Raw genomic sequence first — 56,435 nt, 5'->3', positions numbered from 1 at the left:
GTTCATGCTCGCGCCCGAACAGCGTGAACGGGCCCTGCAGGTCGACGCTGATGTTCTGGTTGCGCGAGTGGATGTCCTTGTAGGCGGCGAACTGGGCCGAGCTGGGCAGGGCGTAGCGCAGCAGGCCGATCTGCATGTCCGGCGTCTTCACCTCTTCGTGCGACATCTGCAGCTTGGCCTTCCAGCCGCTGGCGAAGCGGTGTTCCAGGCGTGCGAAGCTGTTGAGCGACTCCTGCTCGTAGCCCGACCAGGGCGCGGCGATGTTCAGCGAGCGCGGCATCCAGCCGACGAACTGGCCGTCGCCCTTGTAGGCCTGGATGGGCGTGGTGCCGCCCGAGCCGCGCAGCTCGCGCTGGCGGTAGGTGATGCCGGCGCTCAGCAGGGTGTCGGGCGTGAGGTCGTATTCCAGCGCGCCGTAAAGCATGGAGCTGTGGCTGTGCTGGTGGTCGCGGAAGCTGTCGCCGCTCTTGCGCGAGGCCACGAGACGGCCGCGCAGGCTGCCGTCCTCGTTCAGCGGGCCGGCGATATCGGCATCGGCGCGGTAGGCGCCCCAGCTGCCCGCGCTGGCCATCACGCTGGCCTGGAAGTCGCGTGTGGGGCGCTTGCGGATCAGGTTGACCGTGGCTCCGTAGGCGCCGTCGCCATTGATCAGGCCCGACGAGCCCTTGAGCACTTCAACGCGGTCGATCTCGGCCAGATCGTCCAGCGAATACATGATGTGCGTGTTCCAGCCCCAGCCATTGGAGAGCTGGCGGCTGCCATCGGTCTGCAGGTTGACGCTGGAGCCGCGCACATTGAAGGTGGTCATCTCGCTTTGGCGCACCACGGCCACGCCGGGCGTCTGCTCCAGCACATCGGTCAGCGTCTCCAGCTTGAAGTCGTCCATGCGCTGGCGCGTCATCACGCTGACCGACTGCGGCGTCTCGCGCAGCGACAGGCCCAGGCCGGTGGCGGTGCTGCTGCGGCCCAGCTGGGTATAGCTGCCGGTGCCCTCGGTGGCTGCGCTGCGCTCGGCCTGCGCGCTCACCCGCACCTCGCTGAGCATGGCGCCCTCGCCGGCCGAACCGGTCGTGGGCGCGGCCACTGGCGCCGGGCGCAGGGTATAGACGCCGCCGCTGCCGCCCACGGCTTCCAGGCCCGAAGCCTCCAGCAGCCGGGCAAAGCCGGCGCGCACCGTATAGCGCCCCTGCAGCCCGGGCGAGGTCTTGCCCTGCACCAGTGCCGGCGGCATGGTGATGCTCACGCCGGCGCTGGCGGCAAAGCTGGCCAATGCGTCGTCGAGCGCGCCCGGGGCGATGCGGTAGGCCTGCGCGGTTTCGGTCCGCGCGGCGCCGCCCGGGGTGCTCGCGGTCTGCGCCTGGCCGGCGCCGGCCGCGCAGGCCATGGCCACCAGCGCGCCGCGCACGGCCAGCGCCAGGGCGCGGCGGGGGGCGCACCAAGGTGCAAGGCAAGAAAGTCTGTCCATGGAAGGAATGCTCCTGAAGGTATGCAAATCGAGGTGGTTCCAAGACTTCACACGCCAGAACAGCAAAAGGGACAGGGATTTCTCGAAAAAACTCAGCCGCCCGGCGCCACCAGGCTCACCCAGTAGCGCGTGCGGTAGCGCACCGCGACCGGCAGTGCCTGCGGCAGGCTGTCGAGCACCGGCGTGGTGTCGTGCAGCTGGAAAGCGCCCGAGATGCGCAGCTCGGCGACCGCCGGATCGCAGTGCACGATGCCGGGGCGATAGCGCGCCAGCTCGGCGGCAAAGTCCTGCAGGCGCAGGTTGCGCACCTGCAGCATGCCGCGCGTCCAGCCGTCGGCATGCGGCGCGGCGGCTTCGGCGGCGCCGACTGCCTCGGCCTGCATGCTGGCCTGCTGCCCGGCCTGCAGCACCTTTGCCTGGCCGGGCGCGCCGCCCGGGCGCATTTCCACCGCGCCCTCGAACACGGCCACATGGGTCGTGCCGCCGTCTGCGCGCACGATGAAGCGCGTGCCCAACGCGCGCAGGCGCCCCTGCGCGGTGGCAACGACGAAGGGGCGGTGCTGCGGCAGCGGATCGGCCGCGGTCTGCACATGGATGGCGCCATGCAGCAAGCGCACCAGGCGCAGCTCGCCATCGAAACCGACATCGACCGCGCTGGCCGTATCGAGCTGGACGCGGCTGCCATCGGCCAGCAGCACCTCGCGGCGCTCGCCGGTGGCCGTGCGGTAGTCGGCCCACAGGCCTTCGCGCCCGGCCTGGCGCCAGGCCATCCAGCCGGCGGGCGCGGCCAGCAGCAGCACGGCCAGCGCCCTGGCGGCGGCCCGGCGGGGACGGTGCGGCCCCGGCCGCTGCAGCGCCGCCAACGCCAGCCCCGGCGGCAATTGCGCGAACTTCTGGCCCACGCGCTGCGCGCGCTCCCAGGCGGCCGCGTGCGCGGGATGGGCTGCGCGCCAGCGCTGCCAATGCAGCCGTTCCTGGGCGCTGGCCTGGCCGGACTGCAACAGCAAGAACCATTCGGCCGCCTGCAGCGCCACCTGCTCGCTGATGTTGGGTGCGGGGCTACTCATGGCAGCAGCAGGATGCAACGGGCCATGGCCTGCGCCATGTAGCGCTTGACGGTGCGCTCGCTCAGGGCCAGGCGCGCGGCGATTTCGGCATAGCCCAGCCCTTCGAGCTGGGCCAGCAGAAAGGCGCTGCGCGCCGCGGGCTTGAGCCCGTCGAGCATGGCATCCACCTCCTGCAGCGTCTCCAGGATGATGGCCCGCTCCTCGGGCGACGGCGCCAGCGGCGGCGGCAACTGGCCCAAGGCCTCCAGATAGGCCTGCTCCAGCGAACGGCGCCGGTGCAGATTGGCCACCAGCCGCTTGGCGATCAGCGTGAGGTAGGCGCGCGGCTCGCGCAGCCGCCAGCCGCCTTGCTTCTCGGGCGTGGCATCGGGCGCATCGAGCAGGCGCACGAAGGTATCCTGCGCCAGATCGGCCGCATCGCCCGCATGGCCAAGCCGGCGCCGCAGCCAGCCCAGCAGCCAGCCATGGTGATCGAGGTAGAGGGTGGCGACTTGGCCGTTCAGAGAAGGTTCGCTGGACATGGGCGGACGATGCGCGCGCACCGGAGCAATGCAAATAAGAATTGATCTCATTATAAGAAGGCCTTCACCCCTTTGCCGGATGAAATGCATGGCCAGCCGCGCCCGATATCGGTCAGTCGGCTTCGATGCCAGCCCGCAGCGCGGCGGCCAGCACGGCATCGCGCAGCGTTGGATTGCGTGCCAGCGGCCCACCAACGCGCGAGCCGCTCAACGCCCCGGCGAGCCGGTCCCCGAACAGCAGCAGCGCATGGTCGCGGTCGCGCTGGCGCGACATCCACAGCAGTCCATCGGCATCGGCACACTGGCGATGCAGCGCTTCAGCCCATCGGGCCGTGAGCGGATAGTTTCGCGCTGGGCTGGTGATCAGCTCGTGCTTGGGCACCTTCAGGCGGTGCAAGCCTTCGCTGGTCAGATCCACGAGCTTCAGGTCACGGCTTGGCACGAGCTTGCCGTGGCCGCGTTGCGCGAAATCATCGAGATCCACGAACTTGGCGGCTGCATCGACCGGTACCTCATGAAAAATCGTTTAAAAGATGGCGCAGTCCAGGCTCGCGCCTCCATAGAGGTAAGGCACTACCTCTGCGGCAGCATCGCGGATCGGAGCAAACCGGGTTGGCTTGCGCGGCCGCCCCGCGCCATCCACACCGGGATTGAAGCTTTCAGGTGCGAACGCCGTGTCGTGGATGACGTGGATCACCCGCCCGGCGGGCCAGCGATCGAACAAGGGGTCGAGCGGCGCGCCAGGGGGCCGGCAGGTCACGCCGCGCTCGCTTGGGCGTCGCGCCGCGCCGCCGCGACGACGGCTTGCGGATCTCGTGCCAGCAGATCCACGGGCCGCGCGCTGTCCGGCAGCCAGCCATGACTCGACGTGAACCACAGCGCCAGCTTCCAGGGCGACTTGCGGCCGGCGAAGGCTTCGAGCACGCCCTGCACCGCCTTGATCGGCTTGCCGTCCTCGAACTGGAAGGCCGGATAGACATCGCGCTCGCGCGCGCCCTTGTTCGGATGCGGCACGGCAAAGACCTGATGGCGTTTGCGCCAGTTGTCGGCCAGCGCCGAGCGGTTGCCGGCCTTGGAGCCATTCGCGTCGGCCAGTTGCTCGGCGGTGAAGGCACCGAACTCGTTGAGCACACGGGCATGCCGAACCGCCAAGCGCTGCGCCATCTCCAGTTCGGCCTGACTGGGCTGCACCATGCGAGCCGCCATGAAGTCGACCATCTCCTCCATGTTCCGCTGGCGCACGGCGGCTATCTTTTCGGTAAGCAGCCGATCCAGCAGCGGCAGCGAGGCCAGCAAGGTGTTCGATGCCGCCTCGGTCGCCACTTCAAGCACAAAGGCATGCCCCTTGCGTTGGCGTTGGCCGCCAGCACCGGGGTAGGCTTGTACGGTAAGAACATCACCCTGCAGCATCAGGGTTTCGGCTCTGCCCATGATGAACACTCCTTCTGCTTCGATTGATCAAAGATTAAATCAACGGTTCAAAATGGTCAAATACATGCGAATACCGAATGCCAACTGCTGGCCGGTAGAGACATGCCCAAAGAAAAAGCCGCCTTGCTATGCGCAAGGCGGCTTTCATCTTTGATGGATCTGGCGGAGTGGACGGGACTCGAACCCGCGACCCCCGGCGTGACAGGCCGGTATTCTAACCAACTGAACTACCACTCCTGGCAGACAGCTTTTGCGCTCTTGCGAGCCAAGTGCTGCTAACTTGGCGACCCTACGGGGATTCGAACCCCGGTACTCACCGTGAAAGGGTGATGTCCTAGGCCTCTAGACGATAGGGTCAATTCCTAGAACTTCCGTTCTGTGTTCTTGGTGGAGGTAAACGGGATCGAACCGATGACCTCTTGCATGCCATGCAAGCGCTCTCCCAGCTGAGCTATACCCCCAAATATCTTCCTATCGAGCGACTACTTTTCGTGTACTCGCTCGATCCGAAAACATGAATCTGTGGCGGAGTAGACGTCGGCCTCTTGGGGCCTCGCGCCGTCTCACGCAAGACCGCTACTATAGCAGAACTTCGGGCCTACGAAAAAAATCTCCGTCACATCATTTCACCATATTCCACCCCATATCGGCTGCAGCCGGGAGTCGAGCGATTGGGCGGAGGATACAGCAACGCACCCTGCCCTTGCTGCAGACTCGGCCGGACCACCTTGCACCAAGCAGTCCAGTCCTTCATCAGTGCACGGCGACGCTCGAACAAGCCCGACCGCTGGCAGGCCTCCTCAGCCGCTGAACCACCCCGGGATTGAACTGACCACCCGCGCGGCAACGGCGTGCACGGCCTGATCACCATCCGGAGATCCCCCCACGATCCGGGCTTGTGCGACTGGCCCGATCTCCATCACCGCGACAGCAGTTCGACGTAGGCCTGGTAGCTATAGCTGCGGTTCTTCTTCTGGCCCGTCACTTCCACCACGATGCCTAGTTGCTCCAGCACCTGCACCGCCGAGTTCGCAGTGGGGAACGTAGTGTCGAGTTGCTGGCGGGCGCGTTCCACGGTGAAGCGCGGCATCATCGGCAGCAGCTCGAACAGTCGGTAGCTGGCCGGGCTGGCCTTGGGTGATTGGAGCAGCTTGCGGCGGTCGGCGGCGATCAGGCTGGCGACGGCGATGGTGCTTTGCTCGGCCTCGGTTGCAGCGACCGCTACGCCCTCCAGAAAGAACGACACCCACGCTTCCCAGTCGCCTTCGGTGCGGATGACCGACAGGCGGCGGTAGTACTCGGCCTGGTGCTGCTTCAGGTAGCCGCTGAGGTACATCAGCGGTTCTGCCAATAGGCTCCAATGTTCCAGCAAAGCCCCGATCAGCAGGCGGCCGATACGTCCGTTGCCGTCCAGGAACGGGTGGATGGTCTCGAACTGCGCGTGGATCAGGGCGATCTTGAGCAAAGGCGGCAGGTCGCCAGGCGCCTCGTGGACGAAGCGCTCCAGGTTGGACAGCAGTTCCGGCACGCGCTCCGGCGGTGGCGGCACGAACACCGCGTTACCGGGCCGTGTGCCGCCAATCCAGTTCTGCGAGTGCCGCAACTCGCCTGGCTGCTTGCCTGTGCCGCGCGCACCGTCGAGCAGCAGCCGGTGCGCGTCGCACAGCAGGCGCACACTGATGGGCAGCCCTTTCGGGTCGCGCAGTTGTTCCTGTACCAGGCGAAACGCCCGCAGGTAGTTGCTCACCTCGGCTACGTCGTCGGCGTTGCTGACCTTGAGGCCCGCTTCCTCATCGAACAGATCGGTCAGGGTGGCCTGCGTGCCCTCGATCTGCGAGCTTAGCAGGGCTTCCTTGCGCACGGCGCTGTAGAGCAGCCAGTCCACCGACGGCACCAGCCCCGACATCCCCGACAGCCGGGCCAGCGCCAGCTCCGCCTGCCGGTTCAGGTCGGTGAAGGATGCCGTTGCCAAGGGCGGCTCAGCGGGTGGCAGCGGATGCGGCACAAAGGCCCGTACCGGCTCGCCCAGCGTCGTGGAGATGGCATAGGTGCCCGTGCTGCGATTCATTCAAAGCCTGCTTTCATTATGAATAACGCTATTAAAGCATGGTTTAATTTGAATTACTGGCATGAAAGCAGGCTTTGATACTGTGCCAAGGCTTGCCCGCTGAACCGCGTTGCAGCCTAGCACTTGAGCATCGGATTTCCACGGCGAGCACCGTCGGCGAGTGGCACACGCAGTTGCCCGGGAAGGCCAAATTGCCAGCAAAGGCGATGCCACAGAGCACAAAAAAGTCCAACGCAGCGCTTCAGATTGGCAATAGAAACCATCGCACTGAACACAGAAAAGAAAAAAGCCCAAGTAGATCAACTACTTAGGCTTTTATATATGGCGGAGTGGACGGGACTCGAACCCGCGACCCCCGGCGTGACAGGCCGGTATTCTAACCAACTGAACTACCACTCCTGGCAGACAGCTTTTGCGCTCTTGCGAGCCAAGTGCTGCTAACTTGGCGACCCTACGGGGATTCGAACCCCGGTACTCACCGTGAAAGGGTGATGTCCTAGGCCTCTAGACGATAGGGTCAATTCCTAGAACTTCCGTTCTGTGTTCTTGGTGGAGGTAAACGGGATCGAACCGATGACCTCTTGCATGCCATGCAAGCGCTCTCCCAGCTGAGCTATACCCCCAAATTCCTTGAACCGTTTGAGTATTTCATCCGGCTCCCGAAAGACTGCAATTATAGGATGAATTTCAGCGCTTTTTGAGTCTTTCGATAATTTTTTCACGACCAAGCAATGCCAGCACCGCATCGACCGATGGCGTATGGGGCGTGCCCACCGCCAGCACCCGCACCGGCATGGCCAGCTGCGGCATCTTGATGCCGCGCGCCTTGAGCACCTGCTTGAACGCGGCGGCGATCGACTCCTTGCTCCAGTCGCCCTGCTCCAGCGCCTGCAGCAGCTCGTCGATGGCCGGCACGATCTCGGGCGTGACGTGCTGGGCCAGATCTTCGGCCGAGGGCTGTGCGTCCTGGTAGAACACCTTCGCCCATTGGGCCAGGTCCACCAGGGTGTCGCAGCGGTCCTTGAACAGGCCGCAGATGCGGGGCAGGCGGCCATCGGCCAGCTCCCTGCCGTCCACGCCCAGCTGGGCCACGAAGGGCACCAGCATCGAGGCCAGCGCATCGTCGGAGGTGGACTTGATGTGCTGCGCATTCACCCAGCGCAGCTTGGCTTCGTCGAACTGCGCGGCGCTGCGGCCGAGGTGGTCGAGGTCGAACCACTCCAGGAACTGCTGGCGGCTGAAGATCTCGTCGTCGCCATGGCTCCAGCCCAGGCGGGCGAGGTAGTTGAGCATGGCGTCGGGCAGGTAGCCTTCGTCGCGGTACTGGGTGACGGGCTTGGCGCCGTTGCGCTTGCTCATCTTCTCGCCCTGCTCGTTGAGCACGGTGGGCAGGTGGGCGAAGGTCGGCACCTGGGCGCCCAGCGCCTCGAAGATGTGGATCTGGCGCGGCGTGTTGTTGACGTGGTCATCGCCACGGATGACGTGGGTGATGCCCATGTCCATGTCGTCCACGCAGACGCAGAAGTTGTAGGTGGGCGTGCCGTCGGGGCGGGCGATCACCAGGTCGTCGAGCTCGCCGTTCTGGAATTCGATGCGGCCCTTGCACTTGTCGTCCCAGCCGACCACGCCGGCCTGCGGGGTCTTGAAGCGCAGCACGGGCTTGACGCCCTCGGGCACGGGCGGCAGCACCTTGCCGGGCTCGGGCCGCCAGGTGCCGTCGTAGCGCGGCTTTTCCTTGTTGGCCATCTGGCGCTCGCGCAGGGCGTCGAGTTCTGCCACGCTCATGTAGCAGGGGTAGACCTGGCCTTGCTCCTGCAGCCGGGCCAGCACCTGCTTGTAGCGCTCCATGCGCTGCATCTGGTAGAACGGGCCTTCGTCATGGTCCAGCTGCAGCCAGGCCATGCCTTCGAGGATGACGTCGACCGAGGCCTGCGTGGAGCGCTCCAGGTCGGTGTCTTCGATGCGCAGGATGAACACGCCCTGGTTGGCGCGCGCAAACGCCCAGGGATACAGCGCCGAGCGGATATTGCCCAGATGGATGAAGCCCGTGGGCGACGGGGCGAAGCGGGTGCGTACTTGGGTCATCTTTATTTGCTCAGGCTGGACAGGCCGCGAAGACCGCGCAAGAGATCGTCCTGGATGTCCTCGGGATGCTCCAGGCCCACGGCGAGCCGGATCACGCCCTGACTGATGCCGGCGGCCTGGCGCTGCGCCTCGCTCAGGCGGCCGTGCGAGGTGGTGGCCGGGTGGCTGATGATGGTCTTGGTGTCGCCCAGGTTGGTGGCCAGCGAGAGCAGCCGGCAGCTGTCGAGCACATGGAAGGCCTTGGCCCGCGCCTGCTCCGGCGTGTCGCCGGCCAGCTCGAAGGCGACCACGCCGCCGCCCAGGCCGCCCTGCTGGCGCATCGCCAGCTCGTGCTGGGGGTGCGAGGGCAGGCCGGGGTAGAACACGCGCGCCACCTGGGGCTGGGCCTCGAGCCAGCGAGCGATGGCCAGCGTGTTCTCGCAGTGCGCCTTGACGCGCACGGCCAGGGTTTCCATGCCCTTGAGCACCACCCAGGCGTTGAAGGGCGACAGCACCATGCCGGCGGTGCGCACCACGGGGGCGAACTTTTCGCTGACGAGCTGCTGGCTGGCGCACAGCGCGCCGGCCATCACGCGGCCCTGCCCGTCCAGGTACTTGGTGCCGGAGTGCATGACGATATCGGCGCCCAGCGCCAGCGGGCGCTGCAGTATGGGCGTGGCGAAGGCGTTGTCCACCGCCAGCAGCGCGCCGGCCTGGTGGGCGATGCCGGCCAGCGCGGCGATGTCGCAGACTTCGGTGAGCGGGTTGGTCGGCGTCTCGGCGAACAGCAGCCGGGTGTTCGGGCGCACGGCGGCGCGCCACTCGTCCACGTCCGTCTGCGAACAGAAGGTGGTTTCCACGCCGAACTTGCCGAACTCCTTGGCGAACAGGTTGAGCGTGGAGCCGAACATGGAGCGCGACAAGATGACATGGTCGCCCGCCTTGAGCAGGCCCATGATCATCATCAGGATCGCGCCCATGCCGCTGGCCGCGCCTATGGCCGCCTCGGCGCCTTCGAGCGCCGCCAGGCGCTGCTCGAAGCTGGTGACCGTGGGGTTGGAGGTGCGCGCGTAGGTATAGCCCTCGCCGCTGGCGAAGCGCTCGGCCGAGGTGGCCGCATCGGGCTGTACGAAGCCGGTGGTGAGGTACAGCGTCTCGGAGTTCTCGCCGTACTGGCTGGGCGCGATGGCCGCGCGGATGGCCAGCGTCTCGGGCCGCAGGCCAGAAGGTAGGGTCTTGTCAGTCATTCTTGTGGTGCTCGCAAAAATACGCCGGCTCAGGCCAGGTCGGCATTGGGCAGCGCCAGGCGCGAGGTGTCGGCATCGTCTTCCTCGGCCGCGGCGCGGCCCTGGTTGATGCGCGAGATGCCGTCGGCCGTGATGTTGCCGGTGATGTACACGCCGTCGAAGCACGAGGCCTCGAAGCCGTGCACGCCGGGGTTGAGCCGGCCCACGGCCGCCTTCATCGCGTCCACGTCCTGGTAGATCAACGCATCGCAGCCAATGGAGGCCCGGATCTCCTCCAGCGAGCGGCCATGGGCCACCAGCTCGCTGGCGGTGGGCATGTCGATGCCGTAGACGTTGGGAAAGCGCACCGGCGGCGCCGCGCTGGCGAGGTAGACCTTGTTGGCGCCGGCGTCGCGCGCCATCTGCACGATTTCGCGGCTGGTGGTGCCGCGCACGATGGAGTCGTCCACCAGCAGCACGTTGCGGCCCTTGAATTCGCTGGCGATCGCATTGAGCTTTTGGCGCACCGATTTCTTGCGCACGCCCTGGCCGGGCATGATGAAGGTGCGGCCCACGTAGCGGTTCTTGACGAAGCCCTCGCGGTACGGGATGCCCAGGCGGTAGGCCAGCTGCATGGCGCTGGGGCGGCTCGATTCGGGGATCGGGATCACCGCGTCGATCTGGCTCGGCGGCACGGTGGAGATCACGCGCTTGGCCAGGGTCTCGCCCAGGTTCAGGCGGGCCTGGTAGACCGACATGCCGTCGAGCACCGAGTCCGGCCGCGCCAGGTAGACGAATTCGAAGATGCAGGGATGCAGCTGCGCGTTGTCGGCGCACTGCTCGAAGCTGATGTCGCCGTCGGGCGACACGAACACCGCCTCGCCCGGCGCGATGTCGCGCTCCAGCGTATGCGTGGTGCCCTCGAGCGCCACCGATTCGCTGGCCACCATGATGGTGCCGTCGGCGCCGCGCCCCATGCACAGCGGGCGGATGCCGTTGGGGTCGCGGAAGGCCACCAGGCCATGCCCGGCGATCAGCGCGATCACCGCATACGAGCCCTGGATGCGCTTGTGCACCGCGCGCACCGCGCGGAACACGTCTTCCTTTTGCAGCGGCACGCCGCGGGTGGCGCGTTCGAGCTCGTGCGCGAACACGTTGAGCAGCACTTCCGAGTCGCTCTCGGTGTTGGTGTGGCGGTGGTCGGTGGAGAACAGCTCCCGGCGCAGCTCGACCGCATTGGTGAGGTTGCCGTTGTGCACCAGCACGATGCCAAACGGCGCGTTCACGTAGAAGGGCTGCGCCTCTTCCTCGCTGTAGGCATTGCCCGCGGTGGGGTAGCGCACCTGCCCCAGGCCCACATTGCCCGGCAAGGCGCGCATGTTGCGGGTGCGGAACACGTCCTTCACCATGCCCTTGGCCTTGTGCATGAAGAACTTGCGCTCTTGCTGCGTCACGATGCCGGCGGCATCCTGGCCGCGGTGCTGCAGCAGCAGCAGCGCGTCATAGATCAATTGGTTGACCGGGGCGTTGCTGACGACTCCGACAATTCCACACATAGTTGCGTTCCAGATTTTTAGCGGGGCTCACCCACAACTTGCGAAGCAGTCTCCAGCGACCGATTCACCAACGAAGACCAGTGCTCCCCCATTTCCTGGGGCAGCAGGGGCTGCAGCCGCGAGACCACAGCCACCAGATGGGGCGCCACGGCGGAAGTCTTCCAGAGTTCCGAATCCCGCATTGGCGTCCAGAGAAAAACCAGGGCCACCAGCAGCAGCAGCAAGCCGCCGCGCGCCAGACCGAACATCGCTCCCATGGCGCGGTCGGCCGGGCGCAGCCCCACCGACTTGACCAGCTTGCCCACCAGCCAGATCGCGAAGCTGCAGGCGAACATGGCGGCGATGAAGAGCAGCACGAAACCCGCGGCGGTGCGTATGCCCTCGTCCATTTCGGTGATCGGCAGCCAGCGTCCAAGCGCCGCGCCCCAGGCGCGCGCCACCACGAAGGCCGCGATCCAGCTGCACAGCGACAGCACCTCGAACACCAGGCCACGCCAGGCGCCGATCACCACCGAGCCCAGCGCCACCACCACGAAAAACCAATCCAATGCCGACACTTGCAGCGCTCTCAGCCAGCCAGCCGCAGCATCACATCGGCACCAGCGAAGCGGACAAGCCCTGCGCCTTGACCCGGGCCGCCGCCTTGTCGGCCTCTTCCTTGCTGCCGAACGGGCCCACGCGCACGCGCACCACCTTCTTGCCGCCCGCGTTCACGCTCTGGGTGAAGGCCGAAACACCGGCCATCTGCAGCTTGGCGCGCACCTCGGCCGCCTTGTCGGCATCGGCGAACGCGCCCACCTGCACCACATACCTGCGGCTGGTGGCGGGCGCCTCGGGCTTGGAGGCCTCCGCCTTGGGCTTTTCTGCGGCCTTCTCTGCTGCCTTTTCTGCTTTGGGCGCCGCGGCCGTGCGGCCCTCCATCAACGCGCGGATGCGGTCGGCATCGTCGCTGTCGCTCTTGGGCTTTTCCGGCTTGGGCTCGGGTTTGGGCTTTGGCTTGGCTTCCTGCTTGGGCTTGGGCTCGGGCTTGTGCTCGGCCTTGGGTTCGGCCTTGGGTTCGGCTTTAGGCTCCGGCTTGGCCTCTTGCCTGGGCTTGGTATCCGGTTTGGCCTCGGGCTTGGTTTCGGGCTTCGGCGGCTTGTCGGCATTCGCGGCAGCAGCCGCTGCCGTCGCGGCCGCGGTGGCAGCGGCCGTGGCCGCAGCCGTACCGGCGCGCGGCGCCTGCACGATCTCTTCGCCGGCGCCCAGGCTGTCCTGCACGGCGGAATGGGGGTTGGCGGAGTGGCCGGCCTGGGCCGCGCCGGGTTCGGGCGCCGACGGCACCGTCAGCGCCGCGACCTTTTCCTTGTCAGGGATCTCGATGGATGCATTCACCGCCACCGGGCGGGGCTGGGTGTCGAACAGCAGCGGAAATCCCAGGATCGCCGCGAGCACCAGCAGCGTGGCGCCGATGAGGCGGTGGCGCGCGCGGCGGCGCATGGCCTCGACGCTTTCCACCGACGAGCCGCGCGCGCCACGGATGACGCGCTCGGGCTCCTGCTTTTTACCGGGCCACCGGAGTTTGAAAAATGCCATGGAGTGGGATCAATCGCCGTTCAAGTGCTTGGCTTTGAGGCGGGGAATTCCGTCTTTCAGCACCCCGCCCACCGTATAGAACGAACCAAAAACCACGATTCTATCAGCGCCCTCCGCCGCCGCCATCGCGGCCTGCAGCGCCTGCATGGGATCGGCATGGATGCTGGTGGCCACGTCGCGGCGGCCGCCGGCCACCATCTGCAGCGCATTCCACTTCTGCTGCAGCTCGGCGGCCTTCTCGGCGCGCGGCGTGGGCAGGTCGGTGAAGTACCAGCGGTCGATCACCGGCGCGATCTTCTGCAGCATCAGCGTCAGGTCCTTGTCGTGCATGGCGCCGAACACCGCGTGCGTGCTCGGGTAATAGCCCATGGCGTCGAGGTTGGCGGTGAGCGCGGCGATCGCATGCGGGTTGTGGCCCACGTCGAGCACCAGCGTGGGCTCACCCGGCACGATCTGGAAGCGCCCGGGCAGCTCGACCATGGCCAGGCCGTTGCGCACCGCCTGCGCGGTGACTGGCAGGCGCTCGCGCAGCGCTTCCAGCGCGGCCAGCACGCCGGCCGCATTGACCAGCTGGTTGGCGCCGCGCAGCGCCGGGTAGGCCATGCCCGAGTAGCGCCGCACCCTGGGCGCCCCCACGCCGGCGGCGTCGCCCGCCGCGCCGCCCTCGGGCGGCCGTGCGGCGGCACGCCCGGCCCAGCTCCACTGCTGCTTGTCGCCGTCGTAGCTGAAGTCGCGGCCGAAGCGCCACAGGTCGGCACCGATGGCCTGGGCGTGGTCGATCACGCTTTGCGGCGGCATAGGGTCGCTGACCACCACCGGACGGCCGGGGCGCATGATGCCCGCCTTCTCGCGGCCGATGCTGTCGCGGTCAGGGCCGAGCAGCTCGGTGTGGTCCAGGTCGATGCTGGTGATGACGGCGCAGTCGGCATCGATGATGTTGGTGGCATCAAGCCGTCCGCCCAGGCCCACCTCGAGGATGGCGACGTCCAGCCTGGACAGCGACATCAGCCGCAGGATCGCCAGCGTGGTGAATTCGAAATAGCTCAGCGACACCTCGGGCGCCTGCAGGCGCGCCGCCTCCACCGCCTCGAAATGCGGCAGCAGCTCGGCCGCGCTCACGATCTCGCCGCGCAGGCGGCAGCGCTCCTCGAAATGCACCAGGTGCGGCGAGGTGAACACGCCCGTGCGGTAGCCGGCCGACAGCGCCACCGCCTCCAGCATGGCGCAGGTCGAGCCCTTGCCGTTGGTGCCGGCCACGGTGATGACCGGGCAGTCGAAGCGCAGCTGCAGCCGCCGCGCAACCTCGCTCACGCGGGCCAGGCCCATGTCGATGGCCTGCGGGTGCAGGCTCTCGCAATGCGCGAGCCAGGCATCCAGGGTGGGAAATGTGGTGTGCATACGGGGGCGTATTGTGGCCGAGCCGCGCTTTCCCGCGCACGAGTCAGGCTTGTTGCCTTTATAAAAAGAGAGCTGCTAGCGCTTTATAGGCAATGTTTTCAATATGTTTTATATTTGAAAACCTTATATATCAATCGCTAACAGCTATTATTTTATTGACTACCATTCGGCCACGCTGCCGTCCGCATGGCGCCGATCAGACAGCTTCCAGTGAAGCTAACAAACCGCATGCGAAGTGTTCATGCCGCCATGCGTGGCAAGTGCTACAAACGAAGCTTCCTCTTTCCCCGTCCTCTCCACCTCCATGACTTCAACCCCCATCGTCTACGGCATACCCAACTGCAGCACCGTCAAGAAGGCCCGTGCCTGGCTGGACGGCCAGCAGTGCGCCTACCAGTTTCACGACTTCAAGAAGGCCGGCGTGCCCGAAGCCCAGCTGCCGCAGTGGCTCGCGCAGGCCGGCTGGCAAAAGCTGCTCAACCGCCAGGGCACGACCTGGCGCAAGCTGCCGCCCGAGACCCAGGCGGCGGTGGTGGACGCCGCCAGCGCCAGCCGGCTCATGCTAGAGCAGCCCAGCGTGATCAAGCGCCCGGTGGTCGAATGGCCCGACGGCAGCGTGACCGTGGGCTTCGACGAAGCCGCCTGGGCCGAAAAGCTCTAAAAACATTGGCATTTACCGAGTTTTACCAGCGTTTTAAGCCCCCTCTAACCGGCGCGCCTACACTATCCCATTGTGTTTGTAGATTGGATGTGGAGGCACACCATGCCACGATTGCTGATGTCCACGCTCGCCGCCACCGCCATGCTGGCGGCGGCGCTGCCCGGCTGGGCCCAGGGCTATGCGCCCGAGGGCCAGCAGGCCATGGGCCGCGTGATCTCGGTGCGGCCCGACTACCAGCCGGTCAGCGTGCCGCAGCAGGTCTGCCATGACCAGCAGGCCTATGCCGGCAGCACCAATTCGGGCCTGGGCGCCATCGCGGGCGCGGTGGTGGGCGGCGTATTCGGCAACAGCATCGGCGGCGGCTTCGGCCGGGCCGCGGCCACGGCAGCCGGCGTGATGGGCGGCGCGGCCCTCGGCAACCAGCTCGAAGGCGGCTATCCGCAGTACCAGACGGTGCGCCAGTGCGGCACCCAGTACGTCACGCAGAACCAGCAGACCGGCTACATGGTGGAATACGAATACGCCAACCAGCGCTTCACCACCCACACCGCCCAGCACCCCGGCGACTGGATCCCGCTGAGCATCCAGCCGGTGGCCAGCAGCGCCAGCACCGCGCCACCGCCTGCCGCCTACGACAACTACTACGCACCCCAGCCTGGCGTGGTGGTGGGCGCCCCGGCCGCGGCGCCGGTGTACTACCCCGCGCCGGCGTATGCGGCCCCCGTTTATGCAGCCCCCGTTTACGCGGCACCGGTGATCCAGCCGGTCATCTCGCTGGGCTTCGGCGGCGTATGGGGCGGCGGGCACCGGCACTGGCGCTAACGGGGCAATACCCCCTCTCCAGACAGCAGGCGACCCCGGGTCGCCTTTTTCTTGCGCCATGCCCGCTAAAATCAACAGTTTCAACCTTCCTCGCAGCAGCCACCCATGACCACAGAGAGCATCCAGGGCGTCACCCTCACCGCCAAGGCCAATGTCTATTTCGACGGCAAGTGCGTCAGCCACAGCTTCACGCTGGCCGACGGCACCAAGCAATCCGCCGGCGTGGTGCTGCCCGCGACGCTGACCTTTGGCACGGCCGCCGCCGAGATCATGGAGTGCGTGGCCGGCTCCTGCGAGTACAGGCTGGACGGCGAGAGCGAATGGAAGACCTCGGGCCCCGGCGAGCGCTTCCAGATCCCGGCGAACTCCAAGTTCGACATCCGCGTGACGGACAGCTACCACTACATCTGCCACTACGCCTGACAGGCTCAGGCAGCTTTTTCGCCACTGGCACATACCCAGCAAGCGCAGGCAGCTATCGTTTTTAAGAGATCACCCATGGCAACCATTTTGCAATCCGTACCCGTCGGCCAGAAGGTCGGCATCGCCTTCTCGGGCGGCCTCGATACCAGCGCCGCGCTGCGCTGGATGAAGAACAAGGGCGCGCTGCCCTATGCCTACACCGCCAACCTGGGCCAGCCCGACGAGGACGACTACGACGCCATCCCGCGCAAGGCCATGGAGTACGGCGCCGAGCAGGCCCGGCTGATCGACTGCCGCGCGCAGCTGGCGGGCGAAGGCATCGCCGCCATCCAGGCCGGCGCCTTCCACATCAGCACCGGCGGCATCACCTATTTCAACACCACGCCGCTGGGCCGCGCGGTGACCGGCACCATGCTGGTGGCCGCGATGAAGGAAGACGATGTGCACATCTGGGGCGACGGCTCCACCTTCAAGGGCAACGACATCGAGCGCTTCTACCGCTACGGCCTGCTCACCAACCCGGCGCTGAAGATCTACAAGCCCTGGCTGGACCAGCAGTTCATCGACGAGCTGGGCGGCCGCGCCGAGATGTCGGCCTTCATGACCAAGGAGGGCTTCGGCTACAAGATGAGCGCCGAGAAGGCCTACTCGACCGACTCCAACATGCTGGGCGCGACGCACGAGGCCAAGGACCTGGAGTTCCTCAATAGCGGCATCCGCATTGTCAACCCCATCATGGGCGTGGCCTTCTGGAAGCCCGAGGTCGAGGTCAAGGCCGAAGAGGTGTCGATCAGTTTCGACGAAGGCCTGCCGGTGGCCGTCAACGGCAAGGAGATCGCCGACCCGGTGGAGCTGTTCCTGGAGCTCAACCGCATCGGCGGCCGCCACGGCCTGGGCATGAGCGACCAGATCGAGAACCGCATCATCGAGGCCAAGAGCCGCGGCATCTACGAGGCCCCCGGCATGGCGCTGCTGCACATCGCCTACGAGCGCCTGGTGACCGGCATCCACAACGAAGACACCATCGAGCAGTACCGCCTGAACGGCCTCAAGCTCGGCCGCCTACTGTACCAGGGCCGCTGGTTCGACCCGCAGGCCATCATGCTGCGCGAGACCGCCCAGCGCTGGGTGGCGCGCGCGGTCACCGGCACCGTGACACTGGAGCTGCGCCGCGGCAACGACTATTCGCTGCTGAACACCGAGTCGCCCAACCTGACCTATGCGCCCGAGCGCCTGTCGATGGAAAAGGTGGAAGACGCGCCGTTCAGCCCGCTGGACCGCATCGGCCAGCTGACCATGCGCAACCTGGACATCTCCGACACCCGCGACAAGCTCGGCGTGTACTCGCGCGCCGGCCTGCTGTCGCTGGGCGGCAATGCCGCGCTGGCGCAGCTGAACGACGGCAGCGCCAAGAAGTAATACCGGAGCGCGTTGTGCATTGAGGGTTTGGCATCGGGCGCCGCATCGGCGCCCGCCAGGCAAGCATCAATGCCACCAGCACCAAGGCAACCGACCGGCCTTCCAGCCTGTGCGGTTGCTTTTTTTCGAACCTGCCGGTGTACGATTGGCCCGCTATTTGCACACACCACCTGCGTACCCGCCCATTTCAACCACTACCCCTACGCCCCATGAATCTCGATCTGCGCAAACGCCATTTGCTTCGCCTGGCCGCCGTCTCGGCGCTCGGCGCCGCCGGCCTGGCCGCCTGCGGCAAAAAGGAAGAGGCCGCCCCGGCCGCCGCCGCGCCTGCGGCAGCCCCTGCCCCCGCCTCCGGCCCGCTCAAGGCCGCCTGGATCTATGTCGGCCCCGTGGGCAGCGCTGGCTGGAGCTTTGCGCACGACCAGGGACGCAAGGCGGTCGAGGCCGAATTCGGCGACAAGGTGCAGACCAGCTTCATCGAGAGCGTGCCCGAGGGCGCCGACACCGAGCGCGTGCTGCGCGACCTCATCAGCCAGGGCAACACCCTGATCTTCGGCACCAGCTTCGGCTTCATGGAGGCCATGGTCAAGGTGGCGGCCGAGTTCCCGCAGGTCAGGTTCGAGCACGCCACCGGCTACAAGACCGCCGAGAACCTGAATGTCTACGACTCGCGCTTCTACCAGGACACCTACCTGGCCGGCATCATCGCGGGCCACATGAGCCAAAGCGGCAAGCTGGGCTATGTGGGCTCGGTGCCGATTCCCGAGGTGCTGCGCAACATCAATGCCTTCACGCTGGGCGCGCAAAGCGTGAACCCGCAGATCCGGACCCAGGTGGTGTGGACCAACAGCTGGTTCGACCCGCCGCGCGAGACCGAGGCCGCGGTCTCGCTGCTGGGCAACGGCGCCGACGTGCTGCTGCAGAACACCGATTCGCCCGCGGTGATCCAGGCGGTGGACAAGGCCGGCAAGCTGGCCTTCGGCTGGGATTCGGACATGAGCGCATTCGGCGGCAACGCCCACCTGGGCTCGTGCATCGCCAACTGGAGCCACTACTACATCAAGACCGTCAAGAGCGCGCTGGACGGCAGCTGGAAGGGCGGCCAGGTCACGCGCTGGGGCGTGCCCGAGGGGCAGAACGACCTCATCAAGCTGTCCGAGCGGATTCCCGCCGACGTGCGCGCCAAGGTCGAGGCCGTCAAGGCGAAGATGAAGGATGGCAGCTTCGACGTCTTCACCGGCCCGGTGGTGGACACCGCCGGCAAGGAGCGCCTGCCCGCCGGCACCCGCGCGGACGATGCCTGGATGGGCGCCATCGACTTCTTCGTCAAGGGCGTGGACGGGCAGATCTCCGCGTCCAGGTAAACCGCTGCAGGCGCCCGAACGGCGCCTTGCACCGGCCTGAATCAGCGCAGCGCCATCGCGGGCGCCGCGCCCTGGCGCATGGCGCGCACGATGGCCGCCAGCGCCACGCCGTAGGCGGGCACGAAGAGCAGCAGGCTCACCGCGAGCTTGATCACATAGTCCACCAGCGCGATCTCCACCCAGTTCGCGGCCATGAAGGGATCGGCGCTGCGCCAGAACGCGATGGCGAAGAAGGCCGCGGTATCCAGCGCCTGGCCGAAGACCGAGGCCGCGGCCGGCGCCAGCCACCAGGCATGGCTGCGCTGGCGGATGCGGTCGAACACCTGGATGTCCAGCAGCTGCCCCAGCACATAGGCCGCAAAGCTGGCCAGCGCGATGCGGAACACGAAGGCATTGAACTCGCCCAGCGCCCCCAGGCCGTTGAAGCGGCCCTCGTGGAACAGCACGCCCACGACGTACGAGGCCAGCAGCGCCGGCAGCATGGCCCGCGTGATCACGCGCCGCGCCGGCGACTTGCCGATCAGCCGCACCGTCAGGTCGGTGGCCAGGAAGATGAACGGAAAGCTGAACGCGCCCCAGGTGCTGTGAAAACCCAGCAGGTTGATCGGCAGCTGCACCAGGTAGTTGCTGGCGATGACGATGGCGATGTGAAACGCCACCAAAAGAGCGAGATAAAGCGGCACGCGCGACGGCTGCGCCTGGATGGACACCATGATGATCCTTTTTGGTGAATGGGGGCGAGGGAACCCATGACCGCGAATGCGGGCGAACCGGCAATTATAGGCCCTGCGTGGCGCCTCTTGCGGGTGCGCCGGGGCAGCGGGGATTTCGGCTCCGGCCCCGGCGCGCGCCAATTAAATTTCGCCGGCCAGCCAAGATGCGGCGAAAATAGCGGGTTTACTGCCGCCGTGCGGCTTTCGATACAAGGAATCACCATGCGCGCATCGCTGATGGCTGTGGCCATTGCCACCCTGGCCGGCTCCGCCTTTGCCGCCGACCTGCGGGTGGGCACCAACCCGGCCTACGAGCCCTTCGAATACAAGACCCCTGCGGGCGAGATCGTCGGCTTCGACATCGACATCGCCAACGCGCTGTGCGAGCAGCTCAAGCGCAAGTGCGTGTTCGTCGAATCCGAGTTCGACAGCGTGATCCCCGGCCTGCAAGCCAGGAAGTTCGACGTGATCATCAGCTCCATCTCGATCACGCCCGAGCGCAAGCGCGTGGTGGACTTCAGCAAGCGCTACTACAAGACGCCCAGCGCCATCGTGGTGAAGAAGACCGTCAAGTACGGCGGCCCGGCCTCGCTCAAGGGCATGAAGATCGGCGTGCTCAAGGGCAGCACGCAGGAGAAATGGGCGCTGGGCGAGCTCAAGCCCGCCGGCGTGAACGTGGTGGCCTACCAGTCGCAGGACCAGGTCTACCTCGACCTGCAGGCCGGCCGCCTCGACGGCACCGTCGCCGACAAGGTGGAAGTTCACGGCGGCTTCCTGCGCAAGCCCGAGGGCAAGGACTACGGCTATGCGGGCCCCGACCAGTACGACGAGAAGTACTACGGCGAAGGCATAGGCATTGCGATGCGCAAGGGCCAGAAGGAGCTCAAGCAGCAGCTCGACGAGGCGATCGACACCATCCGCAAGAACGGCACCTACGCCAAGATCGCCAAGAAGTACTTCGACTTCGACCCGTACGGCCAATGAACCCCCGTTGTGCGATGGGCATTGAGCGTTGTGCGGGTGCGACTCGCCCAACGCCGCGCGCCCACCGCTCAACCTGCACGACATGAGCGGATACTATTACTCGATCCTGCACGGCGCGCTGCTCACGGTCGCGGTGTCGCTGGCATCGCTGCTGGTGGCCACGCTGATCGGGCTCGCGGGCGCTGCGGCCAAGCTCTCGGGCCGGCGCCCGCTGGTCTGGCTGGCCACCGCCTACACCACGGTGGTGCGCGGCATTCCCGAGCTCTTGATGATGCTGCTGATCTTCTACGGCGGCGCCATCGGCCTGAACAACCTGCTCGAACTCCTGGGCAGCGACCAGGGCGTGGACCTGAACCCCTTCGCCGCCGGCGTGATGACCATAGGCTTCATCTACGGCGCCTACATGACCGAGACCTTCCGCGGCGCCATCCTGGCCATCCCCAAGGGCCAGATGGAGGCCGCCTGGGCCTTCGGCATGGGGCCGGTGCGCACCTTCGTGCGCATCACGCTGCCGCAGATGGTGCGCTACGCGCTGCCCAGCTTCACCAACAACTGGCTGGTGCTGATCAAGGCCACCGCCCTGGTCAGCCTGATCGGCCTGCACGACATGACCTACCTGGCCAAGCAGGCCAGCGCGGCCGCGCGCGAGCCCTTCGCCTTCTTCCTGTTCACCGCCGCGCTGTACCTGGTGTTCACCGCGGTGTCGCTGCAGCTGCTCAAGCGCCTGTCCGCGCGCTATAGCCTCGGAACCGACAAGGTGCAGCTATGAACTGGAGCGTGATCTTCGAGCCCGGCACGCTGGCCCTGTATGCGCAGGGCCTGGTCGTCACGCTGCAGCTGACGCTCATCAGCCTGGCCGCCGGCGCCGTGCTGGCGCTGCTGATGGCGCTGGCGCTGGTCAGCCGCTCGGCGCCAGTGCGGCTGCCGGTGGCGGCCTTCACCTATTTCATGCGCGGCACGCCGCTCCTGATCCAGGTGTACCTGATCTACTACGGCTTCGCCCAGCTCGAATGGGTGCAGGCGCGCTGGGACAGCGTCTGGCCCTGGACGCACTTCAAGGAGCCGTTCTTCTGCGCCCTGCTGTCCTTCAGCCTGAACACCGCCGCCTATACCGCCGAGATGCTGGCCGGTGCCATCCGCGAGACCAGCAAGGGCGAGGTCGAGGCCGCGCGCGCCATGGGCATGGGCCACTGGCAGCTGATGCGCCGCATCGTGCTGCCCAGCGCCATCCGCCGCATGCTGCCCGCCTACGGCAACGAGGTGGTGATGATGCTGCACAGCTCCAGCCTGGCCAGCACCGTGCCCTCGCTGCTGGACCTGACCGGCGCCGCCAGCCGCGTGTACTCCGACTTCTACCTGCCGTTCGAGGCCTACCTCTTCGCGGCCGCCATCTACCTGTGCATCACCTTCAGCCTGATCGGCGGCTGCCGCCTGCTGGAGCGCCGCTACCTGGGCTACCTGGCACCGCGCAAGGCATGACCATGACAAGCAATACCCCCTACAAACTCCAGGCGCTGGACATCCACAAGCGCTATGGGCAAAACGAAGTGCTCAAGGGCGTCTCGCTCAACGCCCGCGCCGGCGACGTGATCAGCATCATCGGCAGCTCGGGCTCGGGCAAGAGCACCTTCCTGCGCTGCATCAACCTGCTGGAGCAGCCGCAGCAGGGCCGTATCGTGGTGGCCGGCGAAGAGCTGCGGCTGCGCCCCGGGCGCAATGATGGCCATGGCGCCGCGCTGGAGGCGGCCGACCAGCGCCAGCTTCAGCGCCTGCGCTCGCGGCTGGCCATGGTGTTCCAGCACTTCAACCTCTGGGCGCACATGACGGTGCTGCAGAACATCACCGAGGTGCCGGTGCATGTGCTGGGCCTGCCGCGCGACGAGGCGGTGGCGCGTGCCCGCAAGTACCTGCAGCTGGTGGGGCTGGAGGGCCGCGAAGACACCTACCCCGGCCACATGAGCGGCGGCCAGCAGCAGCGCGTGGCGATTGCCCGCGCGCTGGCGGTCGAGCCCGAGGTGATGCTGTTCGACGAACCCACCAGCGCGCTCGATCCCGAGCTGGTCGGCGAGGTGCTGCGCGTGATGCAGGTGCTGGCCCAGCAGGGCCGCACCATGCTGGTGGTGACGCACGAGATGGGCTTCGCCCGCGAAGTGTCCAACCACGTGATCTTCCTGCACCAGGGCCTGATCGAGGAGCAGGGCCATCCGCGCGAGGTGCTGACCAGTCCGAAGAGCGAGCGGCTAGCGCGCTTTCTGTCGGGCAATCTCAAATAGGCCAGGCCGCCTCGGCCGGGCCGGTCACCACACCACCGGCTCCGGCTCCAGCCGGATGCCGAAGCGCTCGTACACGCTGGTCTGGATGGCGCGCGCCAGCGTCATCACCTCGCCGCCGGTCACGCTGCCCTCGCCGCGCCCCTGGTTGACCAGCACCAGCGCCTGCCGGTCGTAGACGCCGGCCTTGCCGATGGCCTTGCCGCGCCAGCCGCAGGCATCGATCATCCAGCCCGCGGCCAGCTTGATGCTGCCGTCCAGCATCGGGTAGTGCACGATCTTGGGCTCGCGGGCGATGATGTCGGCGCACTGCTCGGCCGTCACCGTGGGGTTCTTGAAGAAGCTGCCCGCATTGCCGATGACCGCCGGATCGGGCAGCTTGGCGCGGCGGATCTCGCAGACCCAGTCGAAGATCTGCCGGGCGCTGGGCTGCTCCACGCCCTTTTCCGCCTGCTTGCGGCTGAGGTCCAGGTAGCTCAGCTCCGGCCGCCAGGGCTTGGGCAGCGCCAGCCGCACCCGGGTGATCACCGCGCGGCCGGCCAGCCCCATGCCGCGCGGCATCGCGCCGCCGGGCTGGCGCATCAGCGTGGACAACGGCAGCTTCTCGGCCGGCTGGTGCTTGAAGACCGAGTCGCGGTAGCCGAAGGCGCACTGCGCCGCGTCGAGCGAGAAGCCCTGGCCAGTGGCCAGATCGATCGCATCGAGCGAATCGAAGCGGTCCTGCAGCTCCACGCCGTAGGCGCCGATGTTCTGCACCGGCGCCGCGCCCACGGTGCCGGGAATCAGCGCCAGGTTCTCCAGGCCGGGCAGGCCCTGCTCCAGCGTCCAGGCCACCGCGTCGTGCCAGACCTCGCCGGCGCCGATCTCGACGATGGCCGCCTTGTCGGTCTCGGCCACCACGCGCCGGCCCTTGATCTCCATCTTGAAGACCGTGGGCTGCACATCGCCGGTGAGCACGATGTTGCTGCCGCCGCCCAGCACCACCGCATCGCGGCTGGCGCCGGCGGGCGGCTGGGCTATGAACTGGCGGATATCCTGCTCGTCATGCACCCGGACCAACGAGCTGGCGCGGGCCATGATGCCGAACGTGTTGTACTGCTGCAGGGGAACAAATTTCTCGACTAACATCGCTAGATTGTCGCACCGGTGCTGCGCACGCTATTGAAAGGGAAAGATACATGCCATCGTTTGATACGGTTTGCGAAGCCGATTTCGTCGAAGTGAAGAACGCCGTCGACAACTCCGCCAAGGAGATCGGCACGCGCTTCGACTTCAAGGGCACCTCTGCCGGCATCGAGCTCAAGGACAAGGAGATCACCCTGTTCGGCGATGCGGACTTCCAGCTCCAGCAGGTCGAGGAAATCCTGCGCAACAAGCTCACCAAGCGCAACGTGGACGTACGCTTCCTCGACAAGGGCGCGGTGCAGAAGATCGGCGGCGACAAGGTCAAGCAGGTCATCAAGGTGAGGAACGGCATCGAGTCGGAGCTGGCCAAGAAGATCCAGAAGCTGGTCAAGGAAAGCAAGCTCAAGGTGCAGGCCGCGATCCAGGGCGACGCGGTGCGCGTGACCGGCGCCAAGCGCGACGACCTGCAGGCCACGATGGCGCTGCTGAAGAAGGACGTGTCGGAAGTGCCGCTGTCGTTCAACAACTTCCGCGACTGAGGGCGGGCGCAGCACTGCTGTGCCGCAGGAATGACCATCAAAAATATAGCTGCTGACCCTTTCCCTATCTAGTTTTCAATATGTTTTATATTGCAAACCATTGATAACAAAGCGCCAACAGCTCTTATTTTTATAGTCCACATCCTATTTCTTCTTCTGCCCCAGCCTCGACTCCTTGCCTTCGATCAGGCGCTGGATGTTGAGGCGGTGGCGGTAGATCAGCAGGGCCGCCATCAGCACGATGGCGGCGCAGATCCACTGATCGAACTCCCAGGCCACGCCGCCGCCCATGAGGTAGTACACCGGCGCGAACACCGAGGCCGCCAGCGACGCCAGCGACGAGTAGCGGAAGAACGCGGCGATGATGACCCAGGTCAGCAGCGTCGCCAGCCCCAGCCAGCCGCTGAAGCCCAGCAGCACGCCCAGCGCGGTGGCCACGCCCTTGCCGCCCTCGAACTTGAAGAACACTGGCCACAGATGGCCGAGGAAGGCGCCCAGCCCGGCCAGCGCCATCGTGCCGCCCTCCAGGCCGTAGGGCTTGCCGAAGCAGGCCACCAGCGCCACCGGCAGCCAGCCCTTGGCGGCGTCGAGCGCCAGCGTGGCGACCGCCGCCGCCTTGCTGCCCGAGCGCAGCACATTGGTGGCGCCGGGGTTCTTGCTGCCGTAGGTGCGCGGGTCGTTCAGCCCCATGACGCGGCTGACGATGACGGCAAAGGACAGCGAGCCCAGCAGATAGGCCGCAATGGCAACGAGGATCGGATACACCATGGTCAGGGCCGCAATTCCGTAGTTCGACAAAACCCGTTATTCTGCCAGCGCGCACTGCACCGCCACCGCATGCAGCAGTTCAGCACAAACCCGGGGCTCGAGCTGCACCAGAAAACCGCGCCGCCCGCCGTTGATGGCGATGCGCGGCAGCGCCAGGATGCTGCTCTCCACATACACCGGCAGCGCCTTGCGGGTGCCGAAGGGCGAGGTGCCGCCCACCAGGTAGCCGCTGTGGCGGCTGGCCACCTCGGGCTTGCAGGGCTCGACCGACTTGGCACCGATCTGCCGCGCCAGGTTCTTGGTGGATACCTTGCGGTCGCCGTGCATCAGCACGATCAGCGGCCGGGCATCCTGGTCCTGCATCACCAGCGTCTTGACCACCATGTGCTCGTCGAGCCCGAGCTGCCGGGCCGACTCCTGGGTGCCGCCGTGCTCCACATAGTCGTAGGGATGCTCGGTGAACGCCACCTTCGCGGCGCGCAGCGCCTGGGTGGCCGGGGTCTCGGATATATGTGACTGCTTTTTTGCCATACGCTTTCAAAATCTGCTTGCATCCATCTGCGGCGGCACGCTCCAGCCGAACCGGCCCAGCTCCTCGCGCGCCATCTGCGCCACCTCGGGCCCGCGGGCGCGCGGCATGCGCGCGGCCGCGGCCACCACGCCGAGCGCGGCATCCGCGCACGAGCCCACCTCGAAGCGCACGCCCACGCCCGCCAGCCCCTGCGCCGAGACCTGGGCATGGCCTTGCTCGCGCGCCTGGCGCACCCAGCGCATCAGCCGGCTCTCGCTGAGGCGGTGCGCGCGGTAGTCCGCCTGGTGGCGCGCATAGTGCGCCTGCACGGCGGCGTCGGCCATGCAGGCCAGAAAGGTGAAGCTCGGCACCCCCAGGCCCAGCAGCCGCGTGGTGCCCACCGTCTCGGCAAAGCCCTTCACCGGCCGCCCGCCCTCTTCCAGGTGCAGGCAGTGGCTGTAGTCGCCCGAGCGCACCACCAGGAACACCTGGTCGCCCGAGCGCCGCGCCAGCGCCATCATCGCCGGCCGGCAGCCCTCCACCAGCGGCGAGCGCGCCATGGCCACCTGCCCCAGCGCCACCGTCTCCGGCCCCAGGCGGTAGCGCCCCTCGCCGCCCTCCCGCGCGAGCAGGCCGGCGCGCACCAGCGACGAGGCGATGCGGTAGGTGGTGGTGCGCTCGAGAGCGGCCGCCTCCACCAGCTCGCCCAGCGTGATCCCCTGCGCATGGTGGCGCGCGGCAATGCGCAGCAGCGCTGCCGCGCGATCGATGCTCTGTGTTCCCGACATGGCCGTCCTATGCCCAATGTGCACATTATGCACATTCCGGCAGTTTGCGATTGCTGCCGGGCGGCGGCTGAATTTCAATCCATCCCAGCCGCAACCCACTGTTTCCCATGACTCCGTTTGAATCCCGAATCCATCCCGCCGCCGCCGCCTTCCAGGAGCAGCGCGCCGGCATGCTCGCCCTGGTGGAGCAGTTGCGCCAGCTGGAGCAGCGGGCCGCCGACGCCTCGGCCAAGGCCGCGCCCAGCTTCGCCAGGCGCGGCGCCCTGCTGCCGCGCGAGCGGGTGGCGCGCCTGCTCGATGCCGGCGCGCCCTTCCTGCCGCTGTGCAACCTGGCCGGCTACGGCCTCGACGACCCGGACCCCGAGCGCTGCGTGCCTGGCGGCTCGCAGATCGCCGGCATCGGCTTCGTCTCGGGCGTGCGCTGCATGGTGCTGGCCTCGGACTCGGGCATCGATGCCGGCGCGCTGACCGAGGCCGGCAACCAGAAGATCATCCGCTGCCAGGAGCTGGCGCTGGAGAACCAGCTGCCCTTCGTGCACCTGGTCGAATCGGCCGGCTCCAACCTGCGCAAGTACCGCGTCGACAAGTTCATCCGCGGCGGCGGCATGTTCTACAACCTCGCCCGCCTGTCGGCCGCGGGCCTGCCGGTGGTCACCGTGGTGCATGGTTCGTCCACCGCGGGCGGCGCCTACATGCCGGGCCTGTCCGACTATGTGGTGATGGTGCGCGGGCGCGGCAAGGCCTTCCTGGCCGGCCCGCCGCTGCTCAAGGCCGCCACCGGCGAAATCGCCAGCGACGAGGAGCTGGGCGGCACCGACATGCATGCCAGCGTCAGCGGCCTGGCCGAATACGTGGCCGAAGACGATGGCCACGCGATCGCCATCGCGCGCGACATCGTGGCGAACCTGGACTGGGCGCGCGCCAGCGCCCGGCCCGCCGCCTTCCTGCCGCCGCGGCTCGATGCCGACGAGCTGGCCGGCGCGATGGTGCTGCAGCACAGAAAGCCGGTCGACATGCGCGAGATCATCGCCCGCGTGGTGGACGATTCGCGCTGGCTGGATTTCAAGCCGGACTACGGCGCGGCCACGGTCTGCGGCCATGGGCGCATCGAGGGCCTGGCGGTCGGCTTCGTCAGCAACAACGGCCCCATCGATCCGGCGGGCGCCACCAAGGCGGCGCAGTTCATCCAGCTGTGCAACCAGTCGGGCACGCCCATCGTCTTCCTGCAGAACACCACCGGCTTCATCGTCGGCCGCGCCTCGGAAGAGGCCGGGATGATCAAGCACGGCAGCAAGCTAATCCAGGCGCTGGCCAACTCGCGCGTGCCGCAGATCACCATCTACTGCGGCGCCTCGTTCGGCGCGGGCAACTACGGCATGTGCGGGCGCGCCTTCCGCCCGCGGTTCTGCTTTTCCTGGCCCAACGCCCGCACCGCCGTCATGGGCGGCGAGCAGGCGGCCGCCACGCTGGAGATCGTGGCCCGCCAGCAGGCCGAGCGCAAGGGCCTGCCGGTGGACGAGGCCCGGCTGGCCGCGCAGCAGCAGGAGATCGTGGCCAACTTCGAGCGCCAGGCCAGCGCCTTCTACACCAGCGGCCACCTGCTGGACGACGGCGTGATCGATCCGCGCGACACGCGCGCGGTGCTGGCCTTTGCCCTGGCCACCGTGCGCGAGGCCGCGCAGCGCCGCACCCGCCCGGTGCAGTTCGGCGTCGCACGCTTGTGATCCCCCCACATTTGCAGGAAACCCCGCCATGATCTATTCCCCCGAGCACCGCGAGCTGATGCACAGCATCCGCCGCTTCATCAGCACAGAGATCGACCCATTCGTCGACGAATGGGAAGCCGCCGAGACCTTTCCCGCCCATGAACTGTTCCGCAAGCTGGGCCAGCTCGGCTTCCTGGGCATCACCAAGCCCGAGGCCCATGGCGGGCTCGGGCTGGATTTCTCGTATGCGGTGGCCGCGGCCGAGGCCATGGGCTATGCCCGCGCCCAGGGCGTGGCCATGGCGATCGGCGTGCAGTCCAACATGGCCACGCCGGCGCTGGCCGCCTTCGGCTCGGATGCGCTCCAGCGCGAGTACCTGGCGCCGGCCATCGCCGGCGAGCAGGTCTGCTCGATCGGCGTGTCCGAGCAGGGCGCGGGCTCCGATGTCGCGTCGCTCAAGACGCGCGCCCGCCGCGACGGCGGCGACTATGTGATCAGCGGCTCCAAGATGTGGATCACCAACGGCACCCAGGCCGACTGGATCTGCCTGCTGTGCAACACCTCCGAAGGCCCGGTGCACAAGAACAAGTCGCTGATCGTGGTGCCGCTCAAGCAAGGCGGCAAGCGCGCCAAGGGCGTCGAGGTGCACAAGATCCGCAAGTTCGGCATGTGGAGCTCCGATACCGCGCAGATCTTCTTCGACGAAGTGCGCGTGCCGGTGGGCAACCGCATCGGCGAGGAAGGCATGGGCTTCATCTACCAGATGAAGCAGTTCCAGGAAGAGCGGCTCGACGGCGCCGCGCGCCGCCTGTCCGCCATCGCCTGGATCGAGGAGACCGCCGACTACCTGCGCCAGCGCCAGGCCTTCGGCAGGCCGCTGCTGGACAACCAGTTCATCCAGTACAAGCTGGCCGAGCTCAAGACCGAGCTCGAAGCGCTGCGCGCCCTGATCTACGTGGCCACCAAGACCTATGTGGACGGCGGCGACGTGGCCGAGCTGGCCTCGATGGCCAAGCTCAAGGCCGGGCGCCTGTCGCGCGAGATCGCCGACTGGTGCATGCAGTTCCAGGGCGGCATGGGCTACACCTGGGACAACCCGGTCTCGCGCGCCTACCGCGACTACCGGCTGGGCTCGATCGGCGGCGGCGCCGACGAGGTGATGCTGATGGTCATCGCCCGGCACATGGGCCTGATGACCAGGAACGGCTGAGGTGAGCGCGATGAGCCAGGACACAGCCCACCCACCGCCGGTCGTCGTGCGCACCCTGCATGGCGTGCTCTTCGCCACGCTGAATACTCCCGCCACGCGCAACGCGCTCGCCCCCGAGGTGGTGGCCGCGCTGGCGCAGGCCGTCGAGCAGGCCCTGTGCGACACCTCGGTGCGGGCGCTGGTGCTGCGCGGCAGCCACGGCTTTTTCTGCGCCGGCGGCAACGTGGGCAGCTTCCAGGCCCGGCTCGACGCCCACGCGGCGATCGGGCCCGGCGCAGACCCGATCGCCGCGCGCAACCGCGAGTTCGGCCGCTTCATGCAGCGCCTGTGCGCGCTGCCCATTCCGGTGATCGCCGCGGTCGAAGGCGCGGCCATGGGCGGCGGCATGGGCTTGGCCTGCGCCGCCGACATCGTGCTCGCCACCCGCGGCGCCCGCTTTGCACTGAGCGAGACTTCGCTCGGCATCATCCCGGCGCAGATCGCGCCCTTCGTCGTCGCGCGGCTCGGCCAGCGCGTGGCCTGCCGCCTGGGCCTGAGCGGTGAAAAAATCAGCGCCGACACCGCGCAGGCCCTGGGCATGGTGGACGAGCTGGCCGCCGACGGCGCCGCGCTCGACGCCCTGCTCGCGCAGTGGCTCAGCCGCATCGCCGCCTGCGCGCCGGGCGCCAACCGCGCGCTCAAGCCGCTGCTGCGCCGCTGCGGCCAGGAAGACAACGGCACCCTGCTGGACGATGCGGCACAGCAGTTCTCCGCCTGCATGCGCAGCGAGGGCGCCGAAGGCATCGCCGCCTTCCGCGCCAGGCGCCCGGCCCGCTGGCTGCGCGCATTCAGCGCCGACGACATCCGTGCCGCGCAGGCCGTGCCGGCGCCCGCCCCCACCCCGACGGGAAGCAACTGACATGACCCACCCCAAGCAGATCCGCCCCTTCCACACCGTTCTGGTGGCCAACCGCGGCGAAATCGCCGTGCGCATCCTGCGCACCGTGCGCCGCCTGGGCTACCGCTCGGTGGCGGTCTACTCCGAGGCCGACCGCGCCAGCCCCCATGTGCGCGCCGCCGACTGCGCGCTGCTGATCGGCGGCGCGGCGCCGCGCGAGTCGTACCTGAACATTGCGGCCATCATCGACGCCGCGCGCCGCGCGGGCGCGGATGCCATCCACCCGGGCTACGGCTTCCTGGCCGAGAACGGCGATTTCGCCGACGCGGTCGATGCCGCCGGCCTGGTCTTCATCGGCCCCTCGGGCGACGCCATCCGCGCCATGGGCAACAAGGCCCAGGCCAAGCGGCTGGTGGCGGCGGCCGGCATGCCCTGCGTGCCCGGCTACCAGGGCGAGGAGCAGGGCGACGAGGCGCTGCTGCGCGCCGCCGCCGGCATCGGCTTCCCCATCATGGTGAAGGCCACGGCGGGCGGCGGCGGGCGCGGCATGCGGCTGGTCGAGGACAGCGCCGCCCTGCCCCAGGCGCTGGCCTCGGCCCGCTCCGAAGCGCTGGCGGCCTTCGGCTCGGACGAGCTGATCCTGGAGCGCGCGGTGCTCGCGCCGCGCCATGTGGAAATCCAGGTGCTGGCCGACAGCCACGGCCATGCGATCCACCTGGGCGAGCGCGACTGCTCGGTGCAGCGGCGCCACCAGAAGGTGATCGAGGAATCGCCTTCGCCGGCGGTCGATGCCGGGCTGCGCGAGCGCATGGGCGCGGCCGCCATCCGCAGCGCCCAGGCCATTGGCTACGTGGGCGCCGGCACCATGGAATTCCTGCTGGACCGCGAGGGGAGCTTCTATTTCATGGAGATGAATACCCGCCTGCAAGTGGAGCATGCGGTCACCGAGGCGGTGACCGGGCTGGACCTGGTGGAGTGGCAGCTGCGGGTGGCCGCCGGCGAGCCGCTGGCGCTGCGGCAATCCGATATCCGCCTGCAGGGCCACTCCATCGAGGTGCGGCTCACCGCCGAGGACGTGCCGGCCGGCTTTCTGCCCCAGACCGGCCCGGTGCTGCGCTGGCGCCCGCCCGGCGCGGGTTTCGACGTCCGCATCGACCACGCGCTGGCGGAAGGCGGCGCGGTGTCGCCGCACTACGACTCCATGATCGCCAAGCTGGTGGCGCACGGCGCCACGCGCGATGCCGCGCGCCGCAAGCTGCTGCTGGCGCTGGAGCACTGCGCGCTGCTGGGCCTGCCCAGCAACCAGGGCTTCCTGGCCGACTGCCTGCGCGATCCGGTGTTCGCCCAGGGCGATGCGGTGCACACCGGCTTCGTGCAGCAGCGCTTCGGCGCGCAGCTGTGCCAGCGGCCCGAGCCCAGCCACCGCACCGTGGCCCTGGCGGCGCTCGCGCTGCTGGCCGGCGGCAAGGCGCAGGAGCAGGGACAGGACTGCATCACCGCGCCCATGCTGGGCGCCCCGCCCACCCGGCTGGCCCTGGCGCTCGACGGCGTGCAGTGGGACATCAGCGTCGACACCCGGCAGGTGCCCTGGCGCGCCCAGGTGCGCCGCATGGCTGCCGACGGGCCCGATGCGCCCGCGCAGGACTTCGCGCTGCGCGATGCGTACTGGAGCGATCAGGAGCGCACATCGCTGCACGCCGAATGCAACGGCATGGCGGAATCGCTGGTGTTCGCCGCCGAGCCCGATGCGCTGCACCTCTTCCATGCGGGCCGGGCCTGGCGCCTTGCCCATGTGCAGGCGCGCAAGAGCCGCGGCGCGCGGGAGGGCAGCGGCCACGTCACCGCGCCGCTGACCGGCCGCGTCGTCGCAGTCGCGGTGCGCAACGGCGACAGCGTCGAGGCCGGCCAGCGCCTGCTGGTGCTGGAGGCCATGAAGATGGAGCACACGCTCACCGCGCCCATGGGCGGGCAGGTGTCGCAGCTGTACGTGGAGGCCGGCAGCCAGGCCAGCAAGGGCGCGCTGCTGCTGCGCATCGGAGCGCCGGCATGAGCCGGGCCATACGCATCGGCGGCGCCAGCGGCTTCTGGGGCGACTCGGCCATCGCCACGCCCCAGCTGCTCGCGGTGCCCGGGCTGCAATACCTGGTGTACGACTACCTGGCGGAGACCACGATGTCCATCCTGGCGCGGGCCCGCGCCAAGGATGCCGCGCTGGGCTATGCCACCGACTTCGTGCATGCCGCAATGGCGCCGCACCTGGCGGCGATATGCGCCAAGGGCGTGCGCGTGATCGCCAATGCGGGCGGGCTCAACCCCCATGCCTGCCGCGACGCGCTGGCGGCGGTTGCGGCGCAGCAGGGCCTGTCGCCGCGCATCGCGGTGCTCAGCGGCGACAACCTGCTGCCGCAATTCGAGCAGCTGCGCGGCCAGGGCCTGCGCGAGCTGCACAGCGGCGAGGCGCCCCCGGCCGCGCTGTACTCGGCCAATGCCTACGTGGGTGCGCGGGGCATCGCCCAGGCGCTGGCGCTCGGGGCCGACATCGTCATCACCGGCCGCTGCGTGGACAGCGCGGTGGTGGTCGGCGCGCTGGCGCACGAATTCGGCTGGCGCTGGGACGACTGGGACCTCCTGGCCGCCGCCACCCTGGCCGGCCATGTGATCGAGTGCGGCGCCCAGGCCACCGGCGGCCTGTTCACCGACTGGCAGCTGGTGCCCGACTGGGCCCATATGGGCTACCCGGTGATCGACTGCGCAGCGGACGGCAGCTTCACCCTCACCAAGCCGCAAGGCACCGGCGGGCTGGTCCACCCCGGCGCGGTGTCCGAGCAGATCCTCTACGAGGTGGGCGACCCCGCCAACTACCTGATGCCCGACGTCAGCTGCGATTTCCGCCAGGTGCAGGTTCAGCCGGTGGGGCCGCAGTGCGTGCGCGTCAGCGGCGCCCGCGGCCGCCCGCCGACCGGCACCTACAAGGCCAACGGCACCTGGCGCGACGGCTACCAGCTGCAGCTGATGATGGCCATTCGCGGCATCGATGCGCCGGCCAAGGCGCGCAAGACCGCCGCTGCGCTGCTCGAGCGCACCCGGGGGCAGCTGCGCGCACGCGGCTTCGCCGACTACACGCAGACCTGCGTGGAACTGCTGGGCTGCGAAGCGCTGTACGGCGCCCAGGCGCGCGCCCTGCCCACGCGCGAGGTGGTGCTGCGCATCGCGGCGCGCCATGCCGACCCCAAGGCGCTCGGCCTGCTGCAGCGCGAATGCGCGTCGGCGGGCACGTCGATGGGGCCGGGCACGCGCTCCTCCTTCGCCGGGCGGGCCGATGTGCAGCCGGTGATCAAGGTGTTTTCCTTCCTGGTGTCCAAGCAGATGTTGGCGCTGCAGGTCGAGCTTGGCGAGATCCGTCAGGCGGTGGCGCCCACCGCCTGCGGCCCCGCCCTGCCCGCCCCGGCCCTGCCCCCGCTGCCCGCGCTTGACGCCGGGGCCGACACGCTGGAAGTGCCGCTGGTCACGCTCGCCTGGGCCCGCAGCGGCGACAAGGGCGACGACGAGAACATCGGCGTGATCGCCCGCCGCCCCGAATTCCTGCCGCTGCTGCGCGCCCAGCTGGGCAGCGCGCAGGTGCGCGCCTGGTTCGCGCACCTGGTGCAGGGCGAGGTCGAGCGCCACGAGGTGCCGGGCCTGCACGCGCTGAACTTCGTGCTGCACCAGGCGCTGGACGGCGGCGGCGTGGCCAGCCTGCGCTCCGACCCGCTGGGCAAGTCCTTCGCGCAGATGCTGCTGGACCACCCGGTGCGCATACCCCGCCGCTGGATGGACGACGGCTGGATCGAAACCACCGCCTGAAACACATTCACCACACCAAGGAGACCCCCTATGCAATCCCTTCTGCGCCGCACGCTGCTCTCGGCCTGCCTGGGCGCCGCCGCGCTGGCCTGCGGCCCCGCCCTGGCCGACGACGCCTATCCGGCCAAGCCCATCCGCGTGGTCGTGCCCTACACCCCCGGCGGCGTGTCCGACACCGTCACCCGGCTGCTGATGACCCGGCTGGGCGAACGCCTGAAAACCCCCATCGTGGTGGAGAACATGGGCGGCGCCAACGGCCAGATCGGCTCGGCCGCGGTGGCACGCTCGGCGCCCGATGGCCATACGCTGCTGGTCGTCGTGGCCGCGCATGCGATCAACCCCAGCCTCTACCCGAAGATGACCTACTCGCCGCTGCAGGATCTGCGCGGCGTGAGCCAGTTCGGCGGCATTCCGCTGCTGATGGTCTCCAGCGCCCAGCTGCCGCCCACCAACCTCAAGGAGTTCGTCGCCTGGGCCAAGGCCAACCCGCAAAAGGCCACCTATGCCTCCAGCGGCGCGGGCTCGGGCGCCCACCTGGTGGCCGAGCTGTTTGCGCAGACCACCGGCGCGCCGATGACGCACATCCCCTACAAGGGCATCGCCCCGGCGCTGCCGGACCTGTTCTCAGGCCAGGTGGCCGCCATCTTCGACTCGGTGCAGACCATGCTGCCCCAGGTCAAGGCCGGCAAGCTGCGCGCGCTGGCCATGACCAGCGCGCAGCGCTGGCCGGCCGCGCCCGAGGTGCCGACCATGGCCGAATCCGGCTACCCCGGCATGACCGGCGGCAGCTGGATCGGGCTGCTGGCGCCGGCCAAGACACCCAGCGCCATCGTGCACCGGCTGTCGGCCGAGATGCAGGCCGTGGTGAATGCCCCGGACATACATGCCAGGCTGATCGAATACGGCATCGACCCGGTGGGCGGCACGCCCGAGCAGTTCGACAGCTTCATCCAGGGCGAGGCCAGGCGCTGGGCCGAGGTGATCAAGAAGGCCAACATCCGCCTGGAGTGACGCCATGCCCGGGATTTTCGAAGGCATCAAGGTGCTGGACCTGACCCGCGTCATCGCCGGCCCGCTGTGCACCCAGCAGCTGGCCGACATGGGCGCCACCGTCTACAAGATAGAAAAGCCCGGCGACGGCGACGACACCCGGCGCATGGGGCCGTTCCTACCCCATATGGATGGTGATGGCAACGTGGGCCACAGCAACGACTCGGCCCTCTACCTCGCCTACAACCGCGGCAAGCACTCGCTGACCATCGACATCGCCTCGCCCGAAGGCTCCCGCCTGGTGCGGGAGCTGGCCGCCCGCTGCGACGTGGTGGTGGAGAACTACAAGGTGGGCACGCTGGCCCGCTACGGGCTGGACTACGCCACGCTGCGGGCGGGCCGGCCCGATCTGGTCTACTGCTCGGTCACCGGCTTCGGCCAGTCCGGCCCGCAGGCGGCCCGCGCCGCCTACGACTTCATACTGCAGGGCCAGGCCGGGCTGATGAGCACCTGCGGCCAGCCCGAGGGCGCGCCCGGCGGCGAGCCCATGCGCACCGCCATCCCGATTGCCGACGTCGCCACCGGGCTCAACGCCTGCATCGCGGTGGTCAGCGCGCTGTTCCACCGCCTGCGCACCGGCCAGGGGCAGTACATCGACGCCTCGATGCTGGATTCGTCGGTCGCGCTCAACGGCCACCTGGCCGTGGGCTACCTGATGAGCGGCGCGCCGCCGCAGCGCATGGGCAACACCAACCCGATCGCCTCGCCCTCCGAGGTGTTTCGCTGCGGCGACGGCCACCTGATCATCGCCGCGGGCAACAACGGCCAGTTCGAGGCCTTGTGCCAGGTGCTCGGCTGCCCGCAGCTGGCCCGGGACGCCCGCTTCCGCAGCAATGCGGACCGGGTGCGGGCCCGCGCCGCGCTGCGCGCGGAACTGGCCCCGCCGATGCTGCGGCGCAGCTGCGCCGACTGGCTGGCGCGCCTGCAAGCCGCCGGCGTGCCCTGCGGCCCCATCAACGACATGGCGGGCGTGTTCGACGACCCGCAGGTGCGCCACCGCCAGCTCGCGCTGCGCATGCCCCACGGCCGCGGCCAGGAGGTGCCCGGCCTGCGCAGCCCGCTCGACTTCTCGGCCACCCCGGTCGTGCACCGTGCGGCCCCCATGCTCGGCGAGCACACCGCGCAGGTGCTCGGCCAGGAGCTGGGTTGCAGCGATGCCGAGCTGCAGGGCCTGCGCGCAAGAGGCATCGTCTGACGGCTCAGAAACTGCCCGCGAACTGGTAGCGCGACGCCGGATGCCACATGATCGCGACCGACGCCACCTGCTGCATCGACAGCGTGCGGCGCCACAGCACCAGCGAAGGCTCCTGCGCGCCCATGCGCAGCACCTCGCGCACCTCCGGCGGCGGCATGCAGGCCTCGATGCGGAAGGACACGCCCTGCAGCGGCGCCACCCGCGTCAGGTAGGCATTGGGGGTCTGGGTGTGGAAATCGCAGGCCAGGTAGTCTGGCGCCACCGCGGGGTTGACATAGCGGTCCTCCCACTGGATCGGCTGGTCGTTCTCCAGGTGCAGCACCACCGAATGGAATAGCGGCGCGCCGGCCGGCAGCTCGAAATGCGCCGCCAGCGTGTCGCGCGCGGTGGTGCGCTCCAGCCGGTGCAGCTCGCTGCGATGCACATGGCCGCGCGCCGCGATCTCATCGGCGATATTGCGCAGCGACACCAGCGTGGCCTGGTACTTGTGCTGGGCCACGAAGGTGCCCGAGCCCTGCACGCGCACCAGCAGCTGCTCGGCGGTGAGCTCGCGCAGCGCGCGGTTGACCGTCATCCGCGATACGCCAAAAGACTTGGACAAGGCATCCTCGCTGGGAATGGCATCGCCCTCGCGCCAGGCCCCGGCCTGGATCTGCGCCAGCACGTGCGCCTTGACACGCTCGAATGCCGGCTGCCGCCCCTCCTGCGGGGCTGCTGCGCCAGCAGGCTTGGTTTCTGATTTCATAGGGAAAACACCTAAAGCAAAGCTGCATGCCTTGTATTGACGGCTGCATTCTCGCATGGTCCAATTTGTATATACAACTTCAGAAATAAAAAACGAAGTTGTATTATCAATAACAGCCCATCGCCTGCAAGGAGACCTATGCAATCACCCCAACCCAAAGCGCATGGTGCCGTCGAGACGCGCACCATCGACATGGTCCCGGAGCAGGAGCGCCATGGCTCCAGCTGGAGCCAGTTCACACTCTGGTTCGGCGCCAACTGCCAGATCACGGCCATCGTCGACGGGGCGCTGGCCATCGTGTTCGGCGCCGAGGCCATGACGGCCATCATCGGCCTGCTGATCGGCAACATCCTGGGCGGCATCGTCATGGCGCTGCACTCCGCCCAAGGCCCGCGCCTGGGGCTGCCGCAGATGATCTCCAGCCGCGTGCAGTTCGGCGTCAAGGGCGCCTCGCTGCCGCTGCTGCTGGTGGTGCTGATGTACCTGGGCTTCGCCGCCACCGGCACGGTGCTGTCGGGCCAGGCCATCAACCGCATGTTCGACTTTTCCGCGCCGCAGACCGGCATGCTCATCTTTGGCACGCTGACGGCCATCGTGGCCGTGGTGGGCTATCGCCTGATCCACGTACTCGGCCGCATTGCCACCGTGGTCGGCCTGCTGGGCTTCGCCTACCTGGCCGTGCGCCTGGGCACGCACTACGACGTGGCCAGCGCCTTCGGCCAGAAGCCCTTCACCTGGGCCACCTTCCTGCTTACCGTGGCGCTGTCGGCCGGCTGGCAGATGACGTTCGCGCCCTACGTGGCCGACTACTCGCGCTACCTGCCCTCGAACACGCCCACCTCGCGGGCCTTCACCACCACCTTCATGGGCAGCGTGATCGGCGCGCAGATCGCCATGACGCTGGGCGTGCTGGTCGCCGCGCTGGGCGGCCAGTTCCTGAAGAACCAGGTCGGCTTCCTGGGCGAGCTGGCCGGCCCGGCCGCCATCGTGATCTACCTGGTGATCGTCTCGGGCAAGCTCACGGTGAACTGCCTCAACGCCTACGGCGGCTTCATGACCATCCTGACCACGGTCAGCGGCTTCAACAACAAGACGCAGATCTCGCCGGCCGCGCGCATCGCCTACATCGTCGGCTTCGTGCTGCTGTCGCTGGTGGTGGCCCTGCTGGCCAGTGCCGACTTTCTGAACAACTTCAAGAACTTCGTGCTCTTGCTGCTGGCGGTCTTCGTGCCCTGGAGCGCGGTCAACCTGGTGGACTACTACCTGGTGTCCAAGGAAAAGGTCGACATCCCCGCGCTGTATGACCCCCAGGGCCGCTATGGCAGCTACAACTACATGGCGCTGGGCTGCTATGTGCTGGGCATCCTGGTGCAGATCCCCTTCCTGAACCAGGCGCTGTACAAGGGCCCGGTCGCCGCCATGCTCGGCGGCGCCGACATCTCCTGGATTGTCAGCCTGGTGGTGACATCGCTGGTGTACTACCCGCTGGCCAAGCGCTCCATGAAGGTGCCGCCCCAGATGATCTACCCCAGCAGCGGCATCGCCCCCGCCCCGGCCCTCGATCCCGACGTCTACGCCGAGGCAACCCGCGCCCGCGTGGAGCCATAACCCCTTCCCCCCCCAAACACCGCCTTTCCCGCTACTACTTCCCAAGGAGCAACCATGACCACCAATATCGACCCCCGCATCGACCCCACCCGCATCATCCGCGCCCCGCGCGGCAGCCAGCTCAGCTGCAAGAACTGGCTGGCCGAAGCGGCCTACCGCATGATCCAGAACAACCTCGACCCCGAGGTGGCCGAGAACCCGCAGGCCCTGGTGGTCTATGGCGGCATTGGCCGTGCGGCGCGCAACTGGGAGTGCTATGACCAGATCCTGGCCTCGCTCAAGGAGCTGAACGCCGACGAAACCCTGCTGGTGCAGTCGGGCAAGCCGGTGGGCGTGTTCAAGACCCACCCAGGCGCGCCCCGCGTGCTGCTGGCCAACTCCAACCTGGTGCCGCAATGGGCCAACTGGGAGCACTTCAACGAACTCGACCGCAAGGGCCTGTTCATGTACGGCCAGATGACCGCCGGCAGCTGGATCTACATCGGCAGCCAAGGCATCGTGCAAGGCACCTTCGAGACCTTCGTCGAGGCCGGCCGCCAGCACTATGGCGGCGACCTGGCCGGCAAGTGGATCCTGACGGCCGGCCTGGGCGGCATGGGCGGCGCCCAGCCGCTGGCCGCCACGCTGGCCGGCGCCTGCTCGCTGAACATCGAATGCCAGCAAAGCAGCCTCGACTTCCGCCTGCGCTCGCGCTACCTCGACGAGCAGGCCACCGACCTGGACGACGCGCTGGCCCGCATCCAGCGCTACACCCAGGAGAAGAAGGCGATCTCCATCGGCCTGCTGGGCAATGCAGCCGAGATCCTGCCCGAGCTGGTGCGCAAAGCCCAGGCCGGCAGCATCAAGCCCGACCTGGTGACCGACCAGACCTCGGCCCACGACCTGATCAACGGCTACCTGCCCGCTGGCTGGAGCGTGGCGCAGTGGAAGAGCGCCCAGCGCGACCCGGCCCAACACGCCAAGCTGACCGACGCCGCCGCCAGCAGCTGCGCGGTGCACGTGCAGGCCATGCTGGACTTCCAGGCCATGGGCATTCCCACGGTGGACTACGGCAACAACATCCGCCAGGTGGCGCACGACATGGGCGTCAAGAACGCCTTCGATTTCCCCGGCTTCGTGCCCGCCTATATCCGCCCGCTGTTCTGCGAAGGCAAGGGCCCGTTCCGCTGGGTGGCCCTGTCGGGCGATCCCGAGGACATCTACAAGACCGACGCCAAGATCAAGGAACTGTTCCCCGACAACAAGCACACCCACCGCTGGCTGGACATGGCGCGCGAGCGCATCAGCTTCCAGGGCCTGCCGGCGCGCATCTGCTGGCTGGGCCTGGGCGAGCGCCACCTGGCGGGCCTGGCCTTCAACGAGATGGTGAAAAACGGCGAGCTCAAGGCGCCCATCGTGATCGGCCGCGACCACCTGGACACCGGCTCGGTTGCCAGCCCCAACCGCGAGACCGAGTCCATGAAGGACGGCACCGACGCGGTCTCCGACTGGCCCCTGCTCAACGCCCTGCTGAACACCGCCGGCGGCGCCACCTGGGTCAGCCTGCACCACGGCGGCGGCGTGGGCATGGGCTACTCGCAGCACTCGGGCATGGTCATCGTCGCCGACGGCACCGACGAGGCCGCCGCGCGGCTGGCGCGGGTGCTGGTCAACGACTGCGGCTCGGGCGTGATGCGCCATGCCGACGCGGGCTACGAGCTGGCCATCGAGACCGCGCGCAAGCAGGGGCTCAAGCTGCCCATGCTCAAGTGAGCAGCATGCGCGCACTACCTCTGCATCCACGCCAGGCGCTGCGTGGCATCGCCCTGGCCGCGGCGCTGCTGGCGCCCGGCTGGGCGGCCGCGCAGGCCCCCGCCGCGATCGACGACCTGCTCGGCGAGATGTACCCCCAGCTGGACACGCTGTACCAGGACCTGCACGCCCACCCCGAGCTGGGCTTCGCCGAGACCCGCACCGCCGCCCGGCTGGCCCGGGAGCTGCGCGGCCTGGGCTTCGAGGTGACCGAGCAGGTCGGCAAGACCGGCGTGGTGGCCCTGCTGCGCAACGGCGCCGGCCCCACGGTGATGGTGCGCACCGACATGGATGCGCTGCCGATGGAGGAGAAAACCGGCCTGCCCTATGCCAGCCGCGCCAAGACCACCTGGAACGGGCGCGAGACCTTCGTCGCGCACAGCTGCGGGCACGACGTCCACATGGCGGCCTGGGTCGGCGTGGCGCGCACGCTGGCGGCGCTGAAGCCGCAGTGGCGCGGCACGCTGATGCTGGTCGCCCAGCCCGCCGAGGAGACCGGGGCCGGCGCACGCGCCATGCTGGCCGACGGCCTGTTCAGCCGCTTTCCCAAGCCCGACATGGCGCTGGCGCTGCACACCGACCCGCGCCCCATCGGCACCGTCAGCTACGCCGCGGGACCGATGACCTCGGCCGCCAACGAGCTGGAGATCACCTTCAAGGGCCGCGGCGGCCACGGCTCGGCGCCGCACAAGGCGCTCGATCCGGTGCTGGTGGCCGCGCGCTTCATCGTCGACGTGCAGTCGGTGGTCAGCCGCGAGAAGGACCCGATGGAGTTCGGCGTGGTCACCATCGGCGCGCTGCAGGCGGGCAGCTCGGGCAACATCATCCCCGACCGGGTGGTGCTGCGCGGCACCATCCGCAGCTATGCGCCCGCGGTGCGGGCCCAGCTGCTTGCCGGCGTGCGCCGCGTTGCGCTGGCCTCGGCCGCGGCGGCCGGCGCGCCGCAGCCCGAGATCGCGCTGCCGGACACCAGCGCCGCCACCGTCAACGACCCGGCCGTCGTGGCCAGGGTCGAGGCGGCGCTGCAGGCCGGGCTCGGCGCCGACAATGTGTCGCGCACCCCGCCGCTGACCACCAGCGAGGACTTCGCCGAATATGGCGCCGAGGGCGTGCCCTCGATGTTCTTCCTGGTCGGCGTCACCGACCCGCAGGAAGTGGCGGCCTCGCAGCAGCCGGGCGGCAAGCCGCTGGTGTTCAACCACTCGCCGCAGTTCGCGCCGCTGCCCGAGCCCTCGATCAAGACCGGCGTGAAGGCCATGAGCCTGGCGGCGCTGAGCCTGCTGGGCAGGCCCTGAGCCGCCGCGCCCCACACAGAGAAAGGTAAACCGCATGACACACGCCAAGATACAGGCACCATCGAGCGCCGACGGCGTCTGGACCAACCTGCGGCTGGCCCCCGAGGCCCTGGGGCCGCAGGCCAGCGGCGTTTCGGACGCGGCCATCCTCGTGCGCGGCGGCCACATCGCCTGGATAGGCGAGCGTGCCGCCCTGCCCGCGCAAAGCCCCGGGCTGCCCCGCCACGACGGCCAGGGCGCGCTGGTCACGCCCGGGCTGATCGACTGCCACACCCACCTGGTGTATGGCGGCCAGCGCGCCAATGAGTTCGCCATGCGCCTGGCCGGCGCCGGCTACGAAGAGATCGCCCGCGCCGGCGGCGGCATCGTCTCCAGCGTGCGCGCGACGCGCCAGGCCAGCGAGGACGAGCTGTATGCGCTGGCCCTGCCGCGCCTTGAGAGCCTGCTGCAGGAAGGCGTGTGCGCGATCGAGATCAAGTCGGGCTACGGGCTGGCGCTGGAGCACGAGCGCAAGCAGCTGCGCGTGGCGCGCCGCCTGGGGCGCGATCTCGGCGTCACCGTGCGCACCACCTTCCTGGGCGCGCATGCGCTGCCGCCCGAGTACGCAGGGCGCAGCCAGGACTATATCGACCTGGTATGCCAGGAGATGCTGCCCGCGCTCGCCCAGGAAGGCCTGGTCGATGCGGTCGACGCCTTCTGCGAACGCATAGGCTTCTCGCTGGCCGAGACCGAGCAGGTGTTCCGCGCGGCCCGCGATCTGGGCCTGCCGGTCAAGCTGCATGCCGAGCAGCTGTCGAACATGGGCGGGGCGGCGCTGGCCGCGCGCTTCAACGCGCTGTCGTGCGACCACATCGAGCACCTGGATGGCTCGGGCATCGCCGCGATGCAGGCCGCGGGCACGGTGGCCGTGCTGCTGCCCGGCGCCTACTACTTTCTGCGCGACACCCACATGCCGCCGATTGCTGCGCTGCGCGCGGCCGGCGTGCCGATGGCGGTTTCCACCGACCACAACCCGGGCACCTCGCCGGCGCTGAGCCTGCTGCTCATGCTCAACCAGGCCTGCACCCTGTTTCGCCTGACCGTGCCCGAGGCCCTGGCGGGCGTCACGCGCTATGCGGCACAGGCGCTGGGCCTGCAGGACACGCACGGCACGCTGGCCGTGGGCCGGCCGGCGAACTTCGTGCTGTGGCCGCTGGCCGAGGCCGCCGAGCTGGCCTACTGGCTGGGCCAGCGCCCCGCCTGCACGGTGGTGCGGCAAGGGCGCGTCTGGAGGCCCTGAGATGCGCCGCCTCCTGCCCTGGTTCCACGGCTGGACCATCGTGGCGGCCGTGCATGTGCTGCTCGCGCTGGCCTTTGGCGCCATGTATGCCTTCGGCGTCTTCTTCGAGGCGCTGCAGGCGCAATTCCACGCGGGCCGCTTTTCGGTGGCTGCCGTCTTCTCGACCACCGCCTTGCTGTCCTACCTGGTGGGCACGGTGTCGGGCCCGCTCGCCGACCGGCTGTCGGCGCGTGCCGTCGTGGCGCTGGGCGCGGTGCTGCTGGCCGCGGGCTTTGCACTGGGCAGCCAGGCCGCCAGCCTGCAAGAGCTGCAGTGGCGCTTCGGCATCTTCGTCGGCCTGGGCATCGGGCTGATCTATGTGCCGGCCGTCACCGTGGTGCAGCGCTGGTTCATCCGCCAGCGCAGCCGCGCATCGGGGCTGGCGCTGGCCGGCACCGGCCTGGGCACCTTGCTGTGCCCGCTGCTGGCGGGGCTGCTGCTGCAGCCCCTGGGCCTTGGCGCCACCATGCAGATCTTTGCCGCCGGCATCGCCGTTCTGGGCCTGGCCGCCGCCAGCCAGCTCTACAACCACCCGCAGGACGCCGGGCTCGCGCCCGATGGCGATGCCAGCGCCGCGCCGCTTGCGGCCGGCAGCGGCATGGGCTTGCTGCAGGCCGTGGGCAGCGCGCGCTTTCAGGGCCTGTTCCTGGCCATCGCGCTGACCTCGGTCAGCCTGTTCGCCGCCACGGTACACATCAGCCCCCATGCCCGCGGGCTGGGCGTGGCCGCACCGCTCAGCAACAGCCTGATAGGGCTGATCGGCGTGGGCAACCTGCTGGGCCGGCTGCTGCTTGGCGGCCTGGCGGACCGCATCGGCCGGCTGCCGCTGCTGGCCTTGCTGACCCTGGCGCTGGCGCTGCTGCACCTGCTGTGGTGGCAGGCCGGCGGCTACGCGGGCCTGGCCTGGTTCGCGCTGCTCTTCGGCGCCTGCCATGGCGGCTGCATCACCCTGTACCCCACCTTGGCGGCCGACTGGTTCGGCACCCGCCACCTGGGCGCCATCCTGGGCGCGCTGTACATCAGCGTCGGCATTGCGGCCTGGGGCGGCGCCAGCCTGGCAGGCTGGCTTTTCGATCAGACTGGCGGCTATGGCGCAGCCATTCTCGCCAGCGGCACGGCCGCGCTGGCGGCGGCGGCCGGCCTACTCACCCTGGCCCAGCGCGGCAAGACGCCCGTCCCCGCATAGCGCATACACATCTTCTTCATACAAGAAAGCCCTCCCATGAACTCCCCCACTGCACCCACAACGACATGGCCCTGGTCCGGCCGCGTGGATTCCGAGGAAACCGGCCCCACCACGCGCTGGCACCAGCGCGTGCGCCCCTTCGAGGCGCACAGCAGCGGCGGCGTGGCCTTGATGGGCTTTGCGGTGGACGAAGGCGTACGCCGCAATGGCGGGCGCCAGGGCGCAGCCGGCGGCCCCAAGGCCATGCGCGCGGTGCTGGCCAACCTGGCCCTGCACGACAGCCTGGCGCTGTGGGATGCCGGCGACATTGCCTGCCCCGACGGCGACCTGGACGCCGCGCAGGCCGCGCTGGCCGGCCAGGTGGCCCAGGCGCTCGGCCAGGGCTGCCGCCCGCTGGTGCTGGGCGGCGGGCATGAAGTCGCCTGGGGCAGTTTCCAGGGCCTGGCCCGGCACCTGCAGGCGCAGGGCAGCCAGTCGCGGCGCGTGCTCATCGTCAACCTGGACGCGCACTTCGACCTGCGCACCGCGCATGAGGCGAATTCGGGCACGCCGTTTCGGCAGATCCAGGCCTGGTGCGCCGAGCAGCGCTGGCCCTTCGAGTACCGGGTCTTCGGCATCAACCGCGATGCCAACACGACGGCCCTGTTCCAGCGCGCGCAGGAGCTGGGCGTGCCCTACTGGCTCGACGATGCGCTGCAGACGCCCGATGGCGTGGCCCAGGCGCGCGCCGCGCTGGCCCGTGATCTGCAAGCCTGCGACGCGGTCTACCTCACGGTCTGCCTCGACGTGCTGCCCATGAGCCTGGTGCCCGGCGTCTCGGCACCGGCCCCGCTGGGTGTGCCGCTGCCGGCCGTGCAGGAGCTGATCGACACCGTGCTGGCCAGCGGCAAGCTGGCACTGGCCGACATCGCCGAACTCAACCCGGCCTTCGACCGCGATGCGCACAGCGCGCGGGTGGCGGCCCGCATCGCGGCCCGCATCGCGCTCGGTGCCCAGCGCCGCTAGCCTTCAAGCCAGTTACAGCGCCGGGTCGCGCATCTCCCAGCGGATGCGATCGATCTCGGCCAGCACCTCGGCCGGCAGGCGGGTGTTCCAGGCATCCAGGTCCTCGTCGAGCTGCGCCATGGTGCGCACGCCGATGATGGTGCTTGCCACCTGCCACTTGGTGTAGCAGAAGGCCAGGGCCAGCGCGGTGGGCGTGAGGCCATGGTCGCGCGCGAGCTGGTTGTAGCGGCGCGCGGCAGCCAGCGCCTCGGGCCGGCCCCAGCGCTGCTTGCGCACCGATTCGTAGCTGGCGATGCGCGCGCCCTGCGGCGCATCCGGCCCGGTGGTGCCGCTGGCGTCGTACTTGCCGGTCAGCAGGCCGAAGGCCAGCGGCGAATAGGCCAGCAGCGCCACCGACAGGCGGTGGCAGGTCTCGTCCAGCGCGTTCTCCCAAGTGCGGTTGAGCAGGCAGTAGGCGTTCTGCACCGATGCCACGCGCGGCAGGCCGTGCTGCTCGGCCAGGCGCACGAACTCGTGCACGCCGTACGGCGTCTCGTTCGACAGGCCGATCTGGCGCACCTTGCCCGCCTTCACCAGCCCGGCCAGCGCCTGCAGCTGCTCGTGGATGGAGGTTTGCGAAGCCTCCTTGGCCGGGTCGTAGTAGGGGTTGCCGAAGGCCGGCACATGGCGCTCGGGCCAGTGGATCTGGTAGAGGTCGATCACCTCGGTCTGCAGCCGGCGCAGGCTGCCCTCGCAGGAGGCGACGATGTCACGCGCCGTCATGCCCTTGCCCTCGCGTATCCATGGCATGCCGCGCGACGGCCCGGCCACCTTGGTGGCCAGCACCACCTTGCCGCGCGCACCGGGGCGGCTGGCGAACCAGCGGCCGATGATGCCTTCGGTGGCGCCATAGGTGGCCTCGCGCGCCGGCACCGCGTACATCTCGGCCGTGTCCCAGAAGTACACGCCGCGCTCCAGGGCCCGGTCCAGCATGGCATGGGCCTCGGCCTCGGCCACCTGTTCGCCGAAGGTCATGGTGCCCAGGCAGATGGGCGATACCCGCAGCCCGCTTTGTCCCAGCAATACGTCTTGCATGCTTGCTCATTCCGTCATCATTGGAGCAGCCAAGTGTAGCTGTCGCCCGGGCTGCGGCGCGGCGGCATGGCTATGGCATGCTCGGCGCCATGCCAAGCCCCTACGTCCCCCGCCGTGCCGCCGTCTCGCGGCTGCTCGCCATCCGCCAGCGCCCACTGCACCTGCTGCAATGGCCGGCCTGCGGCCAGCCCACGCTGCCCCCGCTGGTGCTGTGCCACGGCTGGATGGACGTGGGCGCGTCGTTCCAGTTCGTCGTCGATGCGCTGGGCGCGGACTTCTGCGCCCAGCGCCACATCTACGCCCTCGACTGGCGCGGCTTCGGCCACAGCCGCAGCCGCCCGGCGCCGGACCATTTCGTGTTCGCCGACTACCTGGGCGACCTCGATGCGCTGCTCGACGAGATCGCGCCCGGCGAGCCGGTGGACCTGCTCGGCCACAGCATGGGCGGCAACGTGGCGATGATGTATGCCGGCACGCGGCCCGAGCGCGTGCGCCGCCTGGTCAACCTCGAAGGCTTCGGCATGCCCGCCACCGCGCCCGGCCAGGCCCCGGCGCGCTACCGCCGCTGGCTCGACGAGATGCGCGCCCAGCGCTCCGGCGGTGGCGCGCTGCGCAGCTATGCCAACGCCGCCGAGGTGGCGGCGCGGCTGCGCCGCAACAACCCGCGCCTGCCCGAAGACAAGGCGCTGTGGCTGGCCGGCTACTGGGCGGCGCCGGGCAGCGACGGCCGCTGGCACATCCAGGGCGATGCCGCGCACAAGGTGGCCAGCGCGCAGCTGTTCCGCACCGATGAGATGTTGGCGCTGTATGCCGCCATCAGCGCTCCCACCCTGGTGGTCAAGGCCGAGAAGGACACCATGCAGGGCTACTGGCCGGGCCGCTACGGGCTGGACGAGTTCATGGCGCGCATCCGCCATGTGCCGCGGCTGCAGCTGGCCGATGTGGCCGACGCCGGCCACATGCTGCACCACGACCAGCCCGAGGCGCTGGCGCGACTCATCGAGGATTTCCTGCAGCCGGGCTGAGCTCCAGCGCCACGCCGACCAGCGTGCCGCAAAGGCCGGAATCAAGGGTGAGCGAGCCGCCGATGCGCTCGGCTCGTGCCGCCATGCTGCGCATGCCCACCGACAGGCCGGCGCGCTGCACCGCCGCCACGTCGAAGCCCACGCCGTCGTCCTCGATGTGCACCGCCAGCCTCTGCGGCTGCGGCCCGCCCACCTGCACCACCACCTTGAGGTGGCGCGCCCGGCTGTGCTTGATCACGTTGGACAGCGCCTCCTCCACCAGCCGCGTCAGGCCCATGCACTGCAGGGCGCTGGGCCGGTAGGGATCGCGCCACTGCGGCGCGATGCTCCACTGCGACGCCACGCCCAGCTCGTCCAGGATGCGGGTGAAACGGTGGCGCAGCGGCGCGGCCCACTGCACCGGTGTCTCGGGCACTGCGGCGCCGGCGCTGGAGCCGTGGTCTATCACCTGGCGCAGATCGTCGCGCAGGTTCTTGAGCAGCGACAGCACCCGCTCGTTGGGCAGGGCATCGCGCGCCTGCTCCACCAGCGCCATGCCGCGCACCAGGCTGCCGCCCAGGCCGTCGTGCAGGTCGTGGGCGATCTGCACGCGCTCCTGCAGCTTGGCGTTTTCCAGCGCCTGCGCATGCTCGCGCGCCAGCGCCTGCGCCAGCTCGGCGCGCGCCTCGGCCACGCCAGCCGCCAACTCTTGGTTGAAGCGCTCGATGCGCCGCATGCCCGCCGCCAGCCGGCCGCCCACCAGCAGCGCCATCAGCAGCGTGGTCAGCGGCGCGCCGACAGCGCTCCAGGTCTCGTGCGCACGCCACAGCCGCAATACCACCAGCACATCATGCGCACAAACCACCAGGAGCAGCAGCCAGCACAGCGCCAGCAGCATGTGCTGCACGTTCCGGCCTCCCGGCCTTGGCCGCCAGGCATGCCACTGGAAGTGCACGCAAACCAGCATGGCAATCAGCGCGAAACCCAGCCAGGCCACCATGAACACCACCACCACCGCCGCCGCCGGCACCGACAAGGCCGCAGCAACAGCCAGCAGCGCCAGCCAGCGCAGCGCCCGCTCCAGCCGCGGCAGGCTCTGCTCGCCGAAACGCCAGGTAAACATGCAAAACGCCAGCACATACACCACGAAGACCGCGATGTTCAGCCGCGACAAGGCCAGCGTGGGGGCCGCCATTGCCTCCAGGGGCCAGGCACTGGTGGCCAGTAGGGTCGCCACATAGGCGGCCCAGCTCAGCGACACCAGCGCATACCAGCCAAAGGCCTGCTCGCGGCGGCGCAGCAGCCAGACCACCAGGAACAGAGCGCCCACACCCGCCGTCATGCCTGCGCTCCAGCTATACACCGTGCGCTGGCGCCACAGCTTGCGCTCGTAGAGTGCCTGCACCTGGGCTGCGGGCCCCAGCCGCAACTGCCCCAGCCCGGGCGACAGCTCTGGTATGCCCGCCACCCGCACCCATGCCGTATTCACGCCGGCTTGCAGCGACGACTCGGGCAGCAGCCACCAGCGCGGCATGTTCCAGCTGCGCGACAGCGGCTCCACCAGCGAGGCATCGCGCCACAGCAGATCGCCGTTGCTGAACACCTCGCCCGCCATGCTGATGCCGTCGATGCCAAGCGCCACCGGTTCGCCAAGGCGCTCGCCCCCAGCACAGCCGCGCTCCCAGTCGATGCGGTACCACACCGCACCGCCAAAACCCGGCCAGCGCCGCGTCCAGGTGTCGGGCAGCGACACCGCCTCCCAGCCCTGCGCCGGCCGTGCAGCGCTATCGGCTCGCTCGGCCCGCGCAGCCTGCACCCCCAGCACGCGCGGCGCGCAGGCCTGCTGCGCCTGCGCCGCGCCAGCCCCAGCCGGCAAGGCCAACAGCCATGCACCACACAGCACGGCACACAGCGCACAGCACAGCAATGGCCAGCGCCTCACCCGATCACCCCCCGCGCCCGCGCCACGCTCACCGCATTGATGCGCGACGACACCGCCAGCTTGCGGTAGATGCGCTTGATATGGCTCTCCACCGTGTAGCGCGACAGGAACAGCTGCTCGGCAATCTCGCGGTTCGACAGGCCATCGGCCACCAGCCGCAGGATCTGCACCTCGCGCTCGCTCAGCACCTCGGCAGGGGCCGCACCCGGGGCCGCGCCCTGCGCCGGCGGCGCTGGCGGCGGCAGCAGCTCCAGGATGCGCCGGGCGATGAACGGGTCGATGGGCGCGCCGCCGCGCAGCACGCTGCGGATCGACAACAGCACCTCGAAATCATCGCGCTCCTTGAGCACATAGCCGGTGGCGCCAGCGCGCAGCGCGCCCAGGATCGCATCTTCCGAACTCCAGGCCGACACCACCAGGATGCCCAGCCCCGGATCGTCGGCGCGCAGCTGCGCGATCAGCTCGCGGCCATTGCCATCGGGCAGCTGCAGGTCCACCAGCGCCAGCGCCACCGGCTGCGCGGCCAGCAGCGCCCGCGCCTCGGCCAGCGTGGCCGCGAACACCAGCGCATCGGCGGCATAGCCCAGCTGCAGCAGCACGCCGCGCAGGCGCAGCTGCAGCAGCGGCTCGTCCTCCACCACCAGCACGGGGGCTGGCAGCGTGGCGTCTTCGAGGGGGGGCGCGGTCGGGACATTCATGGGCGGCCATCGTATGCGATGCCGCCGCGCCGGCCTATCCCTTGAATCAGGTATTTACCGCCGCGCCGCGGCCACATGCAAAAAACAGCGGCGCAAATTACCTGAGTTCAGGGATATGCAGCTTGTTAACAAAAACCTACGCTTGATAGCAAGAAATTAACAAAGTCTTGAAGCGTTGCTGGCGCAGCGCGCCCCCCGAAAGCGGGGACGCACGCAGCAAACAAAAGACAAGAGAGGGCAGCATGTCGAGCAACACTTTCCCGCGTACAACCCAGCCGGGCGCACGCTCATTACGCACATTGCGCAGCCGGGCAGCGCCATTGCTGCTGTGCCTGGGCGGCACAGCGCTGGCGCAGGGCACGCCGCCCGAGCGGCGCCCCATTGGCGATGTGCAGATTCTCCCGGGCACGTCGACGCTGTTCGCGCTCTCGGCCATGTTCCCGCCAGCCCCCGAGCAAACCGGCCGCTGCCACCCCCTGCTGGCCGACGGTACGCTGGGCACCGCACTCAGCGGCAGCAACCCGCCCAGCGTTCCCGGTGTGGTGCCCGGCCAGCCCTATACCTGCGAGTTGGAATACAGCAGAAACGGCCAGACCTATCTGGGCCAGGCCACGCCGCCCGTGCTGATCGTGCCGGATCCCAACGCCAACCTGGCCGCGCCCAGCGCCGACGACGCGGTAGTCGGGCTGCAGGCCACGCCCACCGCCACCAGCCTGCGCCTGTCCTTCACCCCGCCCGCCGCCCCCGGCACCCGCATCGACGGCTACACGGCCGTCTGCATTGAGATGCCTGGCGGCCCGCCCGGCCCGATCTTTCCCACCCGCTACCTGGCCGTGCGCGGAGCGGACAGCCCCATCACCATCGACGGCCTGCTGCCCAGCCAGCCCTACCTGTGCAACGTGCAGCCCTTCAATGCCGCCGGCCAGGTGCTTGGCGCGACCCAGAGCTTCGCCACCCTCGCGCCCGAACTGTCGTGGACCTCTGCCGCAGGCGCCATGCTGACGGTAGGCACCCCGGCCGCGCATACCGCCGCCAGCACTGCGCCCGGCGCAGGCCCCATCAGCTATGGCGTGGACCCCGCCGATGCCGGCCGCTGCAGCATCGACGCGGCCGGCACCGTCACCCCGATCGCCAGGGGCAGCTGCACCATCACCGCCGCGCAGGCCGGCGCGGCCAGCATCAGCAAGACGCTGGCGGTGCAGGACAAGCCGGTGCCGCAGCCCGTGCCCGTCCCCGCATTGGGCGCCTGGGCCCTGGCCCTGCTGTCGGCGCTGGCCGGGCTGCTGGGCCTGTGCCGCGTCTACCGCCCCCGCAACCGTTTCATTCCGTGACCCACCAGAGAGGAAAGCATGTCGACATCGATCTCCCCCATCCAGCGCCCCGCCCTGCGGGTGGCAAGCCTGGCCCTGGCCGCAGGCCTGGCCGCCTGCGGCGGCAGCGGCGGCAACAGCAACCACGGCGGCACGCCCGACCCGCTGCAAAAGTACCGCGATCAGACCGTGCAGTGGACCGAGTGCGATCCGACCATCATCGGCCCGAGAAGCCCCAAGCTCGACGACCTGTGGGCGCAGGCTGGCGGGCGGCTGCGCTGCAGCCTGGTGCGTGCGCCGCTGGACTGGGACAAGCCCGAGCGCGGCGACGTGGTCATCAGCATGATGCGCCTGGCGGCAGCTGCGCCCGACAAGCGGCGCGGCGCCTTGCTGCTCAACCCCGGCGGCCCCGGCGCGGACGGCTTGAAGCTCACGTTCATGCTGCTCAATGCATTCGCCAAGAGCAACCCCGACAGCCCACAGGGCGCGCTGCAGCTGCGCTTGCTGAACGAGTACGACGCGGTGGGCTTCTCGCCGCGCGGCACCGGCGCCAGCACGCGGCTGCAATGCGCCACCAACGAACTGGCTCGGATGGTGGAAACCAGCGCGGCCCATTGGGACACGCCCGACAACCTCGCCAACGCCAACTACAACGGCAGCAAGCAGGCCGAGGCCTGCCTGAAGAACCCCATCACCCCCTATATCAACACCGACGCCACGGCGCGCGACATGGACCTGATGCGCGGCCTGCTGGGCGATGCCAAGCTCAACTACCTGGGCTATTCCTACGGCACCTGGCTGGGCTCGTGGTACGCCAACCTGTTTCCCGCCAAAGTCGGCCGCATGGTGCTCGACAGCTCCGTCGACTTCAGCTCCACGCTGGAGCAAGGCGTGCTCGGTGGCCAGCCGCCGGCGCGCCAGTACCTGCTCGACAACCTACTGGCGCCCTATGCGGCGCGGCATGCGGCCACCTTCCAGCTGGGCGCCACCGCGGATGAGGTGCGCGCCGCCATCGCGGACCTGAGCCCCCGCGTGCAGCAACTGCTGGCCGGCCCGCTGAGCGGCCTGAGCTATGTGCGCACCGACGCAGGCCAGTACCTGGGCACCATCTCCGCCGCCCGCGGGCTGGATGCCCTGCTCAAGGCCGCCCCCGACCCCAGCGACATGGATGCGGTGGCGCAGGCGCTGGAGGGCTATGTTTTCGACCCGGCGGATCCCAAGAGAAACACCGCCATCCGCACGATTGCGGCGGACTTGCTCGCCAGCTATGCCGACACCTGGATCCAGCCCGAGCCGGAGAGCATCGAGCTGAACGCATCCCTGTCGGTGCAGACCTCGGTGCACTGCAACGACACGCCGGCCACCACCGACCTCGCGGCCTGGGCCGGGATGGTACGGGGCCTGGCGCAGCGCTCGCCCCTGTTCGGCCCCGGCACGCTCAGCTTCCATACCTGCGCCTTCTGGGGCGGCCCCAAGGTGAGCAAGCCCGAGCTGGCGCCGATGAAGCCGCTGGACCTGCTGTTCGTGCAGTCGCAGTATGACTCCGCCACCTATACCGAGGGCGCGAACCGCTTCTTCGCCCAGCTGCCAGCCGCCCGCCGCGTCTTCGTGGCCGGTGACTACCAGCATGGCGTCTACCCCTACAACGACGCCTGCGTGGACCCCATCGTGACCAGCTACCTGCTGGGCGAATCGCCACCGCAGCGCGAATCCACCTGCCAGGGCCACCCGCTGGAGCAGGACAAGGCGCCGGATGCGGCGCAGGACAGCCAGGCGCAGCCCAAATCCAGCGCCACGCCCCCGACCTACCAGGACCCGGAGAAGGCCGGCGAGCTGATCGACGAATTCAAGCGCGGCCTGATTCCGCCGCGCCAGCGGCCTTGAGCGGCGCCCCGCGCCACGCCAGGCCCATCCCCAGCCCTTGAGGACTTCCATGCACACCGTTTCACGACGCTACTTGCTCGGCAGCGCCGCCGCCCTGCTCGCCGGAGGGCTTGCCGCCTGCGGCGGCAGCGGCAACGACGGCACCAGAGCGACCCGCACCACGCTGCTCGTCTACCTACTGGGCTCCAACCTGGAGAGCGATGATGATGCCGGCACCGCGAACCTGCTCGAAATGCTGGCCGCGCAAGGCTCGGCCTACACCCATGTGGTCATCACCACGGGCGGCGCGCAAAAGGACGACCCGGCCGGCCTGGTCTCCAGCTGGCGGACGGTCAAGCGCTTCGAGCTTGCCAACGGCCAGCTCAAGGAGCTGGCGGACCTGGGCGCGTGCAACATGGATGCCGGCGACACGCTGCAAGACTTCCTGAGCTGGGCCGCCCGCGCCTACCCCGCCGACCGATACATGCTGGCGCTGTGGGACCACGGCAACGGCTACTACGGCTACGGCGGCGACGAGAACTTTCCCAGCAGGGAGTCCATGTCGCTGCCCGCGATGGCGGCCGCGCTGCAGGGCTTCCAGAAAACCACCGGCATCACCCTGGACTACATCGGCTTCGATGCCTGCCTGATGGCCACGGTGGAAGTGGCGAAGATGCTCCAGCCCTATGCCCGCTACCTGGGCGCATCGCAGGAGCTGGAGCCGGGCTCGGGCTGGGATTGGCGGGCCCTGATCGAAACCGCCTCGCGCCAGCCCGCCCCCAGCGTGCCGGAATTCGGCAAGACAGTGGCCACCGCCTTCGTCGACAAGCAGGCGCGCGAGCGCCCGCAGCACAGCCCGATGCCACCGCTGTCGGACTATGCCACCTTCAGCATCATCGACCTCTCGCGCATCGGGCCGCTGCTGGAGCGGCTCGACGCGTGGGCGCGCGCCGTGCACGCCTACTACGACAACAGCGCCAAGAGCGCGCATACGGGCGGCGGCGTGTTCTGGCCGCCCACCTTCGCCACGCCCCGGCCACAGGCCAGGTCGCTGCCCGGCGCCGCTGGCGACGCCGCCATCGAACGCTGGAAGCAGGTTGCCATGTCGCGCCTGCGCACCATCGCCTTTGGCTACATTCCGGCGGCCAAGGACGGGCTGGACCTGGTGGACCTGCGCCAGTTCGCCGCCCTGCTCGGCGCCGAGGGCATTGCCGCCAGCGCCCAGGCCACGCTGGGCCAGGCATTGCAGGACGCCATCGTCTTCAACATCACCGGCCCCCGGGCGCGCAACGCCAGTGGCCTGAGCATCTACTTCCCCCAGCTCAGCCGCAGCGCGCGCCAGCGCAGCGTGTACCAGGAGCTCGGCATGCCCGCGGGCTACACGGCGCTACTGGAGCGCCACACCGGGCAGGCGGAGCAAGCGCCCTCAGCCATCCATGTCGCACCGCTGCAAGTCCAGGACAACGACAGCCTCTTCAGCGAAATCACGTCGCTGTATGGCGTGCGGCTGGCCGACCTGATGCAGGTGCAGCCCGTGAGCGCCAGCGTGGTCAAGGTGACCGGCACCGCGCCGCTGGCCGCCAGCGACATCGGCCAGGGCAACGGCAAGGTGCTCCATGACCTGCAGCACTGGCCGCAGCTCGGCGGCCAGCCCCTGCTGCTCTACACCCTGAGCTACCACACGGACGAAGACGGCGATCTCGATGCCATCCTGCTCGGCGCGCCGGTACGCCTGCGAGCCGGCGCGGGCGCCGACGCGAGAATCGTGCTGCTGTTGCTGCGCTGCGCGCCGGACCCGGCCACCGGGCTGCTGGCCGGCGAGATCATCGGCGCGCGGGATATCGACTTCGATGATTCCGACGCCCCGCCCGACCGCGTGGACCAGGACATCTACGAAGGCGACACAGTGGAGCCGGTGCATGTGCTGTACGACCTGGAGAAACAGGCCCCCGTGACCGGACCCGACGGCGAAATCGCCATCGACTTCGGCCCGCCCGTGACCATGGCGCTCGACTCCGCCCTGCAAGCCAGGCCGCTCGCCCCCGGCGCCCACACGCTGATTCTCTCCGTCACCGACCTGGCCGGAGGGGTAGGTTTCTCGCCGCCGCTGGCCTTCATCAAGGCCTGATTGAGCAGAAATCAGAATGAGCCTATTGAATAAATAAAAATCCGCCGGAAATTTTGACGACTCTTTCTGTCTAATCGCGGTTTTTATACCACTGAATATCGATATTTTTAGAAAAAATAAGTGACATAAATAACAATTGAATACGATAGCAAGCCGGCCGCACCAAGGCGTGCCACAACCTTGAGGAGAGTTCCAGCATGGCCCAGCCCTTTAGCCACCCCGCACTGCCTGTTGCCCGCACCGGCCTGCTGCTCGCCGCCATGGCGACTGCCTGGCCCGCCCAGGCAGATGTGCAGAACTATGGCTCACCCGGCAGCTACAGCTGGACCGTTCCCGGTGGCGTCACCCAGGTCGAGGTGGTCGCCACGGGCGGCGGCGGTGGCGGCGGCGCAGCCGACGGCGGCCCGGGCGGCGAGGTCACGGTCGGCAGCTGGGCCGTCACCAGCGGCAGCACGGTCAGCATCGTGGTGGGCGCTGGCGGCAGCGCCGGAGCTTCCGGCAATGGCGGTGCTGGCGGCGGTGCCAGCAGCCTGAACCAGGGCGGCAGCTGGATCGTGGCCGGCGGCGGCGGCGGCGGCGCGGCCCGCGCCAACCCCAACCAACAGTCCCCCGACCTGGGCAGGGGCGGCCATGGCTGCGGCGCCAATGGCGTGCAAGGCGGGGTTGACATCAGCACCAGCGGAGGTGGCGGCCAGGGAGGCAACGCAGGCAGCGGCGGCCTGGGCGGCGCGCAGAGCAACAGCGGAGGTTCCGCAGGCGCCAACGCAAGCGCCGGCTATGGCGCGGCGGGCGGCACCGGCGGCGCCCCCGGCGGCGGCGGTGGCGGCAG

Annotated in this window: 49 protein-coding genes and 6 tRNA genes (1 of these 55 running past the window's edge); 28 read left to right on the top strand and 27 right to left on the bottom strand. The window is 68.8% G+C overall.

All coding sequences use genetic code 11. From position 1 onward, the window contains the following. The 18 genes from ACODRX_RS18225 to ACODRX_RS18140 all read right to left on the bottom strand — a co-directional run. Nucleotides 1-1,465: the 5' portion of a TonB-dependent siderophore receptor gene (locus ACODRX_RS18225; RefSeq protein ID WP_488872950.1), read on the bottom strand. Its footprint begins 1,007 nt before the window's first position; 1,465 of the gene's 2,472 nt are visible here — the first part of the coding sequence; its start codon is at nt 1,463-1,465; the stop codon falls past the left edge of the window. 92 nt (nt 1,466-1,557) lie between these two features. Then, nucleotides 1,558-2,532, bottom strand: coding sequence for a FecR domain-containing protein (locus ACODRX_RS18220; protein WP_488872949.1), 975 nt, complete (start codon nt 2,530-2,532; stop codon nt 1,558-1,560). Next, nucleotides 2,529-3,053: a sigma-70 family RNA polymerase sigma factor gene (locus ACODRX_RS18215; RefSeq protein WP_488872948.1), complete on the bottom strand. Its 525-nt coding sequence runs from the start codon at nt 3,051-3,053 to the stop codon at nt 2,529-2,531. Before ACODRX_RS18215 ends, ACODRX_RS18220 begins: the two co-directional genes overlap by 4 nt. Before the next feature lie 112 nt (nt 3,054-3,165). Next, nucleotides 3,166-3,537 carry an RES family NAD+ phosphorylase gene (locus tag ACODRX_RS18210; RefSeq protein WP_488872947.1) on the bottom strand — a complete coding sequence of 124 codons (372 nt, stop codon included), beginning with the start codon at nt 3,535-3,537 and terminating at the stop codon, nt 3,166-3,168. A gap of 272 nt (nt 3,538-3,809) precedes the next feature. Beyond that, entirely contained in the window at nt 3,810-4,484 is a 675-nt protein-coding gene (locus ACODRX_RS18205; RefSeq protein ID WP_488872963.1) for a hypothetical protein, read from the bottom strand. A gap of 160 nt (nt 4,485-4,644) precedes the next feature. Then, a tRNA-Asp gene (locus ACODRX_RS18200) sits at nt 4,645-4,721 on the bottom strand. Between the two features lie 44 nt (nt 4,722-4,765). After that, nucleotides 4,766-4,841 (bottom strand) — tRNA-Glu (locus tag ACODRX_RS18195). A gap of 28 nt (nt 4,842-4,869) precedes the next feature. Next, nucleotides 4,870-4,945 (bottom strand) — tRNA-Ala (locus ACODRX_RS18190). Nucleotides 4,946-5,403: 458 nt separating this feature from the next. Next, nucleotides 5,404-6,552 carry a Fic family protein gene (locus ACODRX_RS18185; protein ID WP_488872946.1) on the bottom strand — a complete coding sequence of 383 codons (1,149 nt, stop codon included), beginning with the start codon at nt 6,550-6,552 and terminating at the stop codon, nt 5,404-5,406. Nucleotides 6,553-6,874: 322 nt separating this feature from the next. After that, nucleotides 6,875-6,951, bottom strand: a tRNA-Asp gene (locus ACODRX_RS18180). Between the two features lie 44 nt (nt 6,952-6,995). Beyond that, a tRNA-Glu gene (locus ACODRX_RS18175) sits at nt 6,996-7,071 on the bottom strand. Nucleotides 7,072-7,099: 28 nt separating this feature from the next. Beyond that, nucleotides 7,100-7,175, bottom strand: a tRNA-Ala gene (locus tag ACODRX_RS18170). A gap of 64 nt (nt 7,176-7,239) precedes the next feature. Continuing rightward, nucleotides 7,240-8,637: a glutamate--tRNA ligase gene (gene gltX / locus ACODRX_RS18165; protein WP_488872945.1), complete on the bottom strand. Its 1,398-nt coding sequence runs from the start codon at nt 8,635-8,637 to the stop codon at nt 7,240-7,242. Nucleotides 8,638-8,639: 2 nt separating this feature from the next. After that, entirely contained in the window at nt 8,640-9,863 is a 1,224-nt protein-coding gene (locus tag ACODRX_RS18160; RefSeq protein ID WP_488872944.1) for an O-succinylhomoserine sulfhydrylase, read from the bottom strand. Between the two features lie 29 nt (nt 9,864-9,892). Next, nucleotides 9,893-11,398: an amidophosphoribosyltransferase gene (gene purF / locus ACODRX_RS18155; RefSeq protein ID WP_488872943.1), complete on the bottom strand. Its 1,506-nt coding sequence runs from the start codon at nt 11,396-11,398 to the stop codon at nt 9,893-9,895. 17 nt (nt 11,399-11,415) lie between these two features. Beyond that, nucleotides 11,416-11,955, bottom strand: a complete 540-nt coding sequence (locus tag ACODRX_RS18150; protein WP_488872942.1) for a CvpA family protein — start codon at nt 11,953-11,955, stop codon at nt 11,416-11,418. Between the two features lie 31 nt (nt 11,956-11,986). Next, nucleotides 11,987-12,973: an SPOR domain-containing protein gene (locus ACODRX_RS18145; protein ID WP_488872941.1), complete on the bottom strand. Its 987-nt coding sequence runs from the start codon at nt 12,971-12,973 to the stop codon at nt 11,987-11,989. A gap of 9 nt (nt 12,974-12,982) precedes the next feature. Continuing rightward, nucleotides 12,983-14,371: a bifunctional folylpolyglutamate synthase/dihydrofolate synthase gene (locus tag ACODRX_RS18140; protein WP_488872940.1), complete on the bottom strand. Its 1,389-nt coding sequence runs from the start codon at nt 14,369-14,371 to the stop codon at nt 12,983-12,985. Nucleotides 14,372-14,675: 304 nt separating this feature from the next. Here ACODRX_RS18140 and ACODRX_RS18135 point away from each other — a divergent pair, with 304 nt between their 5' ends. From ACODRX_RS18135 to ACODRX_RS18115, 5 genes are all read left to right on the top strand, one after another. Further along, the gene (locus ACODRX_RS18135) at nt 14,676-15,032 is read left to right on the top strand and encodes an ArsC family reductase (protein WP_488872939.1); all 357 of its coding nucleotides are present in this window, start codon (nt 14,676-14,678) and stop codon (nt 15,030-15,032) included. 102 nt (nt 15,033-15,134) lie between these two features. Next, nucleotides 15,135-15,854, top strand: coding sequence for a glycine zipper 2TM domain-containing protein (locus ACODRX_RS18130; RefSeq protein WP_488872938.1), 720 nt, complete (start codon nt 15,135-15,137; stop codon nt 15,852-15,854). Between the two features lie 105 nt (nt 15,855-15,959). Then, on the top strand, nt 15,960-16,277 hold the full coding sequence (gene ppnP, locus ACODRX_RS18125; protein ID WP_488872937.1) for a pyrimidine/purine nucleoside phosphorylase: 318 nt from the start codon (nt 15,960-15,962) through the stop codon (nt 16,275-16,277). 75 nt (nt 16,278-16,352) lie between these two features. Further along, a complete protein-coding gene (gene argG / locus ACODRX_RS18120) occupies nt 16,353-17,696 on the top strand; it encodes an argininosuccinate synthase (RefSeq protein ID WP_488872936.1) in 1,344 nt (447 codons plus the stop codon). Between the two features lie 209 nt (nt 17,697-17,905). Then, nucleotides 17,906-19,060, top strand: a complete 1,155-nt coding sequence (locus ACODRX_RS18115; RefSeq protein ID WP_488872935.1) for a BMP family ABC transporter substrate-binding protein — start codon at nt 17,906-17,908, stop codon at nt 19,058-19,060. A gap of 41 nt (nt 19,061-19,101) precedes the next feature. Here ACODRX_RS18115 and ACODRX_RS18110 read toward each other — a convergent pair whose 3' ends face one another. Beyond that, complete coding sequence (locus tag ACODRX_RS18110; RefSeq protein WP_488872934.1) at nt 19,102-19,773, bottom strand: 7-cyano-7-deazaguanine/7-aminomethyl-7-deazaguanine transporter; 672 nt, start codon at nt 19,771-19,773, stop codon at nt 19,102-19,104. A 222-nt stretch (nt 19,774-19,995) separates the two neighbouring features. Between ACODRX_RS18110 and ACODRX_RS18105 the strand changes: the two genes are divergently transcribed. The 4 genes from ACODRX_RS18105 to ACODRX_RS18090 all read left to right on the top strand — a co-directional run bounded on the left by ACODRX_RS18105 (nt 19,996) and on the right by ACODRX_RS18090 (nt 23,030). Next, nucleotides 19,996-20,757: a lysine/arginine/ornithine ABC transporter substrate-binding protein gene (locus ACODRX_RS18105; protein ID WP_488872933.1), complete on the top strand. Its 762-nt coding sequence runs from the start codon at nt 19,996-19,998 to the stop codon at nt 20,755-20,757. Nucleotides 20,758-20,839: 82 nt separating this feature from the next. Then, nucleotides 20,840-21,526, top strand: coding sequence for an ABC transporter permease (locus tag ACODRX_RS18100; protein WP_488872932.1), 687 nt, complete (start codon nt 20,840-20,842; stop codon nt 21,524-21,526). Then, nucleotides 21,523-22,236, top strand: coding sequence for an ABC transporter permease (locus ACODRX_RS18095; protein WP_488872931.1), 714 nt, complete (start codon nt 21,523-21,525; stop codon nt 22,234-22,236). The genes ACODRX_RS18100 and ACODRX_RS18095 overlap by 4 nt, the downstream gene beginning before the upstream one ends. Before the next feature lie 2 nt (nt 22,237-22,238). After that, nucleotides 22,239-23,030, top strand: a complete 792-nt coding sequence (locus ACODRX_RS18090; RefSeq protein WP_488872930.1) for an ABC transporter ATP-binding protein — start codon at nt 22,239-22,241, stop codon at nt 23,028-23,030. A gap of 24 nt (nt 23,031-23,054) precedes the next feature. Here the strand turns inward: ACODRX_RS18090 and murB are convergent, their stop codons facing one another. Then, nucleotides 23,055-24,155, bottom strand: coding sequence for a UDP-N-acetylmuramate dehydrogenase (murB, locus tag ACODRX_RS18085; protein ID WP_488872929.1), 1,101 nt, complete (start codon nt 24,153-24,155; stop codon nt 23,055-23,057). Nucleotides 24,156-24,205: 50 nt separating this feature from the next. On the opposite strand from murB, the gene ACODRX_RS18080 reads away from it, so the two are divergent. After that, nucleotides 24,206-24,691 (top strand): YajQ family cyclic di-GMP-binding protein, encoded by a 486-nt coding sequence (locus ACODRX_RS18080; protein WP_488872928.1) that lies wholly within the window; start codon nt 24,206-24,208, stop codon nt 24,689-24,691. A gap of 144 nt (nt 24,692-24,835) precedes the next feature. Here the strand turns inward: ACODRX_RS18080 and plsY are convergent, their stop codons facing one another. From plsY to ACODRX_RS18065, 3 genes are read right to left on the bottom strand one after another with little or no spacing between them, the layout of a single operon-like run. After that, nucleotides 24,836-25,465, bottom strand: a complete 630-nt coding sequence (gene plsY / locus ACODRX_RS18075) for a glycerol-3-phosphate 1-O-acyltransferase PlsY (RefSeq protein WP_488872962.1) — start codon at nt 25,463-25,465, stop codon at nt 24,836-24,838. Nucleotides 25,466-25,495: 30 nt separating this feature from the next. Then, nucleotides 25,496-25,990 carry a Cys-tRNA(Pro) deacylase gene (gene ybaK / locus ACODRX_RS18070; protein ID WP_488872927.1) on the bottom strand — a complete coding sequence of 165 codons (495 nt, stop codon included), beginning with the start codon at nt 25,988-25,990 and terminating at the stop codon, nt 25,496-25,498. Nucleotides 25,991-25,996: 6 nt separating this feature from the next. Continuing rightward, on the bottom strand, nt 25,997-26,758 hold the full coding sequence (locus tag ACODRX_RS18065) for an IclR family transcriptional regulator (RefSeq protein WP_488872926.1): 762 nt from the start codon (nt 26,756-26,758) through the stop codon (nt 25,997-25,999). 107 nt (nt 26,759-26,865) lie between these two features. Here ACODRX_RS18065 and ACODRX_RS18060 point away from each other — a divergent pair, with 107 nt between their 5' ends. The 7 genes from ACODRX_RS18060 to ACODRX_RS18030 are packed head-to-tail and all read left to right on the top strand — an operon-like array spanning nt 26,866 to nt 36,639. Continuing rightward, nucleotides 26,866-28,482 carry an acyl-CoA carboxylase subunit beta gene (locus ACODRX_RS18060; protein WP_488872925.1) on the top strand — a complete coding sequence of 539 codons (1,617 nt, stop codon included), beginning with the start codon at nt 26,866-26,868 and terminating at the stop codon, nt 28,480-28,482. 28 nt (nt 28,483-28,510) lie between these two features. Next, nucleotides 28,511-29,674 carry an acyl-CoA dehydrogenase family protein gene (locus ACODRX_RS18055; RefSeq protein ID WP_488872924.1) on the top strand — a complete coding sequence of 388 codons (1,164 nt, stop codon included), beginning with the start codon at nt 28,511-28,513 and terminating at the stop codon, nt 29,672-29,674. Between the two features lie 10 nt (nt 29,675-29,684). After that, the gene (locus ACODRX_RS18050; RefSeq protein ID WP_488872923.1) at nt 29,685-30,572 is read left to right on the top strand and encodes an enoyl-CoA hydratase/isomerase family protein; all 888 of its coding nucleotides are present in this window, start codon (nt 29,685-29,687) and stop codon (nt 30,570-30,572) included. A 1-nt stretch (nt 30,573) separates the two neighbouring features. Continuing rightward, nucleotides 30,574-32,601 (top strand): acetyl/propionyl/methylcrotonyl-CoA carboxylase subunit alpha, encoded by a 2,028-nt coding sequence (locus ACODRX_RS18045; protein ID WP_488872922.1) that lies wholly within the window; start codon nt 30,574-30,576, stop codon nt 32,599-32,601. Then, a complete protein-coding gene (locus ACODRX_RS18040; RefSeq protein WP_488872921.1) occupies nt 32,598-34,394 on the top strand; it encodes an acyclic terpene utilization AtuA family protein in 1,797 nt (598 codons plus the stop codon). The genes ACODRX_RS18045 and ACODRX_RS18040 overlap by 4 nt, the downstream gene beginning before the upstream one ends. A 30-nt stretch (nt 34,395-34,424) precedes the next feature. Continuing rightward, nucleotides 34,425-35,405 (top strand): Bug family tripartite tricarboxylate transporter substrate binding protein, encoded by a 981-nt coding sequence (locus tag ACODRX_RS18035; protein WP_488872920.1) that lies wholly within the window; start codon nt 34,425-34,427, stop codon nt 35,403-35,405. A 4-nt stretch (nt 35,406-35,409) separates the two neighbouring features. Then, entirely contained in the window at nt 35,410-36,639 is a 1,230-nt protein-coding gene (locus tag ACODRX_RS18030; RefSeq protein WP_488872919.1) for a CaiB/BaiF CoA transferase family protein, read from the top strand. Between the two features lie 4 nt (nt 36,640-36,643). On the opposite strand, the gene hutC is transcribed toward ACODRX_RS18030, so the two are convergent. Then, nucleotides 36,644-37,384 (bottom strand): histidine utilization transcriptional repressor HutC, encoded by a 741-nt coding sequence (gene hutC / locus ACODRX_RS18025; protein WP_488872918.1) that lies wholly within the window; start codon nt 37,382-37,384, stop codon nt 36,644-36,646. Between the two features lie 138 nt (nt 37,385-37,522). Here hutC and ACODRX_RS18020 point away from each other — a divergent pair, with 138 nt between their 5' ends. Genes ACODRX_RS18020 through hutG form a run of 6 tightly spaced genes read left to right on the top strand, consistent with a single transcriptional unit; the run spans nt 37,523 to nt 45,587 of the window. Beyond that, nucleotides 37,523-38,992, top strand: a complete 1,470-nt coding sequence (locus ACODRX_RS18020) for a purine-cytosine permease family protein (protein ID WP_488872917.1) — start codon at nt 37,523-37,525, stop codon at nt 38,990-38,992. A 54-nt stretch (nt 38,993-39,046) separates the two neighbouring features. Then, nucleotides 39,047-40,744 carry a urocanate hydratase gene (gene hutU / locus ACODRX_RS18015; protein ID WP_488872916.1) on the top strand — a complete coding sequence of 566 codons (1,698 nt, stop codon included), beginning with the start codon at nt 39,047-39,049 and terminating at the stop codon, nt 40,742-40,744. A 5-nt stretch (nt 40,745-40,749) separates the two neighbouring features. Further along, nucleotides 40,750-42,078 (top strand): amidohydrolase, encoded by a 1,329-nt coding sequence (locus tag ACODRX_RS18010; protein ID WP_488872915.1) that lies wholly within the window; start codon nt 40,750-40,752, stop codon nt 42,076-42,078. 34 nt (nt 42,079-42,112) lie between these two features. Then, complete coding sequence (gene hutI / locus ACODRX_RS18005) at nt 42,113-43,357, top strand: imidazolonepropionase (RefSeq protein WP_488872914.1); 1,245 nt, start codon at nt 42,113-42,115, stop codon at nt 43,355-43,357. 1 nt (nt 43,358) lies between these two features. Then, nucleotides 43,359-44,582, top strand: coding sequence for an MFS transporter (locus ACODRX_RS18000; RefSeq protein ID WP_488872913.1), 1,224 nt, complete (start codon nt 43,359-43,361; stop codon nt 44,580-44,582). 36 nt (nt 44,583-44,618) lie between these two features. Continuing rightward, entirely contained in the window at nt 44,619-45,587 is a 969-nt protein-coding gene (gene hutG / locus ACODRX_RS17995) for a formimidoylglutamase (protein ID WP_488872912.1), read from the top strand. 12 nt (nt 45,588-45,599) lie between these two features. Here hutG and ACODRX_RS17990 read toward each other — a convergent pair whose 3' ends face one another. Beyond that, nucleotides 45,600-46,661 (bottom strand): aldo/keto reductase, encoded by a 1,062-nt coding sequence (locus ACODRX_RS17990; protein ID WP_488872911.1) that lies wholly within the window; start codon nt 46,659-46,661, stop codon nt 45,600-45,602. An 89-nt stretch (nt 46,662-46,750) separates the two neighbouring features. Between ACODRX_RS17990 and ACODRX_RS17985 the strand changes: the two genes are divergently transcribed. Beyond that, complete coding sequence (locus ACODRX_RS17985; protein WP_488872910.1) at nt 46,751-47,686, top strand: alpha/beta fold hydrolase; 936 nt, start codon at nt 46,751-46,753, stop codon at nt 47,684-47,686. Here ACODRX_RS17985 and ACODRX_RS17980 read toward each other — a convergent pair. Together ACODRX_RS17980 and ACODRX_RS17975 are read right to left on the bottom strand one after the other, a co-directional pair. Beyond that, a complete protein-coding gene (locus tag ACODRX_RS17980) occupies nt 47,658-49,541 on the bottom strand; it encodes a sensor histidine kinase (protein WP_488872909.1) in 1,884 nt (627 codons plus the stop codon). The two genes, ACODRX_RS17985 and ACODRX_RS17980, sit on opposite strands and share 29 nt — an antisense overlap. Before the next feature lie 62 nt (nt 49,542-49,603). Then, the gene (locus tag ACODRX_RS17975; RefSeq protein ID WP_488872908.1) at nt 49,604-50,305 is read right to left on the bottom strand and encodes a LuxR C-terminal-related transcriptional regulator; all 702 of its coding nucleotides are present in this window, start codon (nt 50,303-50,305) and stop codon (nt 49,604-49,606) included. Between the two features lie 242 nt (nt 50,306-50,547). Here ACODRX_RS17975 and ACODRX_RS17970 point away from each other — a divergent pair, with 242 nt between their 5' ends. The 4 genes from ACODRX_RS17970 to ACODRX_RS17955 form a co-directional block, all read left to right on the top strand. Further along, nucleotides 50,548-51,636 (top strand): fibronectin type III domain-containing protein, encoded by a 1,089-nt coding sequence (locus ACODRX_RS17970; protein WP_488872907.1) that lies wholly within the window; start codon nt 50,548-50,550, stop codon nt 51,634-51,636. Nucleotides 51,637-51,654: 18 nt separating this feature from the next. Next, the gene (locus ACODRX_RS17965; RefSeq protein WP_488872906.1) at nt 51,655-53,499 is read left to right on the top strand and encodes an alpha/beta fold hydrolase; all 1,845 of its coding nucleotides are present in this window, start codon (nt 51,655-51,657) and stop codon (nt 53,497-53,499) included. A 49-nt stretch (nt 53,500-53,548) separates the two neighbouring features. Then, on the top strand, nt 53,549-55,606 hold the full coding sequence (locus ACODRX_RS17960) for a clostripain-related cysteine peptidase (RefSeq protein ID WP_488872905.1): 2,058 nt from the start codon (nt 53,549-53,551) through the stop codon (nt 55,604-55,606). Between the two features lie 197 nt (nt 55,607-55,803). Next, a partial coding sequence (locus ACODRX_RS17955; protein WP_488872904.1) for a glycine-rich domain-containing protein occupies nt 55,804-56,435 on the top strand: 632 nt, incomplete at its 3' end.

The sequence above is a fragment of the Comamonas sp. FG99 genome (assembly GCF_057808605.1).
The sequence above is the reverse complement of the archived record's forward strand: the minus strand, read 5'-3'. Positions and strand labels throughout refer to the sequence as shown.

Bases quoted from the DNA above. Each gene is read 5' to 3' on its own strand.
- ACODRX_RS18220 (WP_488872949.1), bottom strand. From the start codon at position 2,532: ATGAGTAGCCCCGCACCCAACATCAGCGAGCAGGTGGCGCTGCAGGCG.
- ACODRX_RS18215 (WP_488872948.1), bottom strand. From the start codon at position 3,053: ATGTCCAGCGAACCTTCTCTGAACGGCCAAGTCGCCACCCTCTACCTC.
- ACODRX_RS18205 (WP_488872963.1), bottom strand. From the start codon at position 4,484: ATGGGCAGAGCCGAAACCCTGATGCTGCAGGGTGATGTTCTTACCGTA.
- ACODRX_RS18185 (WP_488872946.1), bottom strand. From the start codon at position 6,552: ATGAATCGCAGCACGGGCACCTATGCCATCTCCACGACGCTGGGCGAG.
- gltX (WP_488872945.1), bottom strand. From the start codon at position 8,637: ATGACCCAAGTACGCACCCGCTTCGCCCCGTCGCCCACGGGCTTCATC.
- ACODRX_RS18160 (WP_488872944.1), bottom strand. From the start codon at position 9,863: ATGACTGACAAGACCCTACCTTCTGGCCTGCGGCCCGAGACGCTGGCC.
- purF (WP_488872943.1), bottom strand. From the start codon at position 11,398: ATGTGTGGAATTGTCGGAGTCGTCAGCAACGCCCCGGTCAACCAATTG.
- ACODRX_RS18145 (WP_488872941.1), bottom strand. From the start codon at position 12,973: ATGGCATTTTTCAAACTCCGGTGGCCCGGTAAAAAGCAGGAGCCCGAG.
- ACODRX_RS18140 (WP_488872940.1), bottom strand. From the start codon at position 14,371: ATGCACACCACATTTCCCACCCTGGATGCCTGGCTCGCGCATTGCGAG.
- ACODRX_RS18135 (WP_488872939.1), top strand. From the start codon at position 14,676: ATGACTTCAACCCCCATCGTCTACGGCATACCCAACTGCAGCACCGTC.
- ACODRX_RS18130 (WP_488872938.1), top strand. From the start codon at position 15,135: ATGCCACGATTGCTGATGTCCACGCTCGCCGCCACCGCCATGCTGGCG.
- ppnP (WP_488872937.1), top strand. From the start codon at position 15,960: ATGACCACAGAGAGCATCCAGGGCGTCACCCTCACCGCCAAGGCCAAT.
- argG (WP_488872936.1), top strand. From the start codon at position 16,353: ATGGCAACCATTTTGCAATCCGTACCCGTCGGCCAGAAGGTCGGCATC.
- ACODRX_RS18115 (WP_488872935.1), top strand. From the start codon at position 17,906: ATGAATCTCGATCTGCGCAAACGCCATTTGCTTCGCCTGGCCGCCGTC.
- ACODRX_RS18110 (WP_488872934.1), bottom strand. From the start codon at position 19,773: ATGGTGTCCATCCAGGCGCAGCCGTCGCGCGTGCCGCTTTATCTCGCT.
- ACODRX_RS18105 (WP_488872933.1), top strand. From the start codon at position 19,996: ATGCGCGCATCGCTGATGGCTGTGGCCATTGCCACCCTGGCCGGCTCC.
- ACODRX_RS18100 (WP_488872932.1), top strand. From the start codon at position 20,840: ATGAGCGGATACTATTACTCGATCCTGCACGGCGCGCTGCTCACGGTC.
- ACODRX_RS18095 (WP_488872931.1), top strand. From the start codon at position 21,523: ATGAACTGGAGCGTGATCTTCGAGCCCGGCACGCTGGCCCTGTATGCG.
- ACODRX_RS18090 (WP_488872930.1), top strand. From the start codon at position 22,239: ATGACAAGCAATACCCCCTACAAACTCCAGGCGCTGGACATCCACAAG.
- murB (WP_488872929.1), bottom strand. From the start codon at position 24,155: ATGTTAGTCGAGAAATTTGTTCCCCTGCAGCAGTACAACACGTTCGGC.
- ACODRX_RS18080 (WP_488872928.1), top strand. From the start codon at position 24,206: ATGCCATCGTTTGATACGGTTTGCGAAGCCGATTTCGTCGAAGTGAAG.
- ybaK (WP_488872927.1), bottom strand. From the start codon at position 25,990: ATGGCAAAAAAGCAGTCACATATATCCGAGACCCCGGCCACCCAGGCG.
- ACODRX_RS18065 (WP_488872926.1), bottom strand. From the start codon at position 26,758: ATGTCGGGAACACAGAGCATCGATCGCGCGGCAGCGCTGCTGCGCATT.
- ACODRX_RS18060 (WP_488872925.1), top strand. From the start codon at position 26,866: ATGACTCCGTTTGAATCCCGAATCCATCCCGCCGCCGCCGCCTTCCAG.
- ACODRX_RS18055 (WP_488872924.1), top strand. From the start codon at position 28,511: ATGATCTATTCCCCCGAGCACCGCGAGCTGATGCACAGCATCCGCCGC.
- ACODRX_RS18050 (WP_488872923.1), top strand. From the start codon at position 29,685: ATGAGCCAGGACACAGCCCACCCACCGCCGGTCGTCGTGCGCACCCTG.
- ACODRX_RS18045 (WP_488872922.1), top strand. From the start codon at position 30,574: ATGACCCACCCCAAGCAGATCCGCCCCTTCCACACCGTTCTGGTGGCC.
- ACODRX_RS18040 (WP_488872921.1), top strand. From the start codon at position 32,598: ATGAGCCGGGCCATACGCATCGGCGGCGCCAGCGGCTTCTGGGGCGAC.
- ACODRX_RS18035 (WP_488872920.1), top strand. From the start codon at position 34,425: ATGCAATCCCTTCTGCGCCGCACGCTGCTCTCGGCCTGCCTGGGCGCC.
- ACODRX_RS18030 (WP_488872919.1), top strand. From the start codon at position 35,410: ATGCCCGGGATTTTCGAAGGCATCAAGGTGCTGGACCTGACCCGCGTC.
- hutC (WP_488872918.1), bottom strand. From the start codon at position 37,384: ATGAAATCAGAAACCAAGCCTGCTGGCGCAGCAGCCCCGCAGGAGGGG.
- ACODRX_RS18020 (WP_488872917.1), top strand. From the start codon at position 37,523: ATGCAATCACCCCAACCCAAAGCGCATGGTGCCGTCGAGACGCGCACC.
- hutU (WP_488872916.1), top strand. From the start codon at position 39,047: ATGACCACCAATATCGACCCCCGCATCGACCCCACCCGCATCATCCGC.
- ACODRX_RS18010 (WP_488872915.1), top strand. From the start codon at position 40,750: ATGCGCGCACTACCTCTGCATCCACGCCAGGCGCTGCGTGGCATCGCC.
- hutI (WP_488872914.1), top strand. From the start codon at position 42,113: ATGACACACGCCAAGATACAGGCACCATCGAGCGCCGACGGCGTCTGG.
- ACODRX_RS18000 (WP_488872913.1), top strand. From the start codon at position 43,359: ATGCGCCGCCTCCTGCCCTGGTTCCACGGCTGGACCATCGTGGCGGCC.
- hutG (WP_488872912.1), top strand. From the start codon at position 44,619: ATGAACTCCCCCACTGCACCCACAACGACATGGCCCTGGTCCGGCCGC.
- ACODRX_RS17990 (WP_488872911.1), bottom strand. From the start codon at position 46,661: ATGCAAGACGTATTGCTGGGACAAAGCGGGCTGCGGGTATCGCCCATC.
- ACODRX_RS17985 (WP_488872910.1), top strand. From the start codon at position 46,751: ATGCCAAGCCCCTACGTCCCCCGCCGTGCCGCCGTCTCGCGGCTGCTC.
- ACODRX_RS17975 (WP_488872908.1), bottom strand. From the start codon at position 50,305: ATGAATGTCCCGACCGCGCCCCCCCTCGAAGACGCCACGCTGCCAGCC.
- ACODRX_RS17970 (WP_488872907.1), top strand. From the start codon at position 50,548: ATGTCGAGCAACACTTTCCCGCGTACAACCCAGCCGGGCGCACGCTCA.
- ACODRX_RS17965 (WP_488872906.1), top strand. From the start codon at position 51,655: ATGTCGACATCGATCTCCCCCATCCAGCGCCCCGCCCTGCGGGTGGCA.
- ACODRX_RS17960 (WP_488872905.1), top strand. From the start codon at position 53,549: ATGCACACCGTTTCACGACGCTACTTGCTCGGCAGCGCCGCCGCCCTG.